Consider the following 57671-nt stretch of genomic DNA (forward strand, 5'->3'; position numbering starts at 1 on the left):
GTTATTTTATTACAAATAAAAAATTACACAATACTGCTAGTTAGACTTCTTGATTTTTTATACGAAACTGAATAATATTATAAGTTTCCTTACAGAACAAATCCTACTTTATAAAATTAATAGAAACAAAAAACCTCTAGTAAATGGTCATGGTCGGAAGAACTTCCGTTATCATATCCCAAGTTCTATCATGACCTGTTTTTTTGTGGTTCTGTGACCCCGTTTTTTAATAAATTTAATAAAAGGTTTTTTTGACTAACATACTCCCTTTTGCATTTTTTAGCTTCGGAGAAGCGACACATTTATAGCAAATATTCCCAACGTAAAGGAGCTCCGGAGGAGCGGCATACAAATTTAATATGCCGCTCCTCCGGAGCTTAACGTCATTATTGTCAAATTCGATCTATAAATATAACACCCCTCCGGGGCTGCCATCTTTACACAAACAAAATAACCTTTAAACATCTAAAAAACAATCTAGTACACCAATAATTTTTACTAACAATTTGTAATAAAATTCTATCTTAGCGTAATCCTAAGAAAACCAAAAACCACTATGAATCAGACCACAAAACCTTCTCAAAACAGGATTTGTTTTACTAACCGGAAACTCATCTTTTCCTTATTCTTTTCTTTAGCAGCTTTATTGTCTGCAAATAGTCAGTCAAAAAAAGTAACTGAAAAATTTAAAAAAGAAACCATTTTAAAAATAGATTCCCTAGTACAAAAAAATTATATCTTTCCTGAAAAAGCACAATTGATTGGAGCTCATTTAAAAGACGCTTATAAAGGAGGCAAATTCAAAAAACATGAACTATTAGATTCTTTTGCCGCAGCATTAACAAAAGAAGTACGATTCATCAACAATGATAAACATCTGGGAATTAAACCGAGATTTGTTCCAACGAAAGAGAAAATCGGTACCAATAAAGATTCTTACGAAATTTACCTACATAACGCAACTGATAATCGAAAGCTGGCAAATGGTTTTAGAGAAGCCAAAATAATAGACGGCAATATCGGATACCTCAATTTTAAGTATTTTATAGACGAAACCGATCAGACTATTGATTCCTATATGTACTTACTGGCCAATACGGATGCCATCATTATTGATCTAAGTACAAATGGCGGTGGTAGTCCAAAAACGGTTCAATATTTATGCAGTTATTTTCTTGAGTCCCCACTGTTATTAAATACGCTATATTTTAGAAAAGACAAGTTTACCGAAGAATTTTGGGTTAAAGACGTTAACGGAAAAAAGAGACCGGATGTACCTCTGTTTATTATTACGGGCACAAGAACCTTTTCGGGAGCGGAAGAATTCAGTTATAATATGCAAACTCAAAAAAGGGCCACATTGGTTGGTGAAATAACGGGTGGCGGTGCCAATCCGGGTGATATTTTTGAAATTAATTCCCTCTTGGAAATATTTATTCCCACCGGAACTGCTATAAACCCAATCACCAAAACAAACTGGGAAGGTACTGGCGTAATTCCGGAATATAAAACGACTAAAGACATGGCTTACAATAAAACCATAGAATTAGCCGGAAAAGCAGCCGAAGCCTATCGAAATAAAAATGCAGCCGAGTCAAAGAAACTGTATCAGGAACTACAGGCCACTATTGCACTACAAACAAAACCCCTCAATGAAGCAGCAGCAGTCAAAATGGATCAGCAACTGTTTAATGTTATAAAAAAATTAACCGACTCTGATTTATTTAATTGGGACGACATTGTTTATTTATCAACTGACTACAGCAAAACAAAACCATTTATAGCAGAGTCAATTTTAAAAAGTAATGCAGAGTTGCATCCAAAATCTCCTATTGCCTTTTTAAAATATGGCGATCTTCTGGAACAAAACGGGAAAAAAGACATTGCTATTGCTATCCTAAAAAAAGCAGTAGAAATTGCAACAGAAATCAAAGCACCATATCTGGAAGGATTAAAAGCACGTTATGAAAGTATTTTAAAATAAAAACCAAAACTCAAAAAAACAGGCAAAAAACAGTTTAAAACGATTAGACAGAAAAGACAATACTTCCTTCTGTATCTTCTAATGGAATAATTGGAACAATTTTTAATTTAAAACTTGCTCAAATATTAATATTTGTTATTTTTATTAAAAATTATACCATTAATCCATGAAAAAAACCTTACTACTGTTCTTTTTGACTGTTTTTTTAACAAAAACACAGGCACAAAGCTATTTCCCAGTTAACGAAAGTGTACAAAACAAAAACAAAAACTACACTGTTTTTACTAATGCTACCATCTACGTTACCCCAACACAAAAAATCGAAAAAGGAACACTACTTGTTCAGGACGGAAAAGTCGTTGCAGTAGGGAATTCCGTTTCGATCCCTAAAAACAGCATTGTTATTAACCTTGAAGGAAAAACAATCTATCCTTCCTTCATTGATATTTACACCTCTTTCGGAATTGAAAAACCAAAAAGAAATCTACCTTCCGGAGGCGACCGTAACCCATTATATGACACAAAAAGAGTGGGATATTACTGGAATGAAAGCATTCGTTCTGAACTAAACGGTTACGAAGCTTTTAAGTATGATACCGCAAAAGCTGAGGAATTATTAAAAGCCGGCTTTGGTGTTGTCGGAACTCATATTCCTGATGGAGTTGCACAGGGAACAGGTGTGTTAGTGGCTTTGAACAATACGGAAAACAGTAAACAAATTATAACAGATAAAATTACCAACCATTTTGCTTTTACCAAAAGCAACGTAACCAATCAGGCCTATCCTAGTTCTTTAATGGGTATGATGGCATTGTTACGTCAAATGTATTTAGATTTGGATTGGTACAAAAAAGGAAATTCAGAAACTAAAGATTTATCTTTGGAAGCATTATCGGCTAACGAAAAACTAGTTCAAATATTTGCTACAGAAGACAAACTAAACAGTCTAAGAGCCTCAAAAATTGCAAAAGAATTTGGCTTAAACTATGTTTTGAAAGGAAGTGGAAATGAATTTGAAAGAATTCAGGAAATCAAAAACACAAATGCTAAATTTATTATTCCGATCAATTTCCCGGAAGCTTATGATGTTTCTAATCCATATTTATCAAATCAGGTAGAGGTTGCAGACATGCGTTTCTGGAATCAGGCACCAACAAACCTTAAAGTCCTATCAGATAACGGAATTGTCTTTGCGCTGACAACAGATAAATTGAAAAAAACCGAGGATTTTAAAACCAATTTATTGAAAGCTATAAAATACGGTTTTGATAAAACAAAAGCTTTAGAATCATTAACAACGATTCCTGCCGCTATTCTAGGAAAAAGCAACGAAATCGGAAGTTTAAAAACGGGTACCTATGCCAATTTTGTAATTACATCAGGTGAGATCTTTGATGAAAAAACCATTTTGTACGAAAACTGGGTTCAGGGAACTAAATACATCGTTAATGATATCAATGCAAAAGATGTTCGTGGCAACTATGATTTAACAATTGGAAACGACACCTATAAATGGAAAATCGCAGGAACCGAAACAGCTCCAAAATCGGAGGTTACTACTAGTGCTGATGCCAAAGTAAACAGCACTTTTAACGTTTCTAAAAATTGGATTTCTCTTGTCCTTAAACCAAGTGATACGACTAAAACGAATTATACCCGTTTAACGGGATTTGTAGAAAACCCGGAGAATCTATCCGGAAAAGCAGTACTTTCAAACGGAAATGAATTAATTTGGAATGCCAAAAGAACAAGTCCTTTTACAGCCGTCAAAGACTCTTCTAAAGTAGAGAAACTAAATGCAATCATTCCGACAACCTTCCCTAACGTGGCTTTCGGAGATTCAAAAAAACAAACTGCTCAAACACTTCTTTTCAAAAATGCGACCGTTTGGACGAATGAAAAAGAGGGAATTTTAACCGAGACCGATGTCTTAATTAAAAACGGAAAAATTGCTGCAGTAGGTAAAAATCTTTCTGACGCATCCGCTGTTACTATCGATGCCAAAGGAAAACACATTACAAGTGGTATTATCGACGAGCATTCGCATATCGCAATTTCAAAAGGAGTAAACGAAAGCGGACACAATTCAACTGCTGAAGTTACGATTCAGGATGTTGTAAATTCTGAGGACATTAATATTTACAGAGATTTAGCGGGAGGAGTAACTATTTCACAATTATTACACGGATCTGCCAACCCAATTGGGGGGCGTTCTGCTATCGTAAAATGGAAATGGGGTTCATCACCGGAAGAAATGTTATATAAAAACCAGCCTAAATTTATCAAATTTGCTTTGGGAGAAAACGTAAAACAGGCCAACTGGGGAATACAGAATCCTACTCGTTTTCCGCAAACCAGAATGGGAGTTGAACAAGTTTTCACCGATTACTTCCAACGTGCCAAAGAATATGATGAAAGCTGGAAAATCTTTAATTCAGGTTCTAAAAAAGGAAAAGCACCAAGAGTAGATCTTGAATTACAGACTTTAGCCGAAATACTTAACAAAGACAGATATATTACTTGTCACTCTTATGTAGAATCAGAGATTTTGATGTTAATGAATGTTGCCGAAAAATTCAACTTCCGCGTAAATACTTATACCCACATTCTTGAGGGGTATAAAGTAGCTGATAAAATGAAAGAACATGGTGTTGGAGCTTCAACGTTTTCAGACTGGTGGGCTTACAAATTTGAAGTTAATGATGCTATTCCGTTTAATGGTCCAATCATGCACAACCAGGGCGTTGTAGTTGCATACAATTCTGATGATGCCGAAATGTCCCGCAGATTAAATCAGGAGGCTGCAAAAGCGGTTAAATACGGTAATATTTCTGAAGAAGAGGCTTGGAAATTTGTCACGCTGAATCCTGCAAAATTATTACATATAGACGATAAAGTAGGAAGTCTTAAAGTAGGTAAAGATGCCGATGTAGTATTGTGGAGCGATAATCCTTTATCTATTTATGCTAAAGCAGAAAAAACAATTATTGAAGGAGTTGTTTATTTTGATATTGAAAAAGATGCCACCAAACAACTTACTATCGCTAAAGAAAGAAACATCCTGATCGGTCAAATGTTACAAGAAAAAAACAAAGGAGCAAACACACAGAAACCGACTAAAAAAGAGAAAATCGAGTACCACTGTGACACTTTAGAACAATAATAATAGCCCCTTTAAAAAACTTGTAAAGTTAAAAACAGATAAAATGAAAAATAAAAACATCTATATATTGCTGCTATTATTTTGTGCATCGCTTCAGATAAAAGCACAACAAATACCGGCTCCGAAACAAACAAAATCTATTCTAATTTTAAACGCAACAGCACATTTGGGTAACGGAACCGTAATTCAAAACAGCGCCGTTGGATTTAAAGACGGTAAAATCTCTTTGGTAGCGGATGCTACGACGATAAGACTTGCCGCCGATGCCTACGATACTACCATTGATGCCAGTGGCAAACATATTTATCCGGGGTTTATTGCTCCAAACACAACACTGGGTTTGGTAGAAATTGATGCTGTAAAAGCTTCGGATGATGAGGAAGAAATCGGAAGTTTTAACCCGAATGTGAGAAGTATTATTGCTTACAACTCCGAATCTAAAGTAGTTGAAACAGTGCGACCAAACGGTATTTTAATGGCGCAGGTTACCCCTAGAGGAGGCAGAATATCGGGAACCTCTTCTGTTGTACAATTAGACGCATGGAGTTGGCAAGATGCTATTCTGAAAGAAAATGACGGAATTCATCTTAATTTTCCTTCCAGTTTTAAAAGATCAGGATCATGGTTCGAACCGGGAGTAATTGAGCCAAATAAAGACTATCCTAAACAAATTGAAGAAATAAATGCTTTCCTGGTAAATGCTAAAGCCTACAATCAAACTGCTGCAAAGGAAAGAAATATAGTTTTAGAAGCAACGAAAGCCCTTTTTGATGGCACACAAACACTTTACATACATGCAGATGAGGAAAAACAAATTATAGACGCCATACAACTTGCCGCTGATAATCAAATTAACAAAATTGTAATCGTTGGAGGGTTTGAAGCTTATAAATCTGCTGATTTATTGAAAAAACATAATGTCGGCGTATTATTAAGACGTGTTCATGACATGCCAACAAATGACGACCAAGATGTTAACCTGCCTTATAAAATGGCTAAAATCTTAACAGACAAAGGCATAATTGTGGGCCTTGAAAACAGCGGTGATCACGAACGTATGAGTGTACGAAATCTGCCGTTCTTAGCAGGTACCTGTGCTGCTTTTGGCTTAGATAAAGAGATAGCTTTACAATTGATTACCTCCAATACAGCAAAGTTATTAGGTATTGAATCTACCGTTGGGACATTAGAAACAGGTAAAGATGCAACCTTGTTTATTTCTGAAGGTGATGCTTTAGATATGAGAACCAATAAACTGACAGCTGCTTTTATTCAAGGAAGAACAATTAATTTGGAAACCTTTCAAACAAAATTGAATGATAAATTTAAAGCAAAATTCAATCAGAAATAAATAGACTACTCCTAATACCTTAAGGCGTCAACTGAGAAATCATTTGACGCCTTTTTTTATACTCATATTTCGCAATAAAAGGTTCTGAGATTCTGAGGTTCTAAGTTCCTGAGCTTCTAAAATATTAACTTGTAACGAATCTGTATGCCACAAAATAAAACTCAGAAACTTAGAACCTTAGCACCTCCCCTTATTATCCCTTTTCGAACTAACTTAAGCGCTGAAATCCTTATCTGTGATTTGAATTAAAAAGTCTGTTTCAGAAAAAAAATCGATAGAAAATTCTAAACGAATAGTTTTAAATTCAATTTATCCCTTTTTTAATGTCAAACTCATCTTCATAACCTTCATTTTGCAATATTTCAATTGTTGAATCGAAAATTAAGCACTACATATTAAATCATAGCCTTAAAAAATACAGGGTCAAAATTAAAAATTAATAAAAATCAAACCAACAACCCTATTTTTAACAGGGGTATTGATTCATTTTTATACTTTTATAAAAAAATTTAAAACAAAATAACTATGCGAAAAATTATTTTAAGTGTGATTCTTATCACTGTTTTAGTACTAACTTTTGTCTCCAACTTTACTCTATCAGATACCCCACCTCCGACTGAAGCTGTAAAATTTGATACAGGAGATACAGCCTGGATGATCGTAGCAACTGCATTTGTATTACTCATGACGCCCGGGTTAGGATTTTTCTACGGTGGTATGGTAGGTAAAAAAAACGTAATCAGTACCATGTTGCAAAGTTTTATGGCCATGGTCATTGTTACCATCCTATGGGTACTAGTTGCTTTTGGACTGGCATTTGGCCCCACTATAAAAGGAATTATCGGTGATCCGACTTCTAACTTATTCTTTCAGGGTGTTGGTACTAATACAGCATGGAGTCTTGCTCCAACGATCCCTTTTATGTTATTCGCATTGTTTCAGGCCAAATTTGCTATCATCACACCTGCCTTAATTACGGGGGCTTTTGCAGAACGTGTGCGTTTCTGGGCATATTTGTTATTCATGGTTTTATTCATATTAATTATCTATGCTCCTTTGTGTCACATGACCTGGCATCCTGACGGAGTTTTCTTTAAAATGGGCGTATTAGACTTCGCAGGAGGAACAGTAGTACATATGAGTGCCGGTTGGGCTGCATTGGCCGGAGCAATCTTTTTAGGAAAAAGAAAAGTTCAAAAAGTTAATCCCGCAAGAATTACTTATGTATTATTAGGAACCGGTTTATTGTGGTTCGGCTGGTTTGGTTTTAATGCAGGTTCTGCTTTAGGTGCAAACGGATTAGCCGTACAAGCCCTAGGAACTACAACTGTTGCTACCGCAGCTGCTGCAATGGCTTGGGTGTTCCTTGACAAAATTCTGGGTCATAAATTATCTGCTCTTGGCGCCTGTATCGGAGCGGTTGTAGGCCTTGTTGCCATTACACCTGCAGCCGGTTTTGTCAGCATTCCTCATGCCATTTTTATCGGCTTGTTCTCCAGCATAGTGAGCAACCTTGTCGTTAGCAAATTCCCTAAAGGAAAAATTGATGATGCACTAGACGTTTTTGCCTGCCATGGTGTAGGCGGAATGACAGGAATGTTATTAACGGGAGTTTTCGCTTCTAAAGCAATCAACCCTGCGGTTGGTGATAACCAAGGTTTGATTTTTGGAACTCCTACCCTATTCATCAATCAATTCACTGCTTTGATAATGGTTTCGATTTTCGCTTTTGCAGGTTCTTATATACTATTTTTTGTTGTAAATAAAATTACTCCGCTAAGAGTTACCGAAGAAAAAGAAGAGTTAGGCTTGGACATTTCACAACACGGAGAGTTTTTATAAAAATTATTTTCTTTTCATTTCCTAAACAAAAAATCCCCCTGCATTCAAAACGCAGAGGGATTTTATCTTGAATTAATTTCTACCTTATTTTAGTACTTAGTGATTAGTCCCTAGTCCTCAGTCTTGCAACTTTAAAATCTAACTACTTTAGCTAATCACTAAGTACTAAAAAAACTACTTAAAATTAGCAATTCCTTCTTTCAACCATTTCAGATACTCGTCAGCATCAACATAACTGATAGTTGGTTTAACGTCATGTAAATTTTTACCATTTAAGTCCGTAATAACATACAATGGTTGCGTATTCGTTTTATATTTTGATATCATAAAATCAGTCCACTTATCCCCAACCGTAACGATTTCATCACCGGAAGTAGTTTTAAATTGTTCTTCTTTCGGCAATTCTCTTTTATCATCGACATAAAGAGAAATCAGAACAACATCGTTTTTTAAGATTGGCAAAATTCTTTCGTCAGACCAAACATTGTTTTCCATTTTTCTGCAATTCACACAAGCATAACCGGTGAAATCAAGCATGATTGGTTTGTTTACCGATTTTGCAAACGCCAATCCATCCTCATAATCATGAAAAACCATGATACCGTGCGGTCCTAATTCGGCTCCTTCCGGCAGGCCTTGCTCAGATCCGGTATTAGAACCTACCGATCCACCAACGCCAAACGGACTTTCACTATACTGTGGAGGTGGTGGAAAAGCATTAATTAATTTTAAAGGCGCTCCCCAAAGACCGGGAATTAAATAAAATGTAAACACCAATGTAAGCAATCCTAAATACAATCTTCCTACTGAAATATGTTGTAATGGACTATCGTGTGGCAAAGTAATTTTTCCAAACAAATATAAAGTCAACGCTCCAAAAATAGCAATCCAAATGGCTATAAAAACTTCTCTTTCCAGAAAATGCAACTGTAATACTAAATCCGCATTTGATAAAAATTTAAAAGCCAAAGCCAGTTCCAAAAATCCTAAAACCACTTTTACCGTATTCAACCATCCCCCTGATTTTGGCAATGAATTTAACCAACCCGGGAACATCGCAAAAAGCATAAAAGGCAACGCTAAAGCCATTGAAAACCCTAACATTCCAATAATTGGAGCAATACCTCCATTTGAAGCAGCTTCAACTAATAATGTCCCAACAATTGGTCCCGTGCACGAAAATGAAACAATTGCCAAAGCCAATGCCATAAACAATATTCCGATTAATCCACCTCTGTCAGCTTGCTGATCGGCTTTATTGGCCCATGAATTCGGTAACATAATTTCAAAAGCCCCTAAAAAAGAAGTAGCAAATATGATCAGTATAACGAAGAATATTAAATTAAACCAAACATCTGTAGACAATGCATTTAAGGCATCAGCTCCAAATATTTTAGTAACAATTAAACCTAAAATAACATAAATAGCAATAATTGAAATACCATAGATAATAGCATTTCGAATACCTTTTACTCTGCTCTTACTCTGTTTTGTAAAGAAACTTACAGTCATTGGAATCATCGGGAAAACACAAGGTGTTAACAATGCTGCAAAACCAGATAAAAAAGCGATGAAGAAAATTGACCATAAACTTCTTTTCGAAGCCGGAGCCGGCATTTCTGCTTTTTCTGTTGTTGATGCTACTTCTGTTTTATCCTTTTCTGCTGCAGGAGTTATTACCGATTTAGTTAAAGTATCAACAGCTAAACCAGCTGTTTTGGTTTCGTCTAATTTTGACTCGGTCACTGTCGCAACGGCTTCCATTTTAAAAGAGGCCGGAATTACAATCGAGAATTTTTTACTCGAATTGATACAAACTTCTTTACATACCTGAAAATCAAAATCAACATCAACAGTCTTTAAATCCGGATTTGTAAGCGTAATTTCCTGCTCGATATGTGCTTTCCCTTCAAAAAAAGTTTCATTTACTCCAAAAACATCATTGAAGGCTGTTTTGGTTTTACCCTCTTTAGCTTTACCCACTAAATTGTAATTCCCTTTTTGATTTTTAAAAGTAATTTCTAACGGAAGTGGCCCTCCTTCAGGTGTAAATTGCGAATACATATGCCACTCTTTTTCTATCACACCGTCAAAAATCAAAACGGCATTACTTCCTGATTTTTTTTCAATTTTAGCAGTCCATTTTACCGGTTCTAAAATTTGAGCATTACCTTTTGCAAAAGCAAAAATGAAAAATAACAAAAATGCAATGGTTCTAGACCAAGCACTTTTTGAAAGCATAGTTTGATGGGGGTGGCTAAAGTTCATTATTGGAGTTTATTTTAAGTATTTTATTTGGAGTTTTACTTTAAGTATTTTGTTGGAGTTCTATTTTAAGTATTTTGTTGGTAGTATTTTCAATTTTAAATCGTTCGTCCTGGCGAATTCCGACAATCCATACAATTTGATTATCAGAGCACAAAATCCATGCTTTTTCTTTTTCAAGCAGCGATAATTTTTCATCTTTAAAGAGCTTACTCACTTTCTTAGATTTACCCTGCATTCCAAAAGGGCAGAAAACATCCCCCTCCTTCCATTTACGCAAAATCAAAGGAAATCGGATCTTTTCGATAGCAACAAATATAATCTTATTTGAATCTATTGTAATGTCATCTACCTGACAAAGTCTTAATTTTAAGGGAAAATTAACGTCTGTCTCGCCTTCATTTATTCTATATTCCTCATTTTCATTAACTTCTAAAATCGGACTTAAAATCAAAGTATCTCTGTTTTTCAACAATCGAAATTCAGCTGCAAAAACTTGCTTTCCGGATTGCCCGTCGACTAAGTCATAAACATCATTCCATGCCACGAATCCAAACTCGTTTAGCCATTGATACAAATAGGATTTATAATTGGGCAATTTTTTAAGTTGATTTATATCAAAATGAATATCATCCCCCACTTCTTTTGCTACTTGCTGGTAAATCATAATCGATGCATCTTCAACCATCTCTTGTGATTCCTGCAAAAAAGTTTGTGTTTTTTGAAAAGCATTCAAAAAGTTAGGATTAATTTCTTTTAAAATCGGAACTAAATCATGGCGGATTTTATTTCGAAGGTATTTGTTAGAAGCATTACTGCTGTCTTCCCGCCATTGGATATTATTTTCCTGAGCATATTGAAGGATTTCTTCTCTTGAAAAAGGCAAAAGCGGACGAATAATTTTATCGTTTTGTTCCGGTATTCCGGTTAAACCATCAAGTCCGGTACCTCTTGTTAAGTTTATTATAAATGTTTCCAGATTGTCATCGGCATGGTGTGCCGTTAAAATATAATCGAAACTTTCGCTTTCCAAAAGCTCATAAAACCAACTGTAGCGCAACTCACGAGCGGCAACCTGAGTCGATAGTTTATAGTCTTTTGCAAATGCCTCGGTATCAAACTGGGTTATAAAAACAGGGATTTTATTCGTATCGCAATAGTCCTGAATGAAATTCTGATCGCCAAAACTTTCTAAACCGCGAAGTTGAAAATTGCAATGCAAAACCGCAATCTCATAAGGTAATTGTTGTAGTAGATGTAGCAAAACTACACTATCCAAACCACCACTAACCGCTAGAAAAAGTTTTTTACTTTCTAAAAAAGGAAACCTCGATATAATATGATTTTGAAACTTTGAAAGCATTTATAAATGTAAAGATTATTTTTTGAAATAGTATGCGTTTTCCAAACACGAATTGCACGAATTTGCACGAATTAGTTTTTTGCCGCTAATTGCACGAATTTGCACGAATTAATTTTTTGCCACTGATTGAAAAGATTCGCGCAGATTTTTAATCTTTTTAATCTCATAATCTGTGGCTATTTTTTGCCGCTAATTGCACAAATTTCCACGAATTAATTTTTGCCACTGATTGAAAAGATTCGCACAGATTTTTAATCTTTTTAATCTTATAATCTGTGGCTATTTTTTTGCCACTAATTGCACAAATTGTTTTCTGCCACTGATTGAAAAGATTCGCACAGATTTTTAATCTTTTTAATCTCATAATCTGTGGCTATTTTTTTGCCTCGAATTAGTTTTTTGCAGTATACTATTAAAAAAAGAATTCGTGCAAATTCGTGCAATTAGTGGCAATTTACTGCAGCACCTCGTGCATCGCTCTGGCTTTCAACAAACATTCCTCATATTCTTTCTCAGGAACGGATAGTGACGTAATAGCACTCCCAACGGAGAACGAAACGTATTTATTTTCCTGATTATACAAAATACTTCTAATGACTACATTAAAATCAAAATCACCCGAAGGCGTAAAATAACCAACAGCACCACTGTACAAACCACGTTTGGTTTCTTCCAGATTTTCAATAATTTTCATTACAGAAATCTTTGGAGCCCCTGTCATACTTCCCATCGGAAAAGTAGTCTTCAAAACATCAATCGGGGTATATTGCGGATCTAGTTTTGACGTTATCGTCGTAATCATCTGATGCACTTGCAAAAACGAATAAATAGCACAGAGTTCTGTGACTTCAACTGAGCCTTTTTGTGCTGTATGCGATAAATCATTTCGAACCAAATCGGTAATCATGATGTTCTCGGCGCGTTCTTTTGTGTCATTTCTCAAGTGTTCTTTTGATTTTTCATCTTCTGTAAAATCCGAAAAACGTCTAGAGGTTCCTTTTATCGGCTGAGATAGTATCGTATCTCCAACTTTTTTCAAATACCGCTCCGGCGATGCGGAAAGTAGAAACTGCTTATTATTTTTAAAGAAAACAGAAAAGGGCGCCTGTGAAATCTCATTTAACTTTTGGAATTTCTCCAGCGGATTTATAATCGCATTTTCAGCAAAAAACTCCATGCAAAAATTAGCTTCGTACATATCACCTACGTGAATATGCTCCAGCATTTTTGCTACTTTTTCTACATAAGATTCTTTTGAAATTCGTTGTTTCACTTCAACTCCGCTCAGTGTAACAAATGGCTCATAGTCTGTTTTTAAGATCTCTTCAAAATCCTCTTCAACCTCGTCGTCACAAAGGAATAAATATTGAATTTCAAGCTGATTTCCTTTCAGCAAAAATATTTTTTTAGGTTGAAAAAAAAACAAATCCGGAAAATTCAATCCATCAAAATTGGTGGACTGTAAGTTTTCGATATTATTTTTTAAATCATAAGCCAAATAACCAAAAAGCCAGTCTTTTGTAGTAAGTTGATATTGTTTTAAATCATCAAAAGCGTTATGGAAATCAGTTTTCACAGAAGTAAAAGCATCTACAGCAAGCAGACAATCAAAGCTTGAATACTCCTGCGGATAGGAATTACTGTCCAATAAAATAACCTCACGGAATTGTTGCGACCAAATCAAAAGCTGTTGTTTCAGCTGTTCCGGATTGGCAATATGTTTATGAATTGTAACTCTCAAAAGTGGTATAATTTAGACCTCAAAATTACGATAAAAAATATCCTTCAATAAAATAATACCGGAAAAAATATTGGCATGCTTTTTAGTATACGAGATTAATACCAATCCTTAAAACTATTTCTAATACTAAAAATGATTTGCATCGCGTAAATCCACAATTAATCCTCTTTTTAACCTTGAAATCATCTATGAAAACAATTGCAAAATTAAGCTTAGCAGCATTAGCAGTAATCACATTACTCTATTCCTGCAAAAAATCAGACGCCTCTCTTGCCGAACAAACTTCTGATTATAGTAATGAAATAACAGATAGTACTGCCGTCTCTTCCTCTGCCGCAGTAGAGAAAAAAGACAGCAAACAAAAATTCATCCGAACAGCGGATATTAAATTTAAAGTCAAGAATGTAGCAAAATCAACTTATGCAATTGAAAATACAGTTCAGAAATTTGGCGGTTTTGTAACCTATACTAACTTACAAAGCACTATTCAGGAACAGATTAAAACCAAAATTAGCCAGGACAGCACCTTAGAAACTACAAAATATACGGTTGAAAACAATGTCACGATTCGTGTCCCAAATACGCAACTGGATACCGTAATAAAAACGATTGCCAAACAAATTGATTTTCTGGATTTCAGAGTTATCAAAGCAGATGATGTTTCTTTAAAACTGTTATCCAATCAACTCACTCAAAAAAGAAATAGCGTTACTGAAAAAAGAGTAGAAAAAGCAATTGACACCAAAGGCAAAAAAATAAACGATATTATGGAGGCTGAAAATAAGCTGGCCAACCAAAAAGAAGCAACCGACAATAGCCTTCTTAACAATTTATCTCTGCAAGACCAGGTTAATTTTAGCACCATTACACTACAACTTTATCAAAAGGAAACAACAAAACAAGAAGTCACTGCCAGCGAAAAAGACAGCAATGCTTACAAGCCTAATTTAGGCATTCAAATCATCGATTCTTTAAAAAACGGCTGGTATATTCTTGAGGCAATATTTGTGTTCATTCTTAATCTCTGGCCTTTTATTTTGATCGGTTTAGGAGGCTTCTTCCTGTATAAAAAATACTTGAAGAAATAAACAAAAAACTGTTAATAAAGCAACAATTTTATAAGAAAAAATTCGTTATATTTGATATAGCTTTCTATTATCCTTAAAATAGAATGTTTTGATTGCAAAATCCTCAATAAAATAAAGTTTAAAATTGATTTTCATTTTATACGAGAATTCAGATTATATCAAACGCGTAATTATTTTTTTCAACCTCTTAAAAATCCTAAGTATTATGAAAATTGCTACTATTATTATTCGAGTTTTGATTGGCCTTTTGTTGCTCTTTGCTTCAATCAGTTTTTTCTTTAAGCTGGCTCCTGAACCGGAAGTTACAGGAAATTTTAAAGCTTTCAATATGGGCTTAGTTGCCTCAACTTATTTATTGCCATTGGCAAAATCAGTAGAGTTGCTTTGTGGAATTGCGTTTATAACAGGTCGTTTTGTAACTTTGGCTAATGTTCTGATCTTACCAATTACAATCAATATCTTGTTTATTAATTATTTTATGGCTCCGGAAGGTTTGCCATTAGCAGCATTATTATTTTTAGCCAATTTATTTTTAATCTACAGATATTGGGATAATTACAAAACTGTTTTTACTCCTTAAATTTGTCTTTGAAATCCTAAAAGTAAACCCGCCAAATTTTAAAAATCTGGCGGGTTTACTTTTTTTCACTTATCCTGAAAAGGATTAAAAAATTACAACCTTATTAAAAAAGGACCAAAAAATGAGACTCCTAGCACCCCAACATCGTCTTTTTTGACAAATTTGGCTTTCCCGATACTTTGTTCCCACTTGTCTTTTCTGACATTATAGCCCCCGTTATCTTCTTTTATTATACTTTATGTATCGAATGCTGCAGTTATATTGTTTTATTTTCTTCTATTTAAAATCAAATCCGGTTACTCCCGGGCATTTATAATCTGGCTATATTGAAGTTCCCAATTCTTTCTTTACACAAAGAAAGTATCAAGCCAGAAGAATAATTTTCTCTTATAAAGTTACGAATCAATAACTTAAAAAACAAAAAAAACCGCCAGAATGTAAATTCTGACGGTCAAATATAATTTTGTACCCGATTATACGTGTAACGCTCTGTTATCTGTAGCCGCTAATGCTGCTTCTTTGATAGCCTCAGCAAAAGTTGGATGCGCATGACTCATTCTTGAAATATCTTCAGCAGATGCTTTAAATTCCATTGCAGTAACCACTTCGGCAATTAAATCAGCTGTACGAGCTCCAATCATGTGTACACCTAAAACTTCATCTGTTTTTGCATCAGCAATGATTTTTACGAAACCGTCTAAATCTCCACTTGCTCTTGCACGTCCTAAAGCTTTAAATGGGAAACTACCCACTTTATATTCTGTTCCGGAAGCTTTTACCTGCTCTTCTGTTTGTCCAACAGCAGCAACTTCAGGCCAAGTGTAAACAACACCAGGAATTAAGTTGTAATCAATATGTGGTTTTTGACCCGCTAAGATTTCAGCAACCATAGTTCCTTCTTCTTCGGCTTTGTGTGCCAGCATAGCGCCACGAACAACATCTCCAATTGCATAGATATTTGGGACATTTGTTTGTAAATGATCATTTACCTCAACTTGTCCTCTGTCCGAAATTTTCACTCCTGCTTTGTCAGCGTTTAATCCGTCTGTGTAAGGACGACGACCAACAGAAACTAATGAATAATCTCCTTCAAGAGTAATAGTCTCTCCTTTTGCATTTTCAGCCTGAACGACAACAGCATCCCCGTTTCTTTCTACTGATTTTACTTTGTGAGAAACGTAGAATTTCATTCCTTGTTTTTTCAATACTTTAGTCAATTCTTTAGACAAAGCACCATCCATTCCCGGAATAATTCTGTCCATGAATTCTACTACAGAAACTTGCGCTCCTAAACGTAAATAAACCTGTCCTAATTCGATACCGATAACTCCACCACCAATAATTACTAAGTGTTTTGGAACTTCTTTTAAAGCTAAAGCTTCTGTAGAAGTAATGATTCTTTCTTTGTCAATTTTGATAAATGGTAAAGAAGATGGTTTAGAACCTGTTGCAATAACAGTATATTTTGCCTCAATAGTTTCAGAAGTTCCGTCTGCTTTAGCAACTGCAATATGTGTTGCGTCAACAAATGAACCTAAACCGTTAAAAACAGTAATTTTATTTTTATCCATTAGGTAGTTGATTCCACCTACAGTTTGATCTACAACGCCTTGTTTGCGTGCGATCATTTTCTCTAAATTAACTTTTACATCTCCAGAAACTTCAATTCCATGATCTGCAAAATGAGCAATTTCAGCATAATGATGAGAAGAAGACAATAATGCTTTTGATGGAATACAACCTACATTAAGGCAAGTTCCTCCTAAAGAAGTGTATTTTTCTACGATTGCTGTTTTGAAACCTAATTGTGCGCAACGAATTGCTGAAACATATCCTCCGGGACCTGAACCTATAATGACTACGTCAAATGAACTCATAGTATTTGTTTTTATTTTTTTAGCGGTTACAAAATTAAGGAATTAAGTTTTGTTTGAAGTTTAAATTACAATGTTTTTTGTGTGAATTTTGAGGAATATACTAATCGTAAAACCCGCTAAGTCTTACTCGAATATTCGTTATGTTTTTTTTTTGCCACGAATTGCACGAATTTTCACAAATTGAATGTTTTGAAGAATTGAGTCTAAAAATACTTACGCAGATTAGACTTATTTATTTAACGTTTCTCGAAAAATTCGAAAAGGCAACGTGATTAAGAAACATTGATTTATTCGGCTAAAGCCTTTTTATTCTCCTTAATATTGAATCCTCTAATTAAAATTGGAGGCAATTAAACCTAAAAACCTTTGGAACTTTGTTCCTATGAAGCTTTGCACCAAAAACTCAGAACCTCAACAACTCAGAACCTCAGTAACTTAAAAAAAACCTTTGCACCTTTGTCTCTCTGAACCTTTGCACCTAAAAAAAAAACCTCATCAACTCTAAAAAGAAATCACCGTAGAATTCTTCACTTCACTAATCATAAATGTACTTTGTGTACTCCCGATATGCTGTAGTGTTGTGAGTTTGGTTACCAAAAACTCCCGATAGGCCTCCATATCTTTGACCAGCACTTTAAGAATATAATCATAATCACCACTTACGTGATGACATTCTAAAACTTCGGTGAGCTGAATAACTTCACTTTCAAATTTGGTTAAAAACTCTTTCGTATGCTGAATAAGTTTTAAATGACAGAAAACCACAAACCCTTTTTCAATTTTAGACTTATCGATTAAAGCCACATAATTTTTAATAATTCCTTCACGCTCCAACTTTTTGATGCGTTCATAAACGGCAGTTACCGAAAGATTGAGTTTTAAGGATAACTCTTTTGTTGTCTTTTTACTATCTGTTTGTAATAAAACTAATAGTTTCTTATCTGTAGCATCTAAAGTCATTTTTGTAAGTTTTTGGAGGTGAAAAAAAATCTATTGAAGCTTCATTTTTAAACCAAATTTAAACAAATAATCTAAATACTTATTCTATTCTAGTTTTAAAATCTAATTTTAATACAAAGCATTGACTTATTTTCTAATAACCATTTATTTTGAATTAGAATTACAACCACAATAATCTATATCAATTAAAAAAAACAAAACTAACTATAATGAAAGATTTTAACCCGGCAGACAAAATTCAGGATCTACAATATTTTGGTGAATTTGGTGGTGTAAATCCATCCATTTCAGACTCCTCTACTTATACTTTTCTTTCGGCTAAAACAATGTTTGACACTTTTGAAGGTAACATAGAAGGTTGTTATTTATATTCCCGTCATTCTTCTCCAAGTAACTTATACTTAGACCAGGCTTTGGCTGCTATGGAAGGTACTGAAACAGCAAATGTTTCGGCTTCGGGAATGGGAGCGATTACACCTACTTTATTGCAGTTGTGCGGCGCTGGTGACCATATCGTTTCGAGTCGTACCATTTATGGTGGAACATACGCGTTTCTTAAAAACTTCACTCCTCGTTTTGATATTCAAACAAGTTTTGTAGACATCACAAAATTAGATCTTGTAGAGGCTGCTATCACACCAAAAACAAAAGTACTGTATTGCGAAACCGTGAGCAATCCGCTACTTGAAGTAGCAGACATTACAGGTTTGGCAAAAATTGCTAAAAAGCACAATCTGAAATTAGTAGTTGACAATACCTTCTCACCATTATCGGTTTCTCCTGCAAAATTGGGTGCCGATATCGTGATTCATAGTTTGACAAAATATATTAATGGAAGCAGTGATACCGTTGGTGGTGTAACTTGTGCTTCTAAAGAGTTTATTAACTCTTTGAAAAATGTAAATAGTGGCGCAAGCATGCTTTTAGGTCCAACAATGGACAGTTTACGCTCTGCCAGCGTCATGAAAAATCTTAGAACGCTTCATATTCGCATTAAACAACACAGTTATAATGCGGCTTATCTGGCGGATAAATTTGAAAAAGATGGCTTAAAAACGGTTTATCCCGGGTTAAAAAGCCACCCAAGTCATGAACTGTACAAAACAATGATCAACCCGGAATATGGTTTTGGAGGTATGATGACTATTGATGTCGGAACTTTAGCAAAAGCCAACGAATTAATGGAATTGATGCAAACCAGAAATTTAGGTTATCTGGCAGTAAGTTTAGGTTTTTACAAAACATTATTCAGCGCACCGGGAACTTCTACTTCAAGTGAAATTCCATTAGAAGAACAAGCTGAAATGGGATTAACGGATGGTTTGATTCGTTTTTCAATTGGTTTGGACAATGATATTCAGAGAACATACGAAATGATGAAAGCTTGCATGGTCGAGCTTGGCATCTTATAAAAGCAAAACAATTCTTTATAAATAAATTTGCAAGATTTTTTTTAGTTTGTTTAAATCCGCTGGAGATCTTTTCTCTAAGCGGATTTTTTTTAAACACGAATTTCACGAATTGACACGAATGCTTTTTTTTTGCTGCAAATTGCACGAATTTGCTCGAATGTTTTTTCGCCACTGATTAAAGAGATTTGCACAGATTTTTTTAATCTTTTAATCCGTGGCGAAACTTCTTCTGCCACGAATTGCACGAATTTGCACAAATTATTTTTTTTGCCACTGATTAGAAAGATTTACACAGATTTTTTAATCTTTTTAATCCTTTAATCTGTGGCGAAACTTTTACCCGCCACGAATTGCACGAATTTGCACGAATGTTTTTTTTGCCGCTGATTAAGAGATTTACACAGATTTTTTAATCTTTTTAATCCTTTAATCTGTGGCGAAACTTTTTCTGCCACAAATTGAAAAAAAATTGCAATTCGTGGAAATTCGCGCAATTGCTTCGCCAGTTTGCTATCGCTCGGGTCGTGGCAAACAAAAAAACCGCTCTGAATCTCAGAACGGTCTTTCCTTTATATCTTATAATTAATTAGTCTACTACACTTTTTCTACTAAATTCAACTTACTGTTTTTTCTGCTGAAACCAAAGTAAATACAAAGACCGATAAGCAACCAAACTGTAAAGTAAATCCAGTTCCAAACACTTAATTCAGCCATCATATACAAACAACAGATTAAACCTAAAAGCGGGATCAAAGATAATTTTTGCTTGAAAGCCCAAACTGTTAGTCCAACCAAAACTAGTAAGAAAATCCACATTGGGATTTTGTGCTTGAATAAACCTAGTCCGCTTTCGTATTTTAAGGAATCATTGATTGGCAAACCTTTTACTACCTCAGCATATTTTGCATCATCATCTTGGTATTGACTTAATAAATGCTCTAAATCTGATGTTTCAGACGTTTTATTCTGAACATCTACGCTTTTTAGATAATTAAAAACTTTCTCTGTATCGTTTTTATCCAACGAAGTAATAATATCTGCAGGGCTGTTGACCTGAGTTTCATTGGTAATAAAACTCATCGTTGCTTTTTTATTATATCCGAAAGAAAAGATTAATCCTATAATCAGTAAAGCCGGCATTATATATTTTGAATTAATATAAGGCGTTTTGAACTTTCCTCTTGGAATCTCCGGTTTATTTTGCAAAACCAATACTCCTGCACAAACCAAAACAAAGGCAAATAAAGTACCTATACTACATAAATCGGTTACCATAGTAAGATTCATAAATAATGCAGGAACAGCTACCACAAAACCGGTTACAACCGTAGCATAAGAAGGTGTTTTGAATTTTGGATGTACTCTGGAAAAACGTTTTGGTAACAATCCGTCACGGCTCATACTCATCCAGATACGTGGTTGTCCCATTTGGAAAACCAATAAAACGCTCGCCATCGCCACTACCGCACTTACCGCAATAATTCCGGACATCCATTTTAAATCTAATTTTTCGAATACAAATGCTAACGGATCGCCAACATTCAATTCGTTATAACGCACCATTCCGGTCAGAACCAAAGCGATCGCAATATATAACATTGTACAAATAATAATCGCCCACATCATTCCACGTGGTAGATCTCTTTGTGGATTTTTACATTCTTCTGCAGTTGTAGAAATAGCATCAAAACCGATATAAGCAAAAAATACTGCTGACACTCCTTTTAATACACCACTCACTCCATTTGGCGCAAACGGATCCCAATTGGTCGTATCTACATAAAATATACCAACGGCAATTACCAAAAGTACTATACAAAGTTTTACTACAACCATGACATTACTTGCGTTACGGGATTCTTTCATTCCGCGGTAAATCAATGCTGTAATTAAGATAATGATTAATAAAGCCGGAAGATCAGCCACAAAGTGAAAAGAGCCAAATAAAACCGGAGAGGTATTCCAGGCTGTATAAGCAGATTGTAAGGCCGGTTCTAAGTTTTCGAATGCTTTCCCGCTATGCATTAAAGCCGTTGCGTTGTTAAATCCGTTTGAAGCGGTTAGGTAGTCCATCTGAACCCATTGCGGGAGATGAATGCCACCGCTGGCGAGGAGTCCTGTAAAGTAATCACTCCACGATATGGCGACGGTTATATTTCCGACGGAATACTCCATAATTAAGGCCCAACCAATGACCCAGGCTATAATTTCACCAAAAGCAACATAAGAATACGTGTAAGCACTTCCTGAAACCGGTACCATAGAGGCAAACTCTGCATAAGCAAAAGCTGCAAAACTACAGGCAATGGCTGTAAAAAGAAATAGAAAAATTACTGCTGGTCCTCCATCGGCACTGGCTTTACCGATTGTACTAAAAATTCCTGCTCCAACAATTGCAGCAATACCAAAAGCGGTTAAATCACGAGCAGTCAAGTGTTTGCCTAACGCATTATGACCGTCTTCATCATTTTTTGCAACTTGTTTTAGAATTTCCTGTACTGTTTTTTTTCGAAATAAACTTGAAAATGCCATATAAGGTTTTACGATTAAAAATTAATATACTTCGGACTTTATGCTTTTATTTTACAAATAATGCAAATTTTATCCCGAAATCAAATATATAAAATGATTTTTTTGTTTGACACGAATTCCACAAATTTTCACGAATTATTTTTTCTGCCACGAATTGCTCGAATTTTTGTTTGCCACAGATTAAAATGATTTGCACAGATTTTTTAATCCTTTAATCTGTCACGATTTTGTTTGCCGCTAATTGCACGAATTTGCACGAATGTTTTTTTTTGCCACAGATTAAAAGATTCGCACAGATTTTTTAATCTTTTTAATCCTTTAATCTGTGGCGATTTTTTTCGCAAAGATTTTAATCCCTTTTCAATTCGTGAAAATTCATGCAATTGCTTCGCCTGTTCGCTATCGCTCGGGTCGTGGCAAAAAACTTTTTATTTCAGGCAGCTTCTCAAAATACTGACAGGGTGCTGTGCTTCACGGCTTGTTCCGTCGTAAATCTGGTGGCGACAACTTGTTCCTGCTGCAGCGATTTTTACCTCTTGGGCGGTTGAGCGTACTTTAGGGAAAAGTGTGTCCTCTCCCATTTGCATGCTTACTTTATAATGTTCTTTTTCATAACCAAATGATCCCGCCATGCCACAACAACCCGAATTGTAAATCGTAACCACATTGTTCTTAGGCAGATTTAGCATGGCGAAAGTCGCTTCAACAGAACTCAATGATTTCTGATGGCAGTGTCCGTGAATCTTGATTTCTTTTTTTACTTCGGAAAAAGAATCATCTGTAATTTTACCGTTGGCTATTTCTTTTTTAAAGAATTCTTCGATTGTAAACGTGTTTTGAGACACTTTAGCAGCGCTTTCTTTATCATCTGCCAAACGCAAATATTCATCTCTAAAAGTCAGGATTGCCGATGGCTCGATTCCTATTAAAGGTGTAGTATTGGAAACTAAGCCTTTAAAAACCCCAACATTTATATTAGCAATCTTTTTAGCTTCTTCCAGAAATCCTTTTGACAAGTAAGTTCTTCCGCTTTCTTCATGATCTACGATTAGAACTTCATACCCTAATTGAGTCAATAATTCAAAAGCATCGATACCAATATTAACGTCGTAATAATTGGTAAATTCGTCATTAAACAAATACACTTTCCCATTCGGAAAATCATTGCTATTCTGTTTCTGATTACCGTACCATTTCTTAAACGTTTTTTTAGCCAATAACGGAACCTGCCTTTCCGGGGCAATTCCCATGCTTTTTTTAACCAAAAATTGATTCGAAATAAAATTGGTAATCCACGGAAAAATACTTCCCATTTTATTCAGTTTTGCATTGTGAGCAAAAATCTTATTTCGGGTCGAAAATCCGTTTGCCTTCTGGTATTGGTATAAAAATTCTGCTTTCAGCGTTGCAACATCCACATTACTTGGACATTCGCTGGCACAAGCTTTACAGCTCACACACAACTCAAAAACTTCGTATAATTCTTTCTGGTCGAATTTATTTTCTTTTTCAGAATAGGTCAGATATTCTCTCAGCGCATTGGCTCTGGCACGGGTGGTTTCTTTTTCATTTTTGGTCGCTCGATAACTCGGACACATTGCACCTCCTGCCGATGGTAACTTTCTGCAATCACCTGAACCATTACATTTTTCAGCAGCACGCAGGATTCCTAAACTATCCGAGAAATCCTGAAAGGTTTTAATATCCGGTTCTACTCTTCCCGAAACAACCCGATGGTTTTCATCCATCTTTAAAGCATTGACAATCTTTCCGATATTCAAAACCGAATTTGGATCGAAAGCCAATTTGATTCTTTTGAGCAATTCATAATTGGTTTCTCCAATCATAAACGGTATAAATTCACCACGCACAATTCCGTCACCATGTTCCCCGCTTAACGAACCTCTGTATTTTTTGACCAAAATTGCCACATCGGTAGCAATGGTTCTAAAAAGAACCAGATCTTCCTTTTTCTTCAAATTCAAAACCGGGCGCAAGTGCAATTCACCCGCACCGGCATGTGCATAATAAATCGCTTCCTGACCGTGACGCTTCATCATAGCAGAAAACTCAGCAATATATTCCGGCAAATCATTTACCTCAACCGCTGTATCCTCAATAGAATCAGCTGCTTTATCATCACCTACAATACTTCCCAAAAGCCCTAAACCGGCTTTTCTGAGCTCGTTTACTTTATCAATATCAGCACCATAAATTTTCACAAGCGCATAACCAAAATTATGTTTTTCTAAATCGGCGATTAAAGCATCAGCCTGCCTTTCAGCATCTTTCAGGTCATTCGACGCTACTTCAAACATCATAATCGCTTTGGGTTCACCAACCAGAAAGAATCTGTTTTTGCTTTGCTCGCGATTGGTTTTAGTACAATCTAAAATCGTATCATCAATCATTTCGCAGGTATACAAATGGTGTTTCATTGCCACAACCACAGACTCCAATGATTCCTGAATACTGTGATAATGCGCTACCACCATAATGTTTTGCGTTGGAGGTAAATCGTCTACTTTAAGGGTAACTTCGGTAGTAAAGGCTAAAGTCCCTTCGCTTCCGCAAAGCAATTTCCCTAAGTTTATTGTTGGTTCTGTTCCTCCGAACAAATCCGATTTTAACAAAATATCAACTGCATAACCTGTATTTCTGCGGTGAATCTCCGGTTTCGGAAATTCCTTTACAATCTCGTCTTGTGTCGCTTTGTCCGAAAGTTCATCAAGGATACTTTTGTATATTTTATTTTCTAAAGTATCTCCTTTGGCTTTTTCGATAAATTGAGCCGAAGTCATTTCATTAAAAACTACTTCAGAACCATCACTTAAAATTCCTTTAATCTCTACAATTTTATCACGGGTAACACCATATCGAATCGAAGTTGTTCCGGAAGAATTATTCCCCACCATACCGCCAATCATACATCGATTAGAAGTCGAAGTATTTGGACCAAAAAATACACCATGAGGTTTTAAGAATAAATTCAGCTCGTCACGAATTACGCCGGGCTGAACTGTAACTGTTTTTTTGATTGGATCGAAAGCCAGAATCTTAGTAAAATTCTTCGAGACATCTACTACAATTCCGTCACCAACAGTTTGTCCCGCCAAAGAAGTTCCGGCAGTCCTTGGCGTAATCGAAACCTTATGTCGTGCCGCAAACCGAATCAGTTTACTAATATCTTCATTGGTTTTAGGCAATGCAACCGCTTTTGGTTTTATCCGATAAACAGAAGCATCTGTTGAATAAAGCGTTTTATGAAGATCGTCGTATAAAAGTGTACCTTCTAAAGATTCTGATAGTTGCTGTAACTCATCCTGTATTGACATAAAATTCTAATTTATTACCTAAAATTAATTATTACTAAAAACTAATTTTATTCTGAATTACAAAAATAGTTTTTTTGAGCTTCTTTTTTGAGGCTCTAAGACACAAAGAGGCAAAGGTTCTGAGTTTCTCTGCTATTTTGAACGAAGTAACCTATAATTATTAGTATCTCTACACTTTCCTCTTGAGCGAAGTCGAAGGACCGCTTGCTTTGTCATCCCGAAGAATGAGGAATCGCACAAGCAACTCCACACAGGATGTCGCCAATCTTTGTCGAATTACGTGTATGATTCCTCGTGCCTCGGAATGACAGATTAAAAAAAACAGTATTCTTATAGAACATTAGCCCCCGCCTCAACAAAGTTTTTCACCTTGGGACTCTTCGGATTCAAATCGGTGATTACAGCATGCAGTTGTTCTAAACCGCAGACTTTGTGCATCATTTTTCCATTAATTTTATCTGACGTTGCCATAGCAATCACTTTCTCAGAAACTCTGATCATTTCTTTTTTTACGACAGAAACTTCATATCCCATTTCCGTAAGCCCTTGATTTTCATCTATACTGCTGACTCCCAAAAAGCAAATATCTGCCTTAATTTTAGACAAAACATGAACCACATCAATACCAATCGTTACCATTGCGTTTTTTTGCAGTTTTCCACCTATAAAAATCAGCTCAATATTGGGATGTTGCGACAACTGCATGGCGATCGGAAGGCTATAAGTATAAATAGTAGCCGAAAAATCTATTGGGATCAATTTGCAAAAAGACAGGTTGGTAGTTCCTCCACTCATGATAATTACCTGTCCGTTTTTTAAAAAAGAAAGCGCCTTTTGACCTACTATAATTTTCTTTTCTTCATTGATTATAGCAATATCAAAAACATCTTTCGATTTGCATTTTACGAGAAAAGCCCCACCATACACTTTGTTTATCAAACCTTTATTATGCAATTCATTAAAATCTCTTCGAATCGTATCTTCAGAAATTCCAAGTTCAACGGCAAGGTCGATTGTATTGATCTTTTCAGCTTCCTGAAATTTATCCATGATATACTGATGTCTTTCTCGTTTCAACATTTACTGTAATTTTTGTCAAATATAAAACTTAACACGTTAACATGCTCTTTTTAAAAGAAAGTCTTCTTAAAATAAAAGAGGAAATACAAAGATATAAAAAACCTACAAATGTATTGCATTATTATGCATTATTTTACATAAAAACAAAATTTAACGCACAAATTTGCATTATTACAAAATAATTTATACTTTTCAATTCTCTAACCAATCAAAAACCCTTATAATGAAAAAACTATTCTTTATTTTATTTGGAGTTATTTTGTTTGCGCAACCCATTTTTGCTCAAACAAAAACGGTAACCGGTACAATCATCAGTACAACCGACAACCTTCCTTTACCCGGAGTGACCATCCTTATCGAAGGAACTTCTAAAAGCGCAGTCACAGATCTGGACGGAAATTTTAGCATTGTTGCAAACGAAAATGACAATTTGATTTTTAGTTTTATTGGTTTTACATCAAAAACCATTAAAGTTACCTCAACCACTACTTCACTAAACATCAAAATGAAAGAGGAACTCAACACGCTTTCTGAGGTTGTTGTTTTAGGGTCAACCGTACGTGCCACCCGAAAAGAACTTGGAAATGCCGTAACCAGTATCAAAGCAGAAGATCTGGTAAAGGCACAACCCGGAGGTTTATCGACTGCTCTACAAGGTAAAATTGCCGGAGCACAAGTTTCTCAAAACTCGGGAGACCCGGCAGGAGGATTTAGCATAAAACTGCGAGGGACTTCTTCTATATTGGGTTCTTCAGATCCTTTGTATGTTATTGATGGTGTGGTATTAAACAATGCAACGACAAACGTAACCAACCTTAATGTTACTACAGGAAACTCTAATATGCAGATTGGTCAAAACAGATCAGCAGATATTAATCCGAATGACATTCAGAGCATTGAAGTGTTAAACGGAGGTGCTGCTGCGGCAATTTATGGTTCGAGAGCTGCAAACGGAGTGGTTCTTATTACAACCAAAAAAGGAGTTGCAGGAGAAACACGATATACTTTTTCGACAAGTTTAACTTCCAATACGATACGAAAAAAAATAGACGTGAACAGGTCTAACAAACAATTCGTAAATGCCTCTCCTGCCCTTTTTCCTATTCAGGGAAATCCGGCAAGTCCGACTACCGTAAATGTACTGGAAAGGAATTTAGAAACCAGAACGATAGACGTACAACGTTACGACTATCAGGATGATATTTTCACCACCGGAATTGGTACAGATACTTATTTTTCTGCTCAGGGTGGTGACGAAAAAACAAAATTCTTTGCTTCGTTGGGTTATTTGACAAACGAAGGGATTATAAAAAATACCGATTTTAAAAGAGGTGGCGCTAAGATTAGATTAAAACATGACTTTAATTCTAAACTATCGGCTACAATGGGATTAAATTATGTGAATTCGGCTTCGAATGAAAAACCGGACGGAAACGTTTTTTGGAGCCCAATAAATTCCATCAACATTACCAACAATACCTATGACATTAATCAGAGAAACAGTAATGGAGACCTAATGGCTGTTGATCCCAACAGGATTAATCCTTTATCCATCATAGAAACTTTTAAAATCAAACAGAATACCGATCGTATTATCTCCGATTTACAATTAAACTACGTTCCTTTTAAAAACTTCAATGCCGATTTGATTTTTGGTATCGATAATTACAATCAAAGAGGAAATGTGTACATTCCGAGATATCCATATGTTGTAAATCCTGCTTATTATAACGACGGTTATGTTTCTGAAGCGACCAACAGAGTGGTTCAGTTCAACAATGACCTGAACTTAAGATACGTTTGGAATATTAATTCTAACTGGAAAGCCACCACTTTTGGAGGATACAATGTTCAAACCTACAGAGATAATTTTGCTGCTATTGAAGGTCGAAATCTTAAGCCTTTTGTTCAAAGTATAAATGCTTTCAATACCTTAATTGCAGGCTCTCCAAGTGCCAGTCAATCCAAATACAATTTGTGGGGGTATTATTTACAGGAAACTGTTGGATACAAAGAGAAACTGTACCTTACTTTGGCAGGGAGACAAGATGCTTCGACTATTTTCTCTAAAGACAACAGATCGCAGTTTTACCCAAAAGCGAGTTTGAGTTATGTCCTTTCAGACGAACCTTTTATGCAACATATAAACCATGTATTGAGTACGGCACGTTTGAGAGCTTCGTGGGGTAAATCAGGAAGTTTAACCGCAATTAAGCCCTACGCTCGTTTTACAAACTATTCTACAGGAACACTTCTTGGGAATACCACTTTTACACTCGAAGGTTTTAAACAAGGAAACTTAGACTTAAAACCCGAAAGAAGCGCTACGTATGAGATTGGTGGAGATTTTGGTTTCCTAAAAGACCGCTTAAATTTATCTTTTAGCTACTACAATGCCGATATTCAGGATTTACTTTTACCGGTGCAATTGGCCGCTTCACAGGGCGCCACCAACACCATTCAGAACATTGGTGAAATGAACAATAAAGGTTTTGAATTCAATATTAAATACGATGTAATCAAAAAAGAAAACCTAACACTTGGTGTATTTGTTAATTACAGCAGCAACCGAAACAAAGTGACCGGATTACCACAACAACGTTTTAAACTGGACAGCAATCTTGCGGGAGCGCCTGTTTTTGTTGAAAAAGACAAACCAATTGGTATTTTCTACGGAACTTATTTTGCAAGAAAAGAAGACGGAAGTTTATTGCTTACGCCAACCGGTTATCCACAGGCCGAAAAAGGAGATCCAAAGACAGGAATACCTGATCGTGATCCTGCAACAGGACAACCAAAGGGGACAATTTTAAACAAAGAAATCGGAGATCCGAATCCGGACTATATCATTTCGTTTGGAGCGAACTTAAACTATAAGAAATTCGGTATGTCGATCCTTTTCGATGGTGTCCAAGGTGGCGATGTATTTGATGCCGATTACAGAACCCGACAAGGTGTAGGATCAGGAACAGTTGTAGCACAAGAGCTTAATGGTGAATTACCTCGTGGATATATCTGGTCAGTTTATAATATTGAAGAATTCAGAGTTGTAGATGGAAGTTATTTGAAATTAAGAGAGGTATCGCTTAATTATTCGTTTGGAAAATTAAACAACTTTTTTGATGATTTGACCATAACCGCAAGTGGAAGAAACTTAATCTCCTGGGATAACTTTACCAGTTTTGACCCGGAAACCAACTCGGGCGGACAGTCTTCTGTTGCGAAGTACAACTTTGGTACGGTGCCAATCCCAAGCAGTTATTCATTAGCATTAAAATTTCAATTTTAATTAAAAAAGAAAACATCATGAAAAAGATATTCATCCCTATATTAAGTCTTGCTTTACTTTTTACGAGCTGCAGCGAAGATTACCTGGACCCTACGAAACCATCACAGAATATGGTTTTAAGCACAAGAGACGGAATTATTGGCGCTTCAAACGGCCTGCAACAACTCTGGACTATCGACAGAGCAAGTCCATTATACAATACCATAACGGGTAACGGATTTACGACACTGGAATTGCGATTACTAAATGCCGGAAATGTTGACGAAGGAGAGCTTTCTGTTGGCGGAGAAGTTTTATCGACCAAAAACAATGTGGTAAACAATCTTTGGTCGCAATGCCTGATTATGAACTCCGAATCGCAAAAAGTACTTGACCATGTAAATGTGCTGAGTTCAGAAACCGAAAGAGCAAGTGTTTTTGTTCATGCTTCTGTTTTTAAAGCGTTAGCGCTTTCTACTTTGGTACAATACTTTCAAAGTATCCCTTTGAAAACCGAAAAAAATGCGGTTTTCAATTCCAGAACCGAAGTTTTAAATGCTGCAATTGCCTATCTAAAAGCTACAGAACCTATGTTAGACAAAGCAACGGGTTTTACAGGTTTAGTCAATACCATAAATTATAAAAATACGGTTTATGCCCTTCTGGCCAGAACGTATTTGATGGCAGGCGACAATGACAATGCTTTGAAATATGCCGGATTGGTGGACCTAAACGTAAAATCCGTTTTTGGATTTGATCTAATCGGTAACAATCCGATCGCTTTTATTTCGATTACAACCAACAACGTTTTTCAACCGGTTAATTTAACATTGGGCTTACCGGCAACCTTAACACCTGACGCATCAGATCAAAGACTGAACTTTTATATCAAACCGGGTTCAAACCCTACCGTGGCTACAGGTTTCTTTGACAACAACACTAAAGCGATTCCGCTTTATTTACCCGGAGAAATGATACTTATAAAAGCAGAAGCCTATGCCAGAAAAGAAAACATTCCTCAGGCTATTATCGAATTAAATAAAGTTCTGACAAAAACTGCCGCAACAGATGCTTACGGAATCGGAGCCAATCTGCCTCCTTATGCCGGAGCCGTTACCAAAGATGCTATCCTGGAACAAATCTACAAAAACCGCTGTATCGAAATGTACATGTCAGGCCTAAAACTGGAAGACAGCAGAAGGTTCAATCGTACAGGAGCGGGTGTTCCCGGGGCCGAAAGAAATCGCAACTGGTATCCTTATCCGGATTCGGAAAGAAACAACAATACCAATACACCTGCTGATCCTTCTATATAATATCTAAAAAAAGCCAAGGCACAATAAAAAAATGTCTTGGCTTTTTATACCCTAATCTCAACTCCTTTAGTATGAAAGATAAAAACCCTGAAACGGAACAAGAGTCCTTATATAAAGATTTGGAGCAAATGAGTGTTCTGGAACTGCTTACAAACATTAATACAGAAGATCAAAAAGTACCGAAGATTATAGAAAAGCAAATTCCGAAGATTGAAAAATTGGTAAAAGCCATAGTCAAAAAAATGCAGCTTGGCGGAAGATTGTTTTATATAGGTGCCGGAACTTCGGGCAGAATTGGTGTTCTCGATGCTTCAGAGTGTCCTCCTACTTTTGGTGTTCCGCATGATATGATTATTGGCATTATTGCCGGTGGTGATACCGCTATCAGAAAAGCAGTCGAAAAAGCGGAAGACGATGTAGATCAAGCCTGGAAAGATTTAGAAAAACATCAAATAACGAGTCTAGACTTTATTATCGGAATTGCCGCATCGGGAAATACTCCTTATGTATTGGGTGGTCTTAAAAAAGCGAAAGAAAATAAGGTAAAAACAGGAAGTATTTCCTGTACCAGTACCGGCCTTATTGCCAAAGCTGCCGACTATCCGATTGAACTGGTGACCGGCCCTGAATTTCTTACCGGCAGCACACGAATGAAAGCAGGAACAGCACAAAAACTAGCCCTCAACATGATTTCTACTTCGGTAATGATTAAGTTGGGCAAAGTGAAGGGAAATAAGATGGTAGACATGCAATTGTCTAACGAAAAACTGGTAAAAAGAGGCATCAAAATGATTATGGAAGAACTAAATATCGAATTTGATCTGGCTGCCGAATTACTGGAGAAACACAAAAGTGTACGAGCCGTTTTATTAGAAAGCAACAAAATATAACAATCTCACAAACAACTTAATAAAATGTCATCAGGTACAATTCTAACTTTTATCGTGGTCTATTTTGGTCTTTTGTTTTTTATATCCCATACAATCAGCAAAAAAGGGCAGGATAATGACTCTTTTTTTAAAGCAAACAAAAACTCCAAATGGTACTTAGTGGCTTTCGGAATGATCGGCACTTCGCTCTCCGGACTTACTTTTATTTCGGTTCCGGGTGAAGTCGGATCACCAAACGGGGAACAATTTAAATATTTTCAGTTTATAATGGGACAAGCCGTAGGTCTAATCATTATCGCAAAAGTACTGCTCCCGTTATACTACCGAATGAACCTTACTTCGATTTACAGTTATATCGAAAAACGAATGGGAACAAACAGTTACAAAACAGCTGCTTCTATTTTTCTCGTAAGTCGAACTGTTGGCTCAGCCTTGCGTTTTTATTTGGTTATTCTGGTACTACAGCGTTACGTTTTTGATCATTATCATATTCCGTTTCCGGTTACCGTCTTTTTAGGTTTGGCTTTTGTTTTTTTATACACCTACAGAAGCGGTCTGAAAACCATTATTATAACCGATACGCTACAGACATTCTTTCTGGTTTCTTCTGTTTTTATTACCATTTACTTTGTCCTGAACAGTTTAGATTTAACTGCTTTTGAATCTATTTCAGCCATTCAAAACAGCAAGTATTCTAAAACTTTTTTCTTTGATGATTTTCTAACAAGTAAGTACCATTTTGCCAAACAATTTCTGGGCGGATTATTTATAATGATTGCTATGGTTGGACTTGATCAGGATTTAATGCAAAAAAACATCAGCTGTAAAAACATCGGCGAAGCACAAAAAAACATGTACACGTTTACGGTTATTTTTGTTACGATCAGCCTTCTTTTCCTGAGTTTAGGAGCCCTACTGTATATGTACGCCGACAAAAACGGAATTGCAGTACCGCTGGATTTGGTCACCAACAAACCCAGAACCGATCTGCTTTTTCCTGAAATTGCGCTAAATCATTTGTCTATTGTTCCGGCATTTGTGTTTTTATTAGGAATTGTTGCTGCGACTTTTGCCACTACAGATTCTGCCTTAACAGCCTTGACCACTTCTTTTTGTGTTGATTTTTTAGGAATGGATAAAGAGGAAAACAGCTCCAATCCGAAAAATGTAAAACGCAGACATTTGGTACATCTAACTTTTGCATTCCTGTTCTTTTTGGTCATTATCGTGCTAAATTCTTTTAATGACAGCTCGGTTGTGGCTTTAGTTTTCAAGGCAGCCTCTTACACTTACGGTCCGCTGTTAGGCTTGTATGCTTTTGGATTAGTGCAAAAAAACCGAATTGTAAACGATAAATTAGTACCCTGGTTCTGTATACTCGCCCCAATTTTGACTTATTTGTTAAGTGAAAATTCCAAAGCGCTTTTGGGTTATGTTTTTGATAATGAATTAATAATCATAAATGCACTGATAACCTATATCGGTCTTTATTTCACCAGTAAAAAATCAATCGTAAAAATATACTTTTAGGCCTAACTCGTAAAAATTTTAACTAACACATAGAAACATAGGCTTTGCTCCTGAAAAGGAATTCAAAAAAAGAAACACATTTCTATCACATAGTCAAACTATGAGGATTAAAATAAGTGAAACGCCTTTTAAACATTGCTAAAAACTATGTCCCTATGTGTTAAAAATAATTGCACCAACAACTCAAAATACTCTAATTTTAGCACTGCTAAATCCAACCGGAAAACAGCTCTTTAAATTTAATTGTAATGAATCAAAATATTAGTAATCTCTACCAAATTGCACAAAAAGAAACGCGTACCATCATCGGTTTAATGTCCGGAACTTCTCTGGACGGACTCGATATCGCCTTATGCGAAATTTCAGGAAGCGGGAAAGAGTCTGTTGTTAAACTGCGCGAATTTGTAACGGTAGACTATACAGAAGATATAAAAATCGAAATCCGAAAGGTCTTTGCTAAAAAAACAATCGATTTTGAGCACTTGATTTTATTAAATGAATGGATTGGCATTTTACACGCCGATATGATCAATGCTTCCTTAAAGAATTGGAATATTCCTTCCAACGCAGTTGATTTAATTGCATCACACGGACAGACGGTTTTACATGCTCCGAAGTTTCTGCACCAACAGGAAAAATTTACAAATGCTACTTTACAAATCGGCGATGGCGATCATATAGCGGTAAAAACTGGCATCATAACCCTTTCAGATTTTAGACAAAAACACATTGCAGCAGGCGGAGAAGGTGCGCCATTGGCTGTCTATGGGGATTACTTTTTATTTGGGGAAAAAGGTGAAAATCGTATTATGCTCAACATGGGCGGCATTGCCAATTTTACGTACCTCCCCGCCTCTCTCAATGCCGACGAAGCTTTTGTAACCGACACCGGAACCGGAAATACACTAATCGACCTTTTTGTCAAACATAATTATCCTGAAAAAAGCTACGACAAAGATGCCGAAATAGCCAAACAGGGAACTGTCAACCAAATCCTTTTAGATCATTTAAAAGACAACGAATTCTTTAAACAGGAATTTCCAAAAACTATTGGTCCGGAACTTTTTGGCTATAATTATGTAGAGGCTGCATTATCAAAAAGTGGTCAAAATCAGATTGCTGTACCTGATTTATTGGCAACTTTAACCCGTTTTAGCGCTGAGACTATTGCTGAAGCGATTGAAATTTCAATAAAAAATACGGCTCATAAAATTGAGGATTTTAAAATTTACATTTCGGGCGGAGGAGCTAATAATCCATTACTGGTAAAATGGCTAAAGGAGTTATTGCCATGCCAGTTTCACAAAAGTGATGATTTAGGAATTCCGAGCGATGCTAAAGAAGCTGTTTTATTTGCCGTTTTGGCTAATGAAACTGTTTCGGGAAAGGCTTTTGATTTTGGAAAGAAAAAAGGAATTCCATCTGTGACTATGGGGAAAATTTCGTTTCCGGATTAAAAGAAACTAATGTCGTTGCGGGTATTGGGACGCAGATTGGACGGGTTCGCTATTGCGAAGACGCGGATAAAAACGGATTTTTTTTCTTTTTATTAGGGAGAACTTGTAAATGCTATTGGCACAACACACTCTCTTATGTGATTTATTTTAAGTGAAACGATCTTTTATAAGCTATGTCAACTATGTCTCTATGTGTTAAAAAAAATGCACACTACAAGTCAACAATAACTAGCAATGCTAAAACCAATTTTAATGAAAGAACGTTTAATTTCAATTGATGTATTAAGAGGCCTTACGGTATTGATGATGACCATTGTCAATAATCCGGGGAGCTGGTCTTTTGTTTATCCTCCGTTATTGCATGCCGAATGGAATGGTTGTACTCCCACTGATCTTGTTTTTCCGTTCTTTGTTTTTATAATGGGAGCTACAATACCGTTAGCTATTCCGGTGAAAAAATTTGATGGCGAAATGCTGGAAAAAATTCTCACCCGTTCCCTCCGAATCATCTGTTTGGGATTGTTTTTAAACTTTTTCAACAGTATTCCATTCTTTGAACTTAGCGGAATTCCATTATTAGTAATCCGATTGACGCTGACTTTTGCCATAGGTTATGCCTTAATGGGTAATTTCGTTCCAAAAACCAAGCTCATACTTGCTTTGGGACTTTTTAGCACCTTTATTATTCTAGCATATAGCGGTTTAGAAGCTTTCGCTCAGGTAAGACTTCCCGGGGTATTACAGCGTATTGGGATTGTGTATTTTTTTGCTACCTTATTATATTTAAAAACTTCTTCGAAAATATTATTTAGCATCATTACCGTACTTCTTTTAGGCTACTGGGCACTTATGACACTTGTTCCGGTACCCGGAATTGGCGATCCAAATCTTAACCCCGCAACCAATTTAGCAGCTTGGATCGATAACTTATTTCTGGAAAACCATATGTATATTGCCACTAAAACCTGGGATCCGGAAGGAATTTTAAGTACCATTCCGGCCATAGCAACCGGTTTATTGGGTGTTGTAATTGGACAAGTGCTCAGCAGTGCTGTATCTGAAAATGAAAAAGCAAAAAAAATGGGACTTTTGAGTCTACTTTTAATCGCTTTAGGGTTAATCTGGTCTATTGTTTTTCCACTCAACAAATCCTTATGGACCAGTTCTTATGTTTTGTTTACTGCGGGTCTTGCCACTTTATTTCTGACTGTTTTCTATTACATCATTGACCTCAAAAAAATAAAAAAAGGAACTACACTATTATTAATGTGGGGCGTTAATCCGATGCTGGTCTTTTTTGCATCGGGTATTATTCCGCGTTCTCTTGCCATGATTCAGTTTCCAAATCCAAAAATGGCAGGCGAAATAATAAATCTTCAACGGTATCTGTATGAATTTTGGATAGCACCTTTCTTTTCTAACCCTATGACCGCGTCTCTTGCAGCTGCGCTGACATACGTTTTAATTTGGCACGGAATTTTATATCTCTTTTACAAAAACAAAAGAATACTAAAAGTATAATTCAAAATCAAAAAAAATATTAATACTACAAAAAAGTATAACTTTATACTTTGCCTAAAAAATATTAAAATGCATAAGAAACAACAACTACTACTTTCATTTTTCATTCTACTGCTCTTCGCAGAAACAATGAATTCACAAGAAAAAACAGTGCATCCTAAAAATGAATTTAGAGGTGTTTGGATCGCAACGGTTGTAAACATTGATTGGCCAAAAACAATCACTGACAATGTTCAAAAAGAAAAAGCCGATTATCTTGAGATTTTAGAAACCTATAAAAAACTAAACTTCAACGCCGTAATTGTACAAATCAGAAGCGTTGGCGATGCTTTGTACCCGACAGAATTAGCACCCTGGTCTCGTTTTTTAACCGGTAAAGAAGGTGTTCCTCCGAGTCCGTATTATGATACATTGGCATGGATGATTGAAGAAGCACATAACAGAGGTTTTGAATTTCACGCCTGGATGAATCCCTATCGCGCGACTTTTGACTTAAATAAAAATCTTTTGAGTCCGTCCCATGACGTTTTCAAACATCCGGAATGGATGATTGAATATGGCGATAAAATCTATTACAACCCGGCATTACCCGAAGTTCAGCAGCATTTAACCCAAATCGTAAAAGAGGTTGTTGATACATATGATATCGATGCGATTCATTTTGATGATTATTTTTATCCTTATGCGGTGGCCGGAAAAGTCTTTGATGACACCGATTCTTTTAAAAAATACGGATCAGGTTTATCACTCGACGATTGGCGTCGCAAGAATGTGAGCGATTTTATACACACAATTTCTACCACCATCAAAACGAGTAAACCTTGGGTTCAATTCGGGATTAGTCCTTTTGGTGTCTGGCGAAACAAATCAGTTGACCCGAAAGGCTCCGATACACAGACCAATTCAACAAATTACGATGATTTATACGCAGATCCTATTTTATGGATGGACCAAAAATGGATTGATTATATCGCGCCGCAATTGTATTGGAGCATGGATAATCCAAAAGCTTCTTACTCCAAATTAGTCAAATGGTGGTCGGAAAACTCCAATAATACAGCCATTTACATTGGTCATGCTGCTTATAAAATCAGATCTGATGCCGATAAAAGTTGGGATTCTGCTACTGAAATTCCAACTCAGATTGATTTTGCACGAGAATTCAAAAACATAAACGGAAGCGCCTATTTCAGCGCAAAATCGTTCGATGGTAAAAACTTTGATATCATAAAACTTCTCGAAGAAAATCAGTATAAATATCCGGCGCTTCCGGCAGCTGTTCCGGGTTTAAAACGAATTGTTGCGGATCGTCCCGTTGTCAATAAATTTACAAAAGGCCGTTCCAATTATACACTTTCAATTCAATCGCCGTTGAACACAAAGGTGCGTTATATTGTGATTTACGGAGCCGACGCCATTTCAAAAATCAACACCGGTGATGCCACTCAAATAGTTGACAAAATAGCCGTTCATGAAAGTAATAATGAGTTTAAATTATCAATTCCGACTCGTAAGATGCATAATTACAAAGCCTATGCTGTAACCTTTATCGATTATTTCGCCAATGAAAGTGCTACAACTACGGTTGATTTAAAATAGAAATTAATTCTTTTGCTCCGGCAAATAAAATTAGTCGAGAAATCACAGTTCTAAATTTATATTTTTTTTCACGCAGATTTAGCAAATTTATTTAGATTTCTTTTCTCTCAATTACAAAAAAATATCAGCTTAATCTGCCAAATCTGCGTGAAAAAATTACCTCACATTAACAGTGAGCCTAATTTTTACAAATGGCACCCAACGGGCAAACTGACAACAAATAGAACAAGCCAAATATCCTCGAATTATAATTTCTTATACTCATCTAAAAAAACTATTTTTGGTTCCTGTTTAAAAAAGATTAAAATGCATAAAAATAAGTACTTCCTATATTCTATTTTGTTTTTATTGTTCTTCGGAGCAACGATGAATGCTCAGGAAAAAACAATGTATCCCAAAAACGAATTTAGAGGAGTCTGGATTGCAACCGTTGTAAACATTGACTGGCCAAAAACAAATACAGACAATGTTGAAAAAGAAAAAGCAGATTATCTCGGAATTTTAGACACCTATAAAAAACTAAATTTCAATGCCGTAATTGTGCAAATCAGAAGTGTTGGTGATGCTTTTTACCCTACAGAACTAGCCCCTTGGTCGCGTTTTTTAACCGGTAAAGAAGGGCTGGCTCCAAGTCCGAATTACGATACTTTGGCATGGATGATCGAAGAAGCACATAAAAGAGGTTTTGAATTTCACGCCTGGTTAAATCCGTATCGTGCTACTTTTGATTTAAACAAAAAACAATTAAGCCCAACACATGACGTTTTCAAACATCCGGAGTGGATGATTGAATATGGAGGAAAAATCTATTACGATCCTGCTCTTCCGGAAGTTCAGGAGCATTTGACCAAAGTAGTAAAAGAAGTGGTCGATAAATATGATATTGATGCGATTCATTTCGATGATTACTTCTACCCATACACCGTTCCAGGAAAGGTCTTCAACGATAAAGCATCGTTCAAAAAATACGGTGCCGGTTTAAGTCTTGGCGATTGGCGTCGTGCCAATGTAAGTAATTTTGTGCACACCATCTCTACTACCATAAAAGCCAGCAAACCTTGGGTTCAATTCGGAATCAGTCCGTTTGGTGTTTGGCGAAATAAGTCGGCTGACCCTAAAGGTTCTGATACGCAATCGACTGCCAATTATGACGATTTATATGCAGATCCTGTTTTATGGATGGATCAAAAATGGATCGATTACATCATGCCGCAATTGTATTGGAGTATGAATAATTCGAAAGCTTCGTACTCAAAATTAGTAAAATGGTGGTCCGAAAACTCTAAAAACACTGCCATTTATATTGGTCATGCGTCTTATAAAATTAGAGGCGATGCCGATAAAAGTTGGAATTTTGCCAATGAAATTCCAACCCAGGTCAATTTTGCAAGAAGTTTCAAAAACGTAGGCGGAAGTGCTTATTTCAGTGCCAAATGGTTCACTGAAAAAAACTTTGACGTCGTGCGTCTCTTAGAAGAAAATCAATATAAATATCCGGCGCTTCCGGTTGCTGTTCCAAATTTAAAACGAATTGTGATTGATACTCCGGTTGTGACCGAATTTGTGAAAGACAGCACTTTTTATACCTTTTCTATTCGAGTACCACTTAACACAAAAGTGCGTTATATGGTACTTTACGGAGCCAATCATATTTCGAAAATCAACATCAATGATGCTACTCAGATTGTAGATAAAATAGCTGTTAAGGAAATTGATAATCTAATTACCTTTTCGATACCGGCTCAAAAAATGAAACAGTATAAAGCTTGTGCTGTGACATTTATTGATTATTTTGCAAACGAAAGTACCCCAACTACGGTCGCCTTAAAAAAGTCATTTAAAATTTATTCCCCAGCACAACCAAATGAAAACAGATAATAAACCCTGGTTTTGGATTCCGCTTCTTAATTTTGCGTCTGGACTGCCTTACGCTGTAATTATCTCTGTTTCGGTACTGATGTACAAAAACTTAGGGATCAGCAACGAAGATATTGGTCTTTATACCAGTTTATTATACCTACCGTGGGTAATAAAACCATTATGGAGCCCTTTTATAGACCTGCACGGAACGAAACGAAAATGGTTTTTAGCCATGCAGTTCGTTATATCCATTGCCTTTTTATTGGTTGGTTTTATCATACCTTTAAATCATTTCTTTCTAATGAGTTTGGCTATTTTCTGGGTAGCAGCTTTTGCCTCAGCCTCAAATGATGTAGCCAGTGACGGGTTTTATTTATTGGTATTACCTAAAGAACAACAGTCTTTTTTCCTCGGAATCAGAAGTACTTTTTACAGACTTTCAATGCTTGCCGGAAACGGTTTAATTGTATTGTTTGCAGGTTATCTCGAACATAAATACGGAGACAATACTAAAGCCTGGTCGTATACCATGATTGCAGTAGGTCTGCTAATGGCTTTCATTACCGCATATAATTTTATTTTTACTCCAAAGAATGAAGTTAATACTGTTGAAACAGATAAAGAAGCACACAAAAAAAGCTTCGGTTCTGTCTTTGCCAGTTTCTTTAAGAAAAAACAAATCGGACTGATTTTAACTTTTATACTGGTATTCCGATTGGGAGAATCTCAACTGCTCAAAATGCTGAGCCCATTTTTATTAGACAAAAAAGAATTGGGCGGAATGGCATTAGATACCGAATCAGTTGGAATTATCTACGGAACATTAGGAATTTTAGCCTTGACTTTGGGAGGGATTTTAGGTGGTATTGCCATTTCTAAACAAGGTCTCACCAAATGGATGCTTCCGATGTTTTTAGCCATGCATTTGCCGATTATTGGTTTCATCGGATTGGCTCATTTTCAACCGGAAACCCTATTTCACTTTCATGTAAATTTATACTTTTTCGAAATTGATTCTCCTCTTAACCTCTATACTTGTATTACGGTTATACTGGAACAATTTGGCTACGGTTTTGGATTCACTGGTTTTATGATGTACTTAATTCATGTTGCTGAAGGGGAATCTAAAACATCACATTATGCTATTGCAACCGGTTTTATGGCATTAGGAATGATGTTACCGGGAATGATTAGCGGTTACATACAACAATATTTAGGCTATCAGAACTTTTTTATATGGGTTTTCATTGCCACAATTCCAGGTCTTATTTTATCACGTTTTTTAATTTTCCCGAAAGATTTTGGGAAAAAATCTGAAGAAGTTTAACCCCAAATCAAACATCTTTCCTATGGAAACCAATGAGAAATTACAATCCGAACGCAATCTGAAAGGAGCTGAGTTCGAGAAAACAGGGAATCTTGAAAAAGCAGTTGAATTGTACGAAGAAAATGTTGCAGAAAGCTTTAAAGGAAATCACCCTTACGATCGATTGGCCACGATTTACAAAAACCAGAATGATATCGAAAACGAAATTCGCGTTTTAGAAAAAGCAATTCTTGTTTTTGAAGAGATTACAATCGAGGACCGTTTAGAAGGATTACCAAAGCTCTTTCGATTCAAAAACCGACTCGAAAAAGCGCTTCATACCAAAACACAACTTGCCAAACAAAAGAAAAGCAAGCTTAAGTAAAAATAAATCTCATAGTACCCACTATCATGAATAGCTTAAAACGAACCAATTCTGATGACATTGATTTTTTAAATCTGGTAGTTTTACTCAATCAGGATTTAAAAATCAGAGACGGAGAAGACCATGCCTTTTACAATCAGTTTAATCATACCGATACCATAAAACATGTTGTCGTTTGTTACCAAAATGATATTGCGGTTGGTTGTGGTGCTTTTAGAGAAAAAACAACTGATACCGCCGAAATCAAACGCATGTATGTGCACTTTGATCATCGAAAAAAAGGGATTGCTTCTATCATTTTAAAGGAACTTGAAACCTGGGCTGCCGAAGTAGGTTATACCTATACTATTCTCGAAACCGGTAAAAATCAGCCTGAAGCAATTGCGCTGTATCAAAAACAACAGTACACGATAATTCCAAATTATCCGCCTTACGAGGAAATGGATAATAGTGTTTGCATGAAAAAGACTTTAAAATAATGAAAATGACAGCTGAAGCCTTAAAACAAAAAGTGGGACAATTCTTTTTTCCTGCCGTTTTTATAAACGATACCGAAGAAAACATTCAGGAAACAGAACGTTTGATAAAGGAACATAATATTGGAGGACTAACTTTTTTTCACAGTCGTGCAAGTGCTGCAACGAATTATGAAAGCAAGAAAAAAGTTGTTTTTAATGACGACAGCTACGAAAAAATTAAAGCCTTAATTGTTCGTTACCAAAAATCGGCTTCCACTCCACTTTTAATCAGCATTGATGCAGAATGGGGTTTGGCGATGCGTATCGAAAAAACACCGCAGTATCCGTATGCCATTACGCTTGGTGCTTTACCCGAAGATAAATCAGATTTGGTCTACGAGGTCGGAAGACAAATTGGTTTAGATCTTAAAGCTGCCGGAATTCATTACAATTTATCGCCTTTGGCAGACATCAACAACAATCCAAATAATCCTGTTATTGGCTATCGCTCTTTTGGGGAGAATAAAGAAAAAGTTGCTCATTTTGCTCTTGAATATTTAAGAGGAATGTCGGATGTTGGAATTTTAGGCTGTCTGAAACACTTTCCCGGTCACGGAAACACCAATGTAGATTCGCATTTAGGACTACCGGTTCTAAAGGAGAGCTTAGAAGAATTACTGGAAAACGAATTATATCCTTTTATTAAAGGAATCGAAAACAATGTCGATTCAATCATGATTGGGCATTTAGCTGTTCCGAGTTTAAATGACGGAAAAGATACCTCGGCTACCTTATCAAAACCTATTATTGAGACACTTTTACGCGGTCGATTGGGTTACGACGGACTGGTAATTTCTGATGCGTTAAACATGCACAGTGTTTCAAAACTATACGAAACAAAAGGCGAACTGGAATGGGAAGCCTTCAATGCCGGAAACGATGTTTTGTGTTTTGCTGAAAATGTTCCCGAAGGAATTCAGGAAATCCTGAAAAAAGCAAGTCCGGAACGCATCGAAGAAAGCTACAACCGAATCCTGAAATGCAAAGAAAAAGTTGGAATCTTATCTCAAAAGGAATTTGCTTCCGGTGCATTGGACTTCGAAAGAGTTTCTGTTTTAAACACAAAAATTGCAGGAAACTGTCTTACCAAAATCATCGACAATTCGAATACGGAGCAACTATTCGATGCACAAAAAAACAATCAATTGGCCAAGTTGAGTTTGTATAAAAATACGGCAAACACTTTCTTCCAAACGGTAAACTCAAAATTAAATTCTCCTGAATTTGCTTTCGAAAACAAAGAAGATTCTAATACTGCTGCGATTAAAAAAGAACTTGAAAATTTCGAAACCATACTTATCTCACTATTTGTTCCGAAAGCAAAACCAATGAACAATTTCGAAGTAGAGGACGAAGTACTGACTTTAATTTCCGATTTGCTTCAAACCAAAAAATGCATCCTTTACGTTTTCGGAAATCCGTACGTTTTGCCTATTATTCCGAATCTCTCTAAGGCTTCGGGACTGATTCAGGTCTATCAAGATTTTGAGGAATTTCAAAAAGTTGCAGGAATGCAAATTCTTGAAAACGGAAACTGTAACGGAATACTTCCTGTAAATATTGACATTCAATAACTTACTGAATATTTAATTTTAATTATAATAAAAATTTATCACTTTATAAATATTAATAATTACATCTTATTGCAAACACACTGACTTATACCCTACTTTTGCATCGAAATAAATTTTTAATTTAAAACGAAAAATATGTCTTTAGTAGGAAAAAAATTCCCAAGTATTGCAGTAGATGCTATCTCTGAAATGGGTGATAATTTAAAAATCAACATTTTTGAAGAAGCAGTAAACAATAACAAAAAAGTGCTTTTGTTTTGGTACCCAAAAGATTTCACTTTTGTATGCCCAACTGAATTACACGCCTTCCAAGCTGCTTTACCAGAATTTGAAAAAAGAAATACTATCGTAATTGGAGCTTCATGTGACACAAACGAAGTACACTTTGCTTGGTTAAACACTCCAAAAAACAACGGTGGAATCGAAGGTGTAACTTACCCAATCTTAGCGGATACAAACCGTAACTTATCTAACATTTTAGGAATTTTAGATATTGACTCTACAGAATACAGTGAAGAAACAGATTCAGTAATCATCGAAGGATCTAACGTAACTTTCAGAGCTACTTACCTAATTGACGAAACTGGAAAAATCTTCCACGAAAGTGTTAACGATATGCCATTAGGACGTAACGTAAACGAATATTTACGTATGGTTGACGCTTATACTCACATTCAAACTAAAGGTGAAGTTTGTCCAGCAAACTGGGAAAGCGGAAAAGAAGCTATGAGTGCTGACAGACTTAGTACTGCTGAATACTTAAGCGCAAACTAAGAAAATAAAATTCCAAATTTTTTAAATTCCAAATTCCAACTAATGTAAATCAATTTTATAGAAAATTGGAATTTGGATTTATAAATCAAAAAAATAACAATTTCAAAAATTAAAGCTTCAAATTTGGAATTTGAAATTTTAAAATATTGAAATTTAAATCAAACAGTATGTTAATCGACTTAAACGAAGATACGTTAGCAGATTTAGTTGCTAAAAACGAAAAAGTAGTAGTACAATATTCAGCATCATGGTGTGGAAACTGCCGTATTATGAAACCAAAATTCAAAAAATTAGCAACCGAAAATGACGCTATCACTTTTGTTTTGGTTGATGCTGAGAATTCTCCGGAATCAAGAAAATTGGCTAATGTAAGTAACTTACCAACTTTTGCCACTTTTGTAAACGGTAAATTGGTAAACGAAACACAAACCAACAAACAAGAAGTTTTAATCGAATTGGTAAGCGAAATCGCTTAAAATCAGATTACCGGACTGCTTAGATTTTTAGTCCTTTTAGATTGTTATAATCTTGATCTAAAATCTAAGAACTCTAAAATGTAAAACACTCTAAGATATCTAAAATGAAATTACCCGTAATAAAACAATTAACGCAGTTTATAGAAGAAAATGATCAGGATTACATCATCGAAACGATTGAAGTTCTTGAAGCCATGACTGAAATTCCATCTCTAAAAGATGAAGAATTAGACGTAATTGGCGAACTAATCTCTAATATGTACGGTGCGTTAGAAGTACATAAAATGGTAGTTCAGGGAACAGATAAAAAAGAAGCTCTAAACGCGTTCATGAAACGCGTCCTGGGTTCCATCGACAAATAGTCGGCCTCTCTCAAAAAAAACAAAAAAACATGACTGAAAAAGCGTTTCTTATTTAAGAGGCGCTTTTTTTTTGGCCTTCGACTTCGCTCAGGCTGACAATTCGGCTTTGCTCAGACTGACACTGGGTAACCTTCGAGTGTCCCCCAGAGCGCAGTCGAAGCGCTTATCTAATTGTTCCCACAACCCACAACAAATTCTTTTACATTCAAATTTTAATCCTTACTTTTGAACCTCATTAATTTAAACAAAAATCATGGCTTCAATAACATTAGGAGGAAATCCGGTTCATACTTCAGGCGAATTACCAGCAGTTGGTTCACAACTAGCTGATTTTAAATTAGTACAAAACGATTTATCAGTTGCTTCTTTAAGCACTTTTGCTGGTAAAAAATTGGTTTTAAACATATTTCCTAGCGTAGATACAGGAACTTGTGCGACTTCTGTTAGAAAATTCAACGAAAGCGCAAGCACTTTAGAAAACACTACAGTTTTATGTATTTCAAGAGATTTACCATTTGCTCAAAAGCGTTTTTGCGGTGCTGAAGGATTAGAGAATGTAGTTAATTTATCTGATTTCCAAGCAGGTGATTTTGGTAAAACCAATGGTTTAGAAATCGTTGACGGGCCTTTAGCCGGTTTACACTCAAGAGCCATTATCGTTGTAGATGCCAATGGAAAAATCACACATACAGAACAGGTAGCAGAAATTGCAAACGAACCAAATTACGAAGCGGCTTTAGCAGCACTATAAATTAGAGAATGGAATTCCAAAAAGACAATACTTTTGTTAAAGGCAGACTTAAAAGCATGACTTACGCTTTTAAAGGTGCCATAAAATTAATCAGTACCGAACACAGTGTCATGGTACAATTTTCGATAGGCATACTAATGACTATTGCCGGTTTTTACTTTCATATTTCTCATGAGGAATGGCTTTTTCAGATCTTGGCAATTGGTCTTGTATTAAGTGTAGAAGGTTTAAACACTGCTGTAGAAAAAGTAGCCGATTTTATTCATCCAAATTACCATGAAAGAATCGGTTTTATTAAAGATATTGCTGCCGGAGCAGTGTTTTTTGCTGCAATGACGGCAATCGCAATAGGATTGATCATATACATCCCAAAATTTATATAGGCAACAGCAAACGCAAGAATGGCAAGAACAACAAAAAAAGAAACTTTAGATAAAAAAAACGAGCCAAAGGCTGAGAATTCAAGATACTGGAGACCAAACAAACAACAACGATTTGTTATAGGTTGCCTTCTGGTCTTATTTTCTATTGCATTATTAGTTGCCTTTATTTCCTTTTATATCAATGGCCAAACAGATCAAAGCGCCGTTAGCGAGCTTGGTGACCGTTCTGAGGTCGTACAAAACTGGCTTGGAAAATTTGGAGCCTTTTTGTCTGATTTGATCGTTTATAAAGGATTTGGATTGGCCTCATTTATTTTTGTGCGATTATTTTTCCTGACCGGAATGTTTTTAGCATTGGAGCTATCTCTGAAAAAACTAAAAAACATTTGGTTCTGGGATTTATTTGCCATCATTATTGTTTCTGTTTTGTTTGGGTTCTTTGCCACCTCTGCACCCGAATTAGGCGGAACTATTGGTTACGAACTTAATTTATTTTCACAAGATTATATCGGTAAAACTGGTACCCTATTAGCACTTCTTTTCGGATTAATCATTTACCTGATTTTCAAAATAAAATTATCTCCGGAAAAGATTCAACATTATTTTGATTCAACAAAAAATGAACTTAAATCAGAACTAGAAGCTCTTAAAACAAAACCCAGAACAGAAAACTCCTATAATTTAGAGGAATTTGCTGTTGAAGAAGAGGATGAAGAATTAGACAATATTCATTTAAAAACAAATGAGTCCCAATTTGAAATCAACAAAGAAGCTTTAAAACCAACCATTTCAAATTCATCCGAAATTGATTTAAATCCGGTTGCAAAGCCACTTCAGATGCACGTCAATCCAACAACAGAAACATCGTTACACAACGAGGAGTTTGTTATTGAGCAACCTGAAGAAGAAGACATCATCGAAGAAAATCTGGCCTCCCGTCTGGTGGCCGATTTCGGATTATTTGATCCAACTTTAGACCTTTCGAATTATAAATTCCCGACCATCGATTTATTAAAAGAATATTCGACCGGCGGAATTACCATTAACCAGGAAGAGTTAGAAGAAAATAAAAACAAAATTGTAGACACACTTCGCAACTACAAAATTGAAATAGCACAGATCAAAGCAACTGTTGGTCCTTCGGTAACTTTATACGAAATCGTGCCGGAAGCCGGAATCAGAATCTCTAAAATCAAAAGTTTAGAAGACGATATTGCTTTGTCTCTGTCTGCATTAGGAATTCGTATTATTGCACCAATTCCGGGAAAAGGAACTATCGGTATTGAGGTTCCGAACAAAAACCCAACTACCGTTTCTATGAAGAGCGTAATTGGTTCTGCTAAATTTCAGGAAGCTGAAATGGAACTTCCAATTGCTTTAGGAAAAACCATTTCTAACGAAACTTTTGTTGTCGATTTAGCCAAAATGCCTCACTTATTGATGGCCGGAGCTACAGGACAAGGAAAATCGGTTGGACTAAATGCGGTATTAACCTCTCTTTTATACAAAAAACATCCGGCCGAAGTAAAATTTGTTTTGGTCGATCCGAAAAAAGTAGAACTTACTTTATTCAATAAAATCGAAAGACATTATTTAGCCAAACTTCCCGATACTGACGACGCTATTATCACAGACAATGCAAAAGTAGTCAACACTTTAAACTCGCTTTGCGTTGAGATGGACAATCGTTATTCGTTATTGAAAGATGCGATGGTTCGTAATATTAAGGAATACAACGATAAATTTAAAGCCCGAAAATTAAATCCGGAAGCTGGACACCGTTTTTTACCTTACATTGTTTTGGTAGTTGACGAGTTTGCCGATTTGATTATGACCGCCGGAAAAGAAGTCGAAATTCCGATTGCGCGTTTGGCTCAGTTGGCACGTGCTATTGGTATTCACTTAATTATTGCCACACAAAGACCTTCTGTAAACGTAATTACAGGTTTAATTAAAGCCAATTTCCCTGCAAGAATAGCTTTTAGAGTAACTTCTAAAATTGATTCCAGAACCATCCTTGACACTCAGGGAGCTGATCAATTGATCGGACGAGGGGATTTATTGTATACTAACGGGAATGATGTGGTTCGTGTTCAATGTGCTTTCATCGATACTCCTGAGGTCGAAAAAATAACTGATTTTGTTGGCGGACAAAAAGCATATGCCACAGCTTATTTACTTCCTGAGTTCATTGGGGAAGAAAATGGCATTAATCTTGATATGGATATTTCCGAAAGAGATACTTTATTCAGAGAAGCAGCCGAGATTATTGTCAATGCTCAGCAAGGTTCCGCTTCATTATTGCAAAGAAAACTAAAACTAGGTTACAACAGAGCCGGTCGTTTAATCGATCAGCTGGAAGCAGCTGGTATTGTGGGCCCCTTTGAAGGCAGTAAAGCTCGTAGCGTAAACATCTTAGACTTAAGTGCTCTTGACCAATTTTTTAATAATGAACAAAATTAACCCCATCATGAAAACTAAAATTCAGGAAATCCAAAACAACTCTATCAAAAGCACGACTAAAAAGTATTTTCAAATAGCATTATTATTGCTTTTGAGCTTCACCTCTATTCAGGCTCAGGATAAAAAAGCCAAAGATTTATTGAATCAGGTAACCGCTAAAATAAAAAGTTACGACAATATTGCTATTGATTTTAAATACTCTTTAAACAACGCAAAAGAAAACATCAACCAGGACAGCAAAGGAAATGTGATCATGAAAGGCAATCAATATGTATTAAACTTCATGGGTGTTACCAAAATATTCGACGGACAAAAAACATATACCATTGTTCCGGAAGATGAAGAAGTTACTATTTCTAAAGTAAATGAAAAGGACGACAACGCCATCACACCGTCAAAAATGCTTACTTTCTTTAATTCTGGTTACAAATACAACATGGATATTGTTCAGAATGTTAAAGGCAGAAAAATTCAATACATAAAATTAGCTCCTACAAACACAAAAGATCAGAGAAAAGAGATTCTTCTTGGGATTGATGTACAAACAAAACACATCTACAATTTAATTGAAACCGGAAAAAATGGAACAAAAACCACTTTGACCGTTAATTCTTTTAAAACCAACCAGCCTTTATCAAAAAATCAATTTACATTTGTGGCGAGCAAATATCCAAAATACTACATCAACAAATTAGACTAATTACAAGGTTGAAAATTTTAGACAAATACTTACTAAAAACATTCTTACTTACATTTACTACGGTATTTGTAATTCTATTTTTCATATTTATCCTGCAAACGGTTTGGCTCTTTATTTCAGAACTTGCCGGTAAGGATCTTGATTTGATATTGGTTGTAAAATTCCTTCTTTTCTCGATGCCCCGAATAATACCATTGGTTTTGCCGCTATCGGTTTTACTGGCATCGATTATGACTTTTGGTAATCTGGCAGAGAATTATGAATTTGCTGCCATGAAATCCTCGGGAATATCTTTACAAAGAGCCATGAGGAGTTTGATCATTTTTATTTGTTTCTTAAGTATAATTGCTTTTTGGTTTGCCAACAGTGTAATTCCGTACGCGGAATATAAATTTGTCAATTTCCGAAAAAACATCGCTCAGGCCAAACCGGCCATGGCAATTGCTGAAGGTCAGTTTAACGATGTTGGAACTTACAATATTAAAGTAAATAAAAAATCGGGGGAAAATGGAAACACTTTAACCGGAGTGACCATTCACGAAAAAACCAATAATTTTGGTGAAAACAAAACTGTAATTAAAGCAAAAAACGGCGAACTAATCAGTAATGAAAAGTCAAGCATCTTAAAACTGGTCTTAAATGACGGTTACTATTATCAGGATGTGACGCCAAAAGATTACGAAGACCGCGCGAAATTGCCTTTTATAAAAGGAAAATTCAAAAAGCAAATCATCAATATAGATTTATCCGAACTCAACAAAACGGATGACAATCAGGAAAGCGTCGGCAGTACTTATGGTATGCTGAACGTTAACGAATTAAAATACACTCTGGACTCTTTGAACAAGAATCTAAACAATGAAATAATCTCTTTTTCGGAAAACATTAATCAACGCGTAGGAATCAAAACTCCTCCTAAACCGTTTAAAACTGAAAAAAAGAAAAAACCATTACCGAACAATCTTTTGTCTTTATATACCAATAAAGAAAAATCAGACATTCTCAAAATGGCTTCCAGTAACGTCACGAGTAATATCTTTTCTATTGAATCAACCCAAAAAGATCTAAAAGACAAACAAAGAGATATCAACAAACACTTGACGGCATTGTATGAAAAATTTGTCATTGCTTTTGCGTGTTTCTTAATGTTTTTTATTGGCGCTCCTTTAGGCGCTATTATCCGAAAAGGTGGACTTGGTCTGCCAATTGTATTTGCTGTTTTGATTTTTATTACGTTTCACTTTATCAACACCTTTGGAAAAAGATTATCACAAGAAGGCGGAATGACCCCATTTGTTGGTTCGTGGATGTCTTCTTTTATCTTATCACCCTTAGCCGTACTACTTACGTATCGTGCCACAAATGACAATGGACTAATTAATTTTGACGCAATTACAACTCCTATTTCACAACTATTTCAAAAAATTTCTGAACGGTTTTTTCCTGTTCAAAATAAACAATAACTATGTCAACAACTAAAATACAATTAAATACCATTGAAGAAGCTATAGAAGACATTCGTCAGGGTAAAATAATCATTGTAGTCGATGATGAAGATCGTGAGAATGAAGGTGATTTTTTGGCTGCGGCTGAGAAAGTAACTCCGGAAATGATCAATTTTATGGCAACTCACGGACGTGGATTAATTTGTACACCACTGACAGAAAGCCGTTGCAAAGAACTTGATTTGCGCGCAATGGTTACCAACAATACTGATCACATGGAAACTGCTTTTACAGTTTCTGTTGATTTAAAAGGAAATGGTGTTACCACAGGAATTTCTGCAGCAGACAGATCTCTAACCGTTCAGGCTTTGGTTGATCCTAATACCAAACCACACGAGCTTGCGCGTCCGGGACATATTTTCCCGTTAGTAGCCAAACAAGGAGGTGTTTTGAGAAGAACCGGACATACTGAAGCTGCGATTGATTTTGCAAGATTAGCCGGTTTTAAATCTGCCGGTGTAATTTGTGAGATCTTAAACGAAGACGGAACAATGGCTCGTTTGCCACAATTAATAAAAGTGGCAAAAAAATTCGATTTGAAATTAGTTTCAATCGAAGACCTGGTAGCCTACAGAATGCAACACGACAGTCTTATTGTTAAAAAAGAAGATTTCGACATTGAAACCCGCTTCGGGACTTTCAGACTAAGAGCTTACGAGCAAACAACAAACAAACAAATACATATTGCCTTAACCAAAGGAACCTGGAATCTTGGAGAAACCATTCTAACCCGAATAAACTCTTCACAGGTAAACAATGATTTACTTGGTACGCTGACCAACAATGCAGAGCAACAGTTAGACGATATGTTTAAGGTGATCAATGATAATGAAAAAGGTGCAGTTATCTTTATCAATCAGGATATGCAGGCTGTAAATTTATTGAATCGAATTCAGGAACTTAAAGGACTGCAGGCTGAAGGGACAATGAAAGCGCCAAAAGTAATTATTGACAGCAAAGATTACGGAATTGGAGCGCAAATACTTCACGACATTGACATTTCAAAAATCAGACTGGTATCTAATACCGAACAAACCAAACGTGTCGGAATGATTGGATACGGACTTGAAATCACCGAATACGTAAGCTATTAATTTATGGGAACATTAGAAGAAAGAATTGCAAAATCGGAAACACATATTTTTAAAGCTGTTTTTCCAAGTACGACTAACCACTATGACACTTTATTTGGAGGTACAGCCTTGCAACTAATGGATGAAGTTTCTTTTATTTGTGCAACTCGTTTTAGCCGAAAAAAAGTAGTGACGATATCTACAGGCCAAATTGACTTTAAAAAAGCAATTCCAGCCGGAACTTTAATCGAATTGGTAGCAAAAGTAATCAGTGTAGGAAGAACCAGCTGTAAAATTGATGTTGATATTTTCATGGAACAAATGTATTCAGAGCTTCGCGAAAGTGTTGTTTCAGGAACATTTTCGTTTGTTGCTGTTGACGAAAACAAAAAACCGGTAGCTATTTTAGACAACTTAGACTAAAAAAGGCAAAAATTAGCTTTTCGTAAATACTGATCCTTAATCAGTTAAAAAAGCATCAAAAAAAAGTTCAAAAAAAGTGCTGCAAAAGTTTTTATAATCGAAAAAGCTGCCTATATTTGCACTCGCAATCAGATAACGAAAGCGACATACTGGAGAAATGGCAGAGCGGTCGAATGCGGCAGTCTTGAAAACTGTTGACTGTAACAGGTCCGGGGGTTCGAATCCCTCTTTCTCCGCCAGTAGAAGTTTCAAAAGAAACTTTAAAAGTCAAAAGCCTTTAAATACTAGTATTTAAAGGCTTTTTTGTTCTTTATACTTTGTCAAAGAACACATATATTATCAAAGGACAGTTACCCTATTAGTTACCCAAATTAATTTTTGCCTCTTTTGTGAGAATTAGGGTAACCATACCAGTAGAATTCCCCGGGTATTCCCTGTAAATATAGGCTTCTTTCAAAGTTTTTAAGTCAATTTAAATTAATTAAAAAACTAGAAATCATGCTAAAAGTAATTTTTTACATCAAAACTGAGAAGGCTAATGGGAATGGTCTTTCCCCGATTATTGCTAAAATCTCATACAAGCAACAATCCATTACAATGTCAACCGGTAAATTAATATCTAAAGACAGATGGCAGTTCACAAATAATCTCAGAAGTGTCCTTAAAATAGAAAAAGTAATTAAGCAATCACTTGATCTGTTTCACATGACTATTGAAAAGAAATTTAACGAACTGGCCAAAATTGATACAAATATTTCCTTATTTCTACTCAAATAATGAAGTGAAAGGAAAAGTTAAAGTTAAATCTAAAACCATTAGCATTGTCGAAGTAATGGAAAAACACAACGAATATTTTAAAAGAAAAGTTCATTTAGGAGAGCGAGCTAAAGCCTCTCTTCAAAAATATGAAAGAGCTAAAGAGTTAATAGTTAATTTTATGAAGAAACAGTACAGCATTGATAATATTGACGCTTTAGAAATACATGCATTAACAAATTAGAGCCATTAAAACTATAATTTATTTTGTAGTATAATCAATTAAAAGAGGAAAGATTTTTAACTTTAAAAAGTCTTTTTCTCTCACATCTAATCTAGATTCTATATTCTTTTGAATAATAGATTTTAAGTCATAATATTCTTCAGTAGTAGATTTCCAACCATTTTCTAAACTTGCTGAACAATCAATTTCAACTATTTGTTCATTCTTAAAGTCATTTTTGAATCTTTTAAGATCATCTTTACGGTCTAAAGTATCCTTGCTTAATAAAATTAAGCCTTTTTCAAGATCCTCACATGCACACATACGCATAGGGTCTTTAATCTCAGATTCCTTTTTCAAATATTGAGGAAAAGTGTCTTGTAAAATATATTCTAGGATTGTAATATCATTATACTTAGAGGACTCTTTTACATAAAAAACAAAATTATCTAAAACATCTTTGAATAAATATTCACTTAACATTTCAATACCGTTATAAGAAATAGATTCATCTTTTGAAGATTCTGACAATAATAAAAAGGCCTTAGTGTCTTTTAACTGCTTTATTCTTTCTAAAAGTATGATTGAAAAAAAAGTTGCCTTGAATTCATCTTCACTTTCTGCATCTGAATTGCTTAAATAGTTGAAAAAATCTTTTTTGTAAGAGTCATTTAATAAATCACTGATATTAATATCTTCTATAAAAACATCCTGATATTTATATTTTCTTAATTTTAATTTTTCATTAAAATAACGGACTTCGGACAAATTTAATCCATTTGACAATGAACTCTTTGAATCTGCCCTCTCCTTTTTTTTCTCATTCATAATATCATCTTTATTTTCATTTTTGCTTTTTTTTGAATTTTCACAGGATAATGCCAATGATATTAATACTGTCAAAAAAATATATTTCATATTCCAATTTTACAATTTTCAATTTATCTGGTTTTATTCTAGTAGTGAATAAAAACTGTTATAATTGCCTTTCTACTCTAAATTTCTTGATTGCTTTTCGCTTGATTTCTATCCGTTGCTGCTTTTCAGCATTTAGAAAATTCACTTAAGTTTTTTTCAATACGAAACGACATTATACTTTTCATCAATTTTAAAATATTTGGCACCCCTACCTCCTATGTTCCCGATTTCTTCATAAGATACAAACCTATTCCGATCTGCTTTAAGCAGCAAAAAATACTCAGAATCTCCTATTGAAACAGAAACAATCAACGCCATTGAATCAATCTCTTTTTTAATAAAGAAGCATTTATATTTCTCTCCTTCATACCCTATTGAGCTTAAATGTTTTTCTGTTATAACTGAAGGATTATAACCGTTTTTAATTTGATTTGGCAAATTATTTAAATATTCTTTTAAATCAAATGGAACATCCATCAATTGATAAGGTCCATGATCTGCTACAAATGCTATTTCTCCTAAATTTGCTTTTTTTGCAGTACTTTTGGGATAAACTTTCATTCCGATTTCCAAAAATTCTTCTCTTAATAAAGAATTGCTGTCATTTAAAATATTATCCTTGCTTTTATTCAAATGAATGGATTTCAAATTTATATTTTCATCACTTTCAAAAATATAGGTTTCAAAATATTCATCTTCAATTTTTTCATCAATATATTGAGTTATCTTATATTTTATTTCAACTGAATTTTTATTAGTTTTTCTAGCCTCTTCATTATAAGTCATCACGCATCCTGAGCCGCAGACGATTGTAAAAGATTCTTTGTTTGGAGTATTGTTCCGTTTTGTGGCAAGAGTATCTTTAGAACTATCTGTTAGAACATTTTCCTTATTATTGCTTTTACAGCCTAATAGAAAAATTTGTAAAAAAATTAAAAGGACTATTTTTTTTCTCATTTTTGTCTATTCATTTCAAAATCATCAATCTTCCATCCGTTTTTTTGTTTTACCATAATAAAAACAGCCTTGCATTTTTCAGTTTTTTTATCCTTAAATGTGACCTCCCAATCTTCATCAATAATCATTTTTTCTCCAAAAATACTACTGCCCCCCATCCACTTTACCGCGCTAATATTTTGATATAAAGACATATTATCTTCTATCTTCTTTACCATTTTTTTGGTGCAATATTCTTTGGCTGTTTCAATTTGCTGCTGCGCAATAGCATAGCTAAAATAATCTGCAGTATCATTTGGGCTTAATTTAGAAATCGTTCCAATCGAATTTTCATCCCTAATCAATTCGCAAACAATAATTCCATTTTCACTGCTAATAGTTGCAATTCCGTCACCATATTTTATAATAATGACAGATTCACTGTTATCTTTTTTCTTGCTATATTCTGTACGCTTTATGATTTTGATGACTCTGTTAAAATTATCAAATTGGTTGGTAATGCTTTCGGTACGATTGTAATTTTCTCCTACAAAATATTTTTTCTCATATCTCAAAACAAAACATTTCGGACTGTAAACTGTTTCTATTTCTTTTCGCACATTATAGCTTCCTGCTTCTAAATACGTTTCGATCATTACATCGTCTTTATACACATACTTTGCATGTTCATTTTTTGCATATAAAACCGTATCTTCTTTTTGAATTTTTTCCCAATTCTTTTTATGCTCAAAAAAATTATTCAAATCAATTTTCTTGTAAACGGCACCGTCAATCTTTTCAATAAGAGAATCTTTATCCTTAAAATTCAAAAATTTATTGGTTCTGAAAACTTCATAAGCATCCGTAGAAAGCTTTTCTTTTCTTGAAAAGGAATACACTTCTGAATCCACCAGCGGTTTAGGAGCTTCTTGACCATTGCAACTTACTACAGATGATAAAAGCATAAGAACCAAAATATTTTGTATAAATGCTATGTTCATTTTTTTAACTGATTACTGTTTTTTTGCCAATATGACTTATTTCTTTTCTACAACAAAATCTGTTGTTTTTTATTTTTTTTCGTTTTCTGTAAAAGTTCTTGATCACTTAATTCTGTTAAGTATTATGGGTGTCATATTTTCATTATATTATTGGTTAATTTTAAATTCCTATTGTCTTGTCTGCAATTGATAAAACAATATGCTGGAATACAAATTTCAAAAAAAAGGCAATGTGAATGTAAGCCAATATAAATTCGCTTCAAATAATGGAATATCCGTAATTATCAATTATAAATACGCAGTGATACTTCTATCCACCGGCAGTAGATACAGCCGCTATATCTTTTATGAAGCGCACAACTAAAGAAATGGCTGAATTTATGAATGTCGAGCCAAAAAGTATTAGGATGACCAAGTATCAGTTGAAACAAAAGTGGGGACTGGGAAAAGAAGATGATTTGGAAAAGTATACGTAGCCTGTTTTGAAAATAAACCTGAAAATAATAAAAAGCAATAATATTATTGTAAAATTTGTGAATACCGATTTATAGAAAATCATACTTATCAAGTCTGATAAGTTAGATATAAACCAATTATCAAACAACTCATCATCTTAGAATAACAATTCAGTCTATAAGAATTGATTATTTTCTTTGATAATAATACTTTTACATCAAAATAATTATAACAGAAATATGAAGAAAATTCTAAAAATTGCCAAAATTACATTTATTACCCTTTTAAGTATTGTTTTAGTGTTTATCGCCTATCTGTATGGTAGTAGTAAACTATTCTTGGAATCTAAAAACGACGAAAATATCAGTTATTTATTAAAAAACAATGTTGAGATTTCAGGATCTGTAAATGAAAAATTATTTGATGCTGATTTTTATAAGTCACAAGTTTTCTTGCTTGGAGAAATTCATGGTTATGCCGATAATCAAACTATTGACAAAGAGATGCTTTTCTTTTTAAACAAAAAGATTGGACTTAAATATTATATTGCTGAAATGGATAGTTTGACAGCTAAAAAACTAAATCTCTTTTTATCTGAAAGACAAAAGAATAAAGTCATTTTAAAAGAAGTTGTAGAAAATATTAAAAGAAGAATTCCACAGCAATCCTCCCAG

44 protein-coding genes and 1 tRNA gene (1 of these 45 running past the window's edge) are annotated in these 57671 nt (G+C 35.3%); 34 read left to right on the forward strand and 11 right to left on the reverse strand.

Annotation, left to right across the window (positions count from 1 at the left end):
• Positions 1 to 556 precede the first annotated feature (556 nt).
• From G3A47_RS00940 to G3A47_RS00955, 4 genes are all read left to right on the forward strand, one after another.
• Entirely contained in the window at positions 557 to 1984 is a 1428-nt protein-coding gene (locus G3A47_RS00940; protein WP_166919559.1) for a S41 family peptidase, read from the forward strand.
• 166 nt (positions 1985 to 2150) lie between these two features.
• A complete protein-coding gene (locus tag G3A47_RS00945) occupies positions 2151 to 5147 on the forward strand; it encodes an amidohydrolase family protein (RefSeq protein WP_166919561.1) in 2997 nt (998 codons plus the stop codon).
• A gap of 43 nt (positions 5148 to 5190) precedes the next feature.
• On the forward strand, positions 5191 to 6498 hold the full coding sequence (locus tag G3A47_RS00950) for an amidohydrolase family protein (protein ID WP_166919563.1): 1308 nt from the start codon (positions 5191 to 5193) through the stop codon (positions 6496 to 6498).
• Between the two features lie 525 nt (positions 6499 to 7023).
• A complete protein-coding gene (locus G3A47_RS00955) occupies positions 7024 to 8340 on the forward strand; it encodes an ammonium transporter (RefSeq protein ID WP_166919565.1) in 1317 nt (438 codons plus the stop codon).
• Positions 8341 to 8514: 174 nt separating this feature from the next.
• Here G3A47_RS00955 and G3A47_RS00960 read toward each other — a convergent pair whose 3' ends face one another.
• The 3 genes from G3A47_RS00960 to G3A47_RS00970 all read right to left on the reverse strand — a co-directional run bounded on the left by G3A47_RS00960 (position 8515) and on the right by G3A47_RS00970 (position 13709).
• Entirely contained in the window at positions 8515 to 10581 is a 2067-nt protein-coding gene (locus G3A47_RS00960) for a protein-disulfide reductase DsbD family protein (RefSeq protein WP_243860364.1), read from the reverse strand.
• A gap of 67 nt (positions 10582 to 10648) precedes the next feature.
• Positions 10649 to 11968: a tRNA lysidine(34) synthetase TilS gene (gene tilS, locus G3A47_RS00965; protein WP_166919569.1), complete on the reverse strand. Its 1320-nt coding sequence runs from the start codon at positions 11966 to 11968 to the stop codon at positions 10649 to 10651.
• Positions 11969 to 12422: 454 nt separating this feature from the next.
• The gene (locus G3A47_RS00970; protein WP_166919571.1) at positions 12423 to 13709 is read right to left on the reverse strand and encodes an anthranilate synthase component I family protein; all 1287 of its coding nucleotides are present in this window, start codon (positions 13707 to 13709) and stop codon (positions 12423 to 12425) included.
• A gap of 188 nt (positions 13710 to 13897) precedes the next feature.
• On the opposite strand from G3A47_RS00970, the gene G3A47_RS00975 reads away from it, so the two are divergent.
• Positions 13898 to 14797, forward strand: a complete 900-nt coding sequence (locus G3A47_RS00975) for a DUF4349 domain-containing protein (protein ID WP_166919573.1) — start codon at positions 13898 to 13900, stop codon at positions 14795 to 14797.
• Positions 14798 to 15002: 205 nt separating this feature from the next.
• Positions 15003 to 15377, forward strand: coding sequence for a DoxX family membrane protein (locus G3A47_RS00980; RefSeq protein WP_166919575.1), 375 nt, complete (start codon positions 15003 to 15005; stop codon positions 15375 to 15377).
• Between the two features lie 473 nt (positions 15378 to 15850).
• On the opposite strand, the gene lpdA is transcribed toward G3A47_RS00980, so the two are convergent.
• The gene (lpdA, locus tag G3A47_RS00985) at positions 15851 to 17254 is read right to left on the reverse strand and encodes a dihydrolipoyl dehydrogenase (RefSeq protein WP_166919577.1); all 1404 of its coding nucleotides are present in this window, start codon (positions 17252 to 17254) and stop codon (positions 15851 to 15853) included.
• Between the two features lie 501 nt (positions 17255 to 17755).
• Entirely contained in the window at positions 17756 to 18214 is a 459-nt protein-coding gene (locus G3A47_RS00990) for an Lrp/AsnC family transcriptional regulator (protein WP_166919579.1), read from the reverse strand.
• 209 nt (positions 18215 to 18423) lie between these two features.
• Between G3A47_RS00990 and G3A47_RS00995 the strand changes: the two genes are divergently transcribed.
• Positions 18424 to 19626 (forward strand): aminotransferase class I/II-fold pyridoxal phosphate-dependent enzyme, encoded by a 1203-nt coding sequence (locus G3A47_RS00995; RefSeq protein WP_166919581.1) that lies wholly within the window; start codon positions 18424 to 18426, stop codon positions 19624 to 19626.
• Positions 19627 to 20220: 594 nt separating this feature from the next.
• Here G3A47_RS00995 and G3A47_RS01000 read toward each other — a convergent pair.
• The 3 genes from G3A47_RS01000 to G3A47_RS01010 all read right to left on the reverse strand — a co-directional run bounded on the left by G3A47_RS01000 (position 20221) and on the right by G3A47_RS01010 (position 26573).
• Positions 20221 to 22158: an amino acid permease gene (locus G3A47_RS01000; RefSeq protein ID WP_166919583.1), complete on the reverse strand. Its 1938-nt coding sequence runs from the start codon at positions 22156 to 22158 to the stop codon at positions 20221 to 20223.
• A gap of 428 nt (positions 22159 to 22586) precedes the next feature.
• A complete protein-coding gene (locus G3A47_RS01005; RefSeq protein ID WP_166919585.1) occupies positions 22587 to 25493 on the reverse strand; it encodes an FAD-binding and (Fe-S)-binding domain-containing protein in 2907 nt (968 codons plus the stop codon).
• Between the two features lie 330 nt (positions 25494 to 25823).
• Complete coding sequence (locus G3A47_RS01010; protein ID WP_166919587.1) at positions 25824 to 26573, reverse strand: DeoR/GlpR family DNA-binding transcription regulator; 750 nt, start codon at positions 26571 to 26573, stop codon at positions 25824 to 25826.
• A 223-nt stretch (positions 26574 to 26796) separates the two neighbouring features.
• Here G3A47_RS01010 and G3A47_RS01015 point away from each other — a divergent pair, with 223 nt between their 5' ends.
• The 25 genes from G3A47_RS01015 to G3A47_RS01135 all read left to right on the forward strand — a co-directional run bounded on the left by G3A47_RS01015 (position 26797) and on the right by G3A47_RS01135 (position 53707).
• The gene (locus G3A47_RS01015) at positions 26797 to 29862 is read left to right on the forward strand and encodes a SusC/RagA family TonB-linked outer membrane protein (RefSeq protein ID WP_166919589.1); all 3066 of its coding nucleotides are present in this window, start codon (positions 26797 to 26799) and stop codon (positions 29860 to 29862) included.
• Between the two features lie 17 nt (positions 29863 to 29879).
• The gene (locus G3A47_RS01020) at positions 29880 to 31157 is read left to right on the forward strand and encodes a RagB/SusD family nutrient uptake outer membrane protein (protein WP_166919591.1); all 1278 of its coding nucleotides are present in this window, start codon (positions 29880 to 29882) and stop codon (positions 31155 to 31157) included.
• Between the two features lie 71 nt (positions 31158 to 31228).
• Positions 31229 to 32047 (forward strand): N-acetylmuramic acid 6-phosphate etherase, encoded by an 819-nt coding sequence (gene murQ / locus G3A47_RS01025; protein WP_166919593.1) that lies wholly within the window; start codon positions 31229 to 31231, stop codon positions 32045 to 32047.
• Between the two features lie 24 nt (positions 32048 to 32071).
• Positions 32072 to 33577 carry a sodium:solute symporter gene (locus G3A47_RS01030; protein ID WP_166919595.1) on the forward strand — a complete coding sequence of 502 codons (1506 nt, stop codon included), beginning with the start codon at positions 32072 to 32074 and terminating at the stop codon, positions 33575 to 33577.
• Positions 33578 to 33825: 248 nt separating this feature from the next.
• Positions 33826 to 35034 (forward strand): anhydro-N-acetylmuramic acid kinase, encoded by a 1209-nt coding sequence (locus G3A47_RS01035; RefSeq protein ID WP_166919597.1) that lies wholly within the window; start codon positions 33826 to 33828, stop codon positions 35032 to 35034.
• A gap of 252 nt (positions 35035 to 35286) precedes the next feature.
• Positions 35287 to 36555: an acyltransferase family protein gene (locus G3A47_RS01040; protein ID WP_166919599.1), complete on the forward strand. Its 1269-nt coding sequence runs from the start codon at positions 35287 to 35289 to the stop codon at positions 36553 to 36555.
• 69 nt (positions 36556 to 36624) lie between these two features.
• Positions 36625 to 38154 carry a glycoside hydrolase family 10 protein gene (locus G3A47_RS01045; RefSeq protein ID WP_166919601.1) on the forward strand — a complete coding sequence of 510 codons (1530 nt, stop codon included), beginning with the start codon at positions 36625 to 36627 and terminating at the stop codon, positions 38152 to 38154.
• Between the two features lie 306 nt (positions 38155 to 38460).
• Complete coding sequence (locus G3A47_RS01050; RefSeq protein ID WP_166919603.1) at positions 38461 to 40032, forward strand: glycoside hydrolase family 10 protein; 1572 nt, start codon at positions 38461 to 38463, stop codon at positions 40030 to 40032.
• Complete coding sequence (locus G3A47_RS01055; RefSeq protein WP_166919604.1) at positions 40019 to 41341, forward strand: MFS transporter; 1323 nt, start codon at positions 40019 to 40021, stop codon at positions 41339 to 41341. The genes G3A47_RS01050 and G3A47_RS01055 overlap by 14 nt, the downstream gene beginning before the upstream one ends.
• A gap of 22 nt (positions 41342 to 41363) precedes the next feature.
• Positions 41364 to 41705: a hypothetical protein gene (locus tag G3A47_RS01060; protein ID WP_166919606.1), complete on the forward strand. Its 342-nt coding sequence runs from the start codon at positions 41364 to 41366 to the stop codon at positions 41703 to 41705.
• 26 nt (positions 41706 to 41731) lie between these two features.
• Positions 41732 to 42184: a GNAT family N-acetyltransferase gene (locus tag G3A47_RS01065; protein WP_166919607.1), complete on the forward strand. Its 453-nt coding sequence runs from the start codon at positions 41732 to 41734 to the stop codon at positions 42182 to 42184.
• A complete protein-coding gene (locus G3A47_RS01070; protein ID WP_166919609.1) occupies positions 42184 to 43797 on the forward strand; it encodes a glycoside hydrolase family 3 protein in 1614 nt (537 codons plus the stop codon). Before G3A47_RS01065 ends, G3A47_RS01070 begins: the two co-directional genes overlap by 1 nt.
• Positions 43798 to 43932: 135 nt before the next feature.
• On the forward strand, positions 43933 to 44571 hold the full coding sequence (locus G3A47_RS01075) for a peroxiredoxin (RefSeq protein ID WP_166919610.1): 639 nt from the start codon (positions 43933 to 43935) through the stop codon (positions 44569 to 44571).
• 167 nt (positions 44572 to 44738) lie between these two features.
• Positions 44739 to 45047 carry a thioredoxin family protein gene (locus G3A47_RS01080; protein WP_166919612.1) on the forward strand — a complete coding sequence of 103 codons (309 nt, stop codon included), beginning with the start codon at positions 44739 to 44741 and terminating at the stop codon, positions 45045 to 45047.
• Between the two features lie 104 nt (positions 45048 to 45151).
• A complete protein-coding gene (locus tag G3A47_RS01085; protein WP_017495510.1) occupies positions 45152 to 45409 on the forward strand; it encodes a DUF6952 family protein in 258 nt (85 codons plus the stop codon).
• 253 nt (positions 45410 to 45662) lie between these two features.
• On the forward strand, positions 45663 to 46160 hold the full coding sequence (gene tpx / locus G3A47_RS01090; RefSeq protein WP_166919613.1) for a thiol peroxidase: 498 nt from the start codon (positions 45663 to 45665) through the stop codon (positions 46158 to 46160).
• An 8-nt stretch (positions 46161 to 46168) separates the two neighbouring features.
• Positions 46169 to 46543 carry a diacylglycerol kinase family protein gene (locus tag G3A47_RS01095; RefSeq protein ID WP_166919614.1) on the forward strand — a complete coding sequence of 125 codons (375 nt, stop codon included), beginning with the start codon at positions 46169 to 46171 and terminating at the stop codon, positions 46541 to 46543.
• Positions 46544 to 46561: 18 nt separating this feature from the next.
• Complete coding sequence (locus tag G3A47_RS01100) at positions 46562 to 49006, forward strand: DNA translocase FtsK (RefSeq protein ID WP_166919616.1); 2445 nt, start codon at positions 46562 to 46564, stop codon at positions 49004 to 49006.
• A gap of 7 nt (positions 49007 to 49013) precedes the next feature.
• On the forward strand, positions 49014 to 49706 hold the full coding sequence (locus G3A47_RS01105; RefSeq protein WP_166919618.1) for a LolA family protein: 693 nt from the start codon (positions 49014 to 49016) through the stop codon (positions 49704 to 49706).
• 8 nt (positions 49707 to 49714) lie between these two features.
• The gene (locus tag G3A47_RS01110; RefSeq protein ID WP_166919619.1) at positions 49715 to 51169 is read left to right on the forward strand and encodes an LptF/LptG family permease; all 1455 of its coding nucleotides are present in this window, start codon (positions 49715 to 49717) and stop codon (positions 51167 to 51169) included.
• Between the two features lie 2 nt (positions 51170 to 51171).
• Positions 51172 to 52305 carry a 3,4-dihydroxy-2-butanone-4-phosphate synthase gene (gene ribB / locus G3A47_RS01115; protein ID WP_166919620.1) on the forward strand — a complete coding sequence of 378 codons (1134 nt, stop codon included), beginning with the start codon at positions 51172 to 51174 and terminating at the stop codon, positions 52303 to 52305.
• A gap of 3 nt (positions 52306 to 52308) precedes the next feature.
• Positions 52309 to 52707, forward strand: coding sequence for an acyl-CoA thioesterase (locus G3A47_RS01120; protein WP_166919621.1), 399 nt, complete (start codon positions 52309 to 52311; stop codon positions 52705 to 52707).
• A gap of 151 nt (positions 52708 to 52858) precedes the next feature.
• Positions 52859 to 52946: transfer RNA gene (locus tag G3A47_RS01125), tRNA-Ser, on the forward strand.
• A 259-nt stretch (positions 52947 to 53205) separates the two neighbouring features.
• Complete coding sequence (locus G3A47_RS01130) at positions 53206 to 53484, forward strand: hypothetical protein (protein ID WP_166919622.1); 279 nt, start codon at positions 53206 to 53208, stop codon at positions 53482 to 53484.
• A gap of 4 nt (positions 53485 to 53488) precedes the next feature.
• On the forward strand, positions 53489 to 53707 hold the full coding sequence (locus G3A47_RS01135; protein ID WP_166919623.1) for a hypothetical protein: 219 nt from the start codon (positions 53489 to 53491) through the stop codon (positions 53705 to 53707).
• Between the two features lie 18 nt (positions 53708 to 53725).
• On the opposite strand, the gene G3A47_RS01140 is transcribed toward G3A47_RS01135, so the two are convergent.
• The 3 genes from G3A47_RS01140 to G3A47_RS01150 form a co-directional block, all read right to left on the reverse strand.
• Positions 53726 to 54604, reverse strand: coding sequence for a hypothetical protein (locus G3A47_RS01140; RefSeq protein ID WP_166919624.1), 879 nt, complete (start codon positions 54602 to 54604; stop codon positions 53726 to 53728).
• A 156-nt stretch (positions 54605 to 54760) separates the two neighbouring features.
• A complete protein-coding gene (locus G3A47_RS01145; RefSeq protein WP_166919625.1) occupies positions 54761 to 55561 on the reverse strand; it encodes a hypothetical protein in 801 nt (266 codons plus the stop codon).
• On the reverse strand, positions 55558 to 56541 hold the full coding sequence (locus G3A47_RS01150; RefSeq protein ID WP_243860365.1) for a hypothetical protein: 984 nt from the start codon (positions 56539 to 56541) through the stop codon (positions 55558 to 55560). The genes G3A47_RS01145 and G3A47_RS01150 overlap by 4 nt, the downstream gene beginning before the upstream one ends.
• A 347-nt stretch (positions 56542 to 56888) precedes the next feature.
• Here G3A47_RS01150 and G3A47_RS23940 point away from each other — a divergent pair, with 347 nt between their 5' ends.
• Together G3A47_RS23940 and G3A47_RS01155 are read left to right on the forward strand one after the other, a co-directional pair.
• Entirely contained in the window at positions 56889 to 57017 is a 129-nt protein-coding gene (locus G3A47_RS23940) for a hypothetical protein (RefSeq protein WP_256371218.1), read from the forward strand.
• A gap of 219 nt (positions 57018 to 57236) precedes the next feature.
• Positions 57237 to 57671, forward strand: partial view of a hypothetical protein gene (locus G3A47_RS01155; RefSeq protein WP_166919626.1) — the start only. The gene runs 621 nt beyond the window's last position; the window shows 435 of its 1056 coding nt (coding positions 1-435); its start codon is at positions 57237 to 57239; its stop codon lies beyond the right edge, outside the window.

The organism is Flavobacterium poyangense (assembly GCF_011751075.1).
GTDB lineage: Bacteria > Bacteroidota > Bacteroidia > Flavobacteriales > Flavobacteriaceae > Flavobacterium > Flavobacterium poyangense.

Coding starts and splice junctions, on each gene's coding strand:
- tilS (WP_166919569.1), bottom strand. CDS start 11,968: ATGCTTTCAAAGTTTCAAAATCATATTATATCGAGGTTTCCTTTTTTA.
- G3A47_RS01000 (WP_166919583.1), bottom strand. CDS start 22,158: ATGGCATTTTCAAGTTTATTTCGAAAAAAAACAGTACAGGAAATTCTA.
- G3A47_RS00975 (WP_166919573.1), top strand. CDS start 13,898: ATGAAAACAATTGCAAAATTAAGCTTAGCAGCATTAGCAGTAATCACA.
- G3A47_RS01015 (WP_166919589.1), top strand. CDS start 26,797: ATGAAAAAACTATTCTTTATTTTATTTGGAGTTATTTTGTTTGCGCAA.
- G3A47_RS01150 (WP_243860365.1), bottom strand. CDS start 56,541: ATGAACATAGCATTTATACAAAATATTTTGGTTCTTATGCTTTTATCA.
- G3A47_RS00995 (WP_166919581.1), top strand. CDS start 18,424: ATGAAAGATTTTAACCCGGCAGACAAAATTCAGGATCTACAATATTTT.
- G3A47_RS01100 (WP_166919616.1), top strand. CDS start 46,562: ATGGCAAGAACAACAAAAAAAGAAACTTTAGATAAAAAAAACGAGCCA.
- G3A47_RS00955 (WP_166919565.1), top strand. CDS start 7,024: ATGCGAAAAATTATTTTAAGTGTGATTCTTATCACTGTTTTAGTACTA.
- G3A47_RS01120 (WP_166919621.1), top strand. CDS start 52,309: ATGGGAACATTAGAAGAAAGAATTGCAAAATCGGAAACACATATTTTT.
- G3A47_RS01055 (WP_166919604.1), top strand. CDS start 40,019: ATGAAAACAGATAATAAACCCTGGTTTTGGATTCCGCTTCTTAATTTT.
- G3A47_RS00960 (WP_243860364.1), bottom strand. CDS start 10,581: ATGCTTTCAAAAAGTGCTTGGTCTAGAACCATTGCATTTTTGTTATTT.
- G3A47_RS01060 (WP_166919606.1), top strand. CDS start 41,364: ATGGAAACCAATGAGAAATTACAATCCGAACGCAATCTGAAAGGAGCT.
- G3A47_RS01045 (WP_166919601.1), top strand. CDS start 36,625: ATGCATAAGAAACAACAACTACTACTTTCATTTTTCATTCTACTGCTC.
- G3A47_RS00950 (WP_166919563.1), top strand. CDS start 5,191: ATGAAAAATAAAAACATCTATATATTGCTGCTATTATTTTGTGCATCG.
- G3A47_RS00990 (WP_166919579.1), bottom strand. CDS start 18,214: ATGACTTTAGATGCTACAGATAAGAAACTATTAGTTTTATTACAAACA.
- tpx (WP_166919613.1), top strand. CDS start 45,663: ATGGCTTCAATAACATTAGGAGGAAATCCGGTTCATACTTCAGGCGAA.
- ribB (WP_166919620.1), top strand. CDS start 51,172: ATGTCAACAACTAAAATACAATTAAATACCATTGAAGAAGCTATAGAA.
- G3A47_RS01075 (WP_166919610.1), top strand. CDS start 43,933: ATGTCTTTAGTAGGAAAAAAATTCCCAAGTATTGCAGTAGATGCTATC.
- G3A47_RS01140 (WP_166919624.1), bottom strand. CDS start 54,604: ATGAAATATATTTTTTTGACAGTATTAATATCATTGGCATTATCCTGT.
- G3A47_RS00945 (WP_166919561.1), top strand. CDS start 2,151: ATGAAAAAAACCTTACTACTGTTCTTTTTGACTGTTTTTTTAACAAAA.
- G3A47_RS00940 (WP_166919559.1), top strand. CDS start 557: ATGAATCAGACCACAAAACCTTCTCAAAACAGGATTTGTTTTACTAAC.
- G3A47_RS01065 (WP_166919607.1), top strand. CDS start 41,732: ATGAATAGCTTAAAACGAACCAATTCTGATGACATTGATTTTTTAAAT.
- G3A47_RS01070 (WP_166919609.1), top strand. CDS start 42,184: ATGAAAATGACAGCTGAAGCCTTAAAACAAAAAGTGGGACAATTCTTT.
- G3A47_RS01145 (WP_166919625.1), bottom strand. CDS start 55,561: ATGAGAAAAAAAATAGTCCTTTTAATTTTTTTACAAATTTTTCTATTA.
- lpdA (WP_166919577.1), bottom strand. CDS start 17,254: ATGAGTTCATTTGACGTAGTCATTATAGGTTCAGGTCCCGGAGGATAT.
- G3A47_RS01085 (WP_017495510.1), top strand. CDS start 45,152: ATGAAATTACCCGTAATAAAACAATTAACGCAGTTTATAGAAGAAAAT.
- G3A47_RS00980 (WP_166919575.1), top strand. CDS start 15,003: ATGAAAATTGCTACTATTATTATTCGAGTTTTGATTGGCCTTTTGTTG.
- G3A47_RS01010 (WP_166919587.1), bottom strand. CDS start 26,573: ATGTTGAAACGAGAAAGACATCAGTATATCATGGATAAATTTCAGGAA.
- G3A47_RS01005 (WP_166919585.1), bottom strand. CDS start 25,493: ATGTCAATACAGGATGAGTTACAGCAACTATCAGAATCTTTAGAAGGT.
- G3A47_RS01020 (WP_166919591.1), top strand. CDS start 29,880: ATGAAAAAGATATTCATCCCTATATTAAGTCTTGCTTTACTTTTTACG.
- G3A47_RS01105 (WP_166919618.1), top strand. CDS start 49,014: ATGAAAACTAAAATTCAGGAAATCCAAAACAACTCTATCAAAAGCACG.
- murQ (WP_166919593.1), top strand. CDS start 31,229: ATGAAAGATAAAAACCCTGAAACGGAACAAGAGTCCTTATATAAAGAT.
- G3A47_RS01040 (WP_166919599.1), top strand. CDS start 35,287: ATGAAAGAACGTTTAATTTCAATTGATGTATTAAGAGGCCTTACGGTA.
- G3A47_RS01095 (WP_166919614.1), top strand. CDS start 46,169: ATGGAATTCCAAAAAGACAATACTTTTGTTAAAGGCAGACTTAAAAGC.
- G3A47_RS01050 (WP_166919603.1), top strand. CDS start 38,461: ATGCATAAAAATAAGTACTTCCTATATTCTATTTTGTTTTTATTGTTC.
- G3A47_RS01080 (WP_166919612.1), top strand. CDS start 44,739: ATGTTAATCGACTTAAACGAAGATACGTTAGCAGATTTAGTTGCTAAA.
- G3A47_RS01030 (WP_166919595.1), top strand. CDS start 32,072: ATGTCATCAGGTACAATTCTAACTTTTATCGTGGTCTATTTTGGTCTT.
- G3A47_RS01130 (WP_166919622.1), top strand. CDS start 53,206: ATGCTAAAAGTAATTTTTTACATCAAAACTGAGAAGGCTAATGGGAAT.
- G3A47_RS23940 (WP_256371218.1), top strand. CDS start 56,889: ATGAAGCGCACAACTAAAGAAATGGCTGAATTTATGAATGTCGAGCCA.
- G3A47_RS01035 (WP_166919597.1), top strand. CDS start 33,826: ATGAATCAAAATATTAGTAATCTCTACCAAATTGCACAAAAAGAAACG.